We start from the raw sequence: 57,671 nt of genomic DNA on the forward strand, positions 1-57,671 counted from the left end.
CTCAACGGATAAAAGCTACCCCGGGGATAACAGGCTTATCTCCCCCAAGAGTCCACATCGACGGGGAGGTTTGGCACCTCGATGTCGGCTCATCGCATCCTGGGGCTGTAGTCGGTCCCAAGGGTTGGGCTGTTCGCCCATTAAAGCGGTACGCGAGCTGGGTTCAGAACGTCGTGAGACAGTTCGGTCCCTATCCGTCGTGGGCGTAGGAAATTTGAGAGGAGCTGTCCTTAGTACGAGAGGACCGGGATGGACGCACCGCTGGTGTACCAGTTGTTCTGCCAAGGGCATAGCTGGGTAGCTATGTGCGGAAGGGATAAGTGCTGAAAGCATCTAAGCATGAAGCCCCCCTCAAGATGAGATTTCCCATAGCGTAAGCTAGTAAGATCCCTGAAAGATGATCAGGTTGATAGGTTCGAGGTGGAAGCATGGTGACATGTGGAGCTGACGAATACTAATAGATCGAGGACTTAACCATATAATATGTAGCAATGTTATCTAGTTTTGAAGGAATATGCATTAAAATTTCTTCTTGACATTTCGAAAGAAATGTTTATAATGATAAAAGTCTGGTAATGATGGCAGAGAGGTCACACCCGTTCCCATACCGAACACGGAAGTTAAGCTCTCTAGCGCCGATGGTAGTTGGGACCTTGTCCCTGTGAGAGTAGGACGTTGCCAGGCTAATATTATTCCGCAGTAGCTCAGTGGTAGAGCTATCGGCTGTTAACCGATCGGTCGTAGGTTCGAGTCCTACCTGCGGAGCCATTATGCTTCCATAGCTCAGCTGGTAGAGCACTTCCATGGTAAGGAAGAGGTCACCGGTTCAAGCCCGGTTGGAAGCTTGGGAATAGGTTTAAAACTTTTTTGGCCCGTTGGTCAAGTGGTTAAGACACCGCCCTTTCACGGCGGTAACACGGGTTCGAATCCCGTACGGGTCACCACTTTTGGAGGATTAGCTCAGCTGGGAGAGCACCTGCCTTACAAGCAGGGGGTCGGCGGTTCGATCCCGTCATCCTCCACCATATATATTTAAAATGTCGGAGGGGTAGCGAAGTGGCTAAACGCGGCGGACTGTAAATCCGCTCCTTCGGGTTCGGCAGTTCGAATCTGCCCCCCTCCACCATTTTCTTTAAAATAACCTGAGAGGGTTTATTTTTTTGAAAAGATAACCATACTAGTAAATATTAATGGGCTATAGCCAAGCGGTAAGGCAACGGACTTTGACTCCGTCATGCGCTGGTTCGAATCCAGCTAGCCCAGCCATTTACGAGCCATTAGCTCAGTTGGTAGAGCATCTGACTTTTAATCAGAGGGTCGAAGGTTCGAGTCCTTCATGGCTCATCATTTTTGCGGAAGTAGTTCAGTGGTAGAATACAACCTTGCCAAGGTTGGGGTCGCGGGTTCGAATCCCGTCTTCCGCTTAATTAATAAGGGGCCTTAGCTCAGCTGGGAGAGCGCCTGCCTTGCACGCAGGAGGTCAGCGGTTCGATCCCGCTAGGCTCCATCTAAATAAAAAAGCTTACATCATATGATGTAAGCTTTTTTTGTGTTTAAAAAGACAACTTTTATACTTGTCGTTTAAAATGAAGAAAACGTAAAAATAAGGGATGGGGAGATAATTGTGAAAGTTGTTATTGCATCTGATTCATATAAAGAAAGCCTAAAAGCTATAGAAGTATGTGGAGCTATTGAAAGAGGTTTTAGAGCAATTTTTCCTAATGCAGAGTATGTGAAAATACCAATTGGAGATGGAGGAGAAGGGACGGTTGAATCACTTGTTGATGCTACAGGGGGGAGAATTATATCAATTAGTGTGACAGGACCGCTTAGAGAAGGTATACAAGCTTTTTATGGCATTTCTAAAGATAAAAAGACAGCGTTTATTGAAATGGCAGCAGCATCAGGATTACAGCACGTTCCAGTTGAAAAGCGCAACCCACTTATTACAACGACAAAAGGAACAGGAGAACTTATATTACATGCGCTAGATCAAGGAGTGGAGTACATAATTTTAGGACTTGGAGGAAGTGCTACAAATGATGGTGGGGCAGGTATGTTAGCAGCTTTAGGAGTAAGATTTATAAATGACAAGGGTGAAGTAATAGATCCATCTGGAGGCACATTACATTCGATTGTTGCTATTGATTTTTCACGAATGGACCCCCGCTTAAAGGGGGTAAAGATAGAAGCGGCATGTGATGTGGATAATCCATTAGTCGGAATGCAGGGAGCATCTTTCATATTTGGGAGACAAAAGGGTGCAAATGTAGAGATGATGAAAGAGCTAGATGAGAATTTACAACATTATGCGAATATGCTTAAACGATATGTATCTTTTGATGTATCTGAAATACCTGGTGCAGGGGCAGCGGGAGGAATGGGAGCGGCTGTTATTTCAGTGTTAAAGGGAGACTTGCGGAGGGGCATTGAAATTGTATTAGATTATACAAATTTCGATAAACATATAGAAGATGCAAATCTCATTATAACTGGTGAAGGTAGAATAGATAAACAAACTGCATATGGAAAGGCTCCTGTGGGTGTTGCGGGGCGTGCAAAACGTTTTTCTGTGCCTGTAATTGCTATTGGAGGGTCTGTATCATCTGATTATTCAGCTGTGTACGAGAAAGGAATAGATGCGGTATTTAGTATTACAACGAGACCGATGACACTAGAAAAAGCATATAAAGTAGCAGAAGAAAATATTGAAATGACAACAAAAAATATTGCAATAGTATGGAAAATAGCATCAGAAAAACACTTCTAAATGTAGGAGTGTTTTATTATTATTATTTAATAATAGTGATTGCGATTGTTTCATTAAGTTAACTTTATACATAGAATAGTCTTGAAATTTGGTTTTCAGTATGAATATAAGTGAATAAATTGTATATCCATACAGAAAAATGTCGAGTTGAGTCAGACTATATAAAAGATTTAAAATATTTAGTGAAGGCATAAAAGGGGGATACTATCTATGAAAAAAGAAATCTCAGTTATTGGAGTTCCAATGGATTTAGGACAGATGCGTCGTGGAGTTGATATGGGACCGAGCGCGATCCGTTATGCAGGGGTAATTGAAAGAATTGAAGAAATTGGATATGACGTTAAAGATATGGGAGATATATGTATAGAGAGAGAAAAAGAGATAGATGAAAATACAAAATTAAGAAACCTTACACAAGTTGCAACTGTATGTAATGAATTAGCAAGTAAGGTGGATCATATTATAGAAGAAGGTCGTTTTCCACTTGTATTAGGTGGTGACCATAGTATTGCTATCGGTACATTAGCTGGTGTAGCAAAACATTATAAAAACTTAGGCGTTATTTGGTATGATGCACACGGTGATTTAAATACAGAGGAAACTTCACCATCTGGAAATATTCATGGTATGTCACTTGCAGCAAGTTTAGGTTATGGACATTCTTCACTTGTAGATTTATACGGAGCATATCCAAAGGTGAAAAAAGAGAATGTCGTAATTATCGGTGCGCGTGCATTGGATGAAGGAGAAAAAGATTTCATTCGCAATGAAGGTATTAAAGTGTTCTCAATGCATGAAATTGATCGTATGGGGATGACGGCTGTTATGGAAGAAACAATCGCATATTTATCTCATACTGATGGTGTACACTTATCATTAGATTTAGACGGTCTTGATCCTCATGATGCACCAGGTGTTGGAACGCCTGTAATTGGCGGTCTATCTTATCGTGAAAGTCATTTGGCGATGGAAATGTTAGCAGAAGCTGATATTATCACATCTGCTGAATTTGTTGAGGTAAATACGATTTTAGATGAGAGAAATAGAACGGCAACAACAGCAGTTGCTTTAATGGGTTCTTTATTCGGTGAAAAACTAAAATAAATGTAAGAAAAGCAACTGAGAAGTTGCTTTTTTTATTTGAAAATAGGCGTATAATAATGATTTATATTATACTGTACAATAAAAATGTTTGACATCTTACCAATTTGAGCTAAAGGGGGTTGTTTGTAATTGTCGTTTGTTTCATGTATGGTATAATTAACTAGTTGTTGGAAATACATACAGATAGAGCATAAAACAATATTTCAATATATGGATAGAATTGCTCGTAAGTAGGAGGAAGGGATAGCATGCCTTTTGAAGATACGACCATTTTGAAATATCTTAGTACGGCATTAGATATTGCCATTGTATGGTTTATTATATATAAGCTAATTCTTATAATCCGAGGGACAAAAGCTGTTCAACTTTTAAAAGGGATTACAGTTATTATCGTCGTTAAGATGATCAGTATTTTCCTTGAATTGCGTACGCTATCTTGGCTAACTGAACAAGTATTAACGTGGGGATTTTTAGCCGTTATTATTATCTTTCAGCCAGAATTGCGAAGAGCACTTGAGCAGCTAGGGCGCGGAAGTTTATTTTCGCGTGTTGGAACGCATGAGGATGATGAACCTGAAATGGTTGCAACAGCGATAGCAAAAGCAACCGAATATATGGGGAAACGTAGAATTGGTGCATTAATTACTTTGTCAAAAGAGACCGGTATGGGTGATTATGTGGAAACGGGTATTCCGCTGAATGCAAACGTATCATCGGAATTACTTATTAATATTTTTATTCCAAATACACCTCTTCATGACGGAGCGGTAATTATGCAAGGAAGTACAATTAAAGCAGCAGCATGCTATCTTCCATTATCAGAAAGTCCGTTTATTTCTAAAGAATTAGGAACTAGACATCGTGCTGCAATGGGAGTTAGTGAAGTTACTGATAGTATTACAGTAGTTGTGTCTGAAGAAACTGGTCAAATTTCTTTAACGAAAAATGGTAAGTTGCATCGTGATTTGAAGACAGAACAGCTGAAGGATATGTTATTAGCTGAATTTAGTGGAAACGAAAAAACGACTTCTTCGTCTTTATGGAATTGGAGGAGAAAGCGTCATGGATAAGTTAATGGAGAATCATTGGTTTTTAAAAGGGATCTCATTACTATTGGCGTGTATGCTTTTTATGTCAGCGACGTTAACTGAAAAAAATACGACATCAGGTATATTACCTTTTGCAAATGATACGAAAGAAACATTAACTAATTATGCTATTAATCTTAAGTATGATGAGGAGAAATATATTGTAAGTGGTATTCCGGCAGAGGGCGTTAAAGTAAAATTAGAAGGCCCAAAAGCATCAGTTGCTACAGCAAAAGCAAAAAAACAATTTGACATACCAGTTGATTTGCGAGATAGTCCAAAAGGAACTTATGAGATTTCTTTAAAAACGAACGGGCTTCCAGATGATGTGAAAGGAACAGTTCAGCCATCAACAATTAAAGTTACTCTTCATGAAAAGGCGAGAAAATATGTTCATGTAGATCTGAAATTATCAAATGAGGATCAGATGCCAGCGGGGGCTACTCTAGAAAAATCAAGCCTTAAACCGGATACTGTTGAGGTAGTTGGGACGAAAGAAGAAATTGAAAGCATTTCATCTGCCAAAGCGTATGTTGATTTAAAAGGTGTTAATAAAACTGTTACAAAAACGCCCGAAGTTACATTATACAATAAAGAAGGAAAACGTTTAAATGTAAGAACAAGTCCATCTAAGATTAGTGTAACGTTGAATGTGGCAACGCAAAATACAGCCAATAATACTGAAAAAACTGTTCCTGTAACGTATACGAAGAAGGGGAGTTTAGCAGAAGGATTGGCGGTTACAAATATCAGTGTTGAACCGAGAGAAGTAACGATAGCTGGTCCAAAAGATATTTTGGATAATATACAATCGCTAGAGGGGGTCGAAGTAGATCTTAGTCAATTGACAGAGTCTACAACATTCGATGCCTCTGTTTTATTACCCAAGGGTGTAACAAGTGCCAAACCGAATCAAGTGAAGGTTTCGGTGGGAGTGCAAAAAACAAAACAAACGAAAACAAAAACGATTGATGGTATCCCAATCCAGAAAAATGGACTTTCTAAAGATGTTACTGCTCAGCTACTTTCGCCGCAAGATGGAAAGATAAGTGTTGATATTTCAGGAGAAGCAAGTATAGTAGATAAAATAACAGCTGCTCAAATAACAGCGGTAATTAATCTGCAAAATGTATCTCCAGGAACGAAAGATATTTCAATTCAAGTGAGTGGTCCTGGTAATATTTCAATAGAGCCAAAACAAAAAAGTGCTAAAGTTACTATTGTGAAGAAAGAAAAACCAGATAAAGAAGTACAGGGTAACGGTCAACAACCGGATTCAAACACCGATCAAGAAAATCAAAATGAGAAACCAAAAAATCCTGAACCTGATTCAGAAAAAGAACAGGAAAAGAATCAAAACCAAAATCAAAATCAAGATAAAGATAAAGAAACGAGTCAAGAACCAACAGTAGATAATCACAATCAAAAAGAGCAAGAAAAAGGAGCGAATCATAATGGGTAAATATTTTGGTACAGATGGAGTACGCGGAGTTGCAAATAAGGAGTTAACACCTGAATTAGCTTTCAAAATTGGACGTTTTGGTGGTTATGTATTAACAAAAGATACAGATCGTCCAAAAGTAATTATTGGTCGTGATACACGTGTATCTGGCCATATGTTAGAAGGAGCTTTAGTAGCAGGGCTATTATCAACTGGAGCAGAAGTAATGCGCCTTGGCGTTATTTCTACACCGGGCGTTGCTTATTTAACAAAAGCACTAGACGCACAAGCGGGTGTTATGATTTCTGCATCTCATAATCCAGTACAAGATAACGGTATTAAATTCTTTGGTTCAGACGGCTTTAAATTAACAGATGAGCAAGAAGCTGAGATTGAAGCTTTATTAGACAAAGAAGTTGATGAACTACCACGTCCGACAGGTACTAATCTTGGACAAGTGAGTGATTACTTTGAAGGTGGACAAAAATATTTACAGTACATTAAACAAACTGTTGAAGAAGATTTCTCTGGCCTACATATCGCTTTAGATTGTGCACATGGTGCAACTTCTTCTCTTGCTCCATACTTATTTGCAGACCTAGAAGCTGATATTTCAACGATGGGAACTTCTCCAAATGGTATGAATATTAATGAGGGTGTAGGATCTACACATCCAGAAGGCTTAGCTGAATTGGTAAAAGAAAAAGGTGCGGATATTGGACTTGCTTTTGATGGCGATGGCGACCGTTTAATTGCTGTAGACGAAAAAGGAAACATCGTTGACGGTGATCAAATTATGTTCATTTGTGCGAAGTACATGAAAGAAACTGGTCAATTAAAACATAATACAGTTGTTTCAACTGTTATGAGTAACTTAGGTTTCTACAAAGCACTTGAAGCAAATAATATTACAAGTGATAAAACAGCAGTTGGTGACCGCTACGTAATGGAAGAAATGAAGCGCGGAGGTTACAACCTAGGTGGAGAACAATCAGGCCATATTATCTTACTTGATTACATTACAACTGGTGATGGAATGTTAAGTGCACTTCAACTTGTAAACATCATGAAAATGACGAAAAAGCCATTATCTGAGCTTGCAGGGGAAATGACGAAATTCCCACAATTGCTAGTAAACGTTCGTGTAACAGATAAAAAATTAGCATTAGAAAATGAAAAAATTAAAGAAATTATTCGTGTTGTAGAGGAAGAAATGAACGGTGATGGCCGTATTCTTGTTCGCCCATCTGGAACAGAGCCACTTATTCGTGTAATGGCAGAAGCACCAACACAAGAAGTTTGTGATGCATATGTACATCGCATTGTAGAAGTTGTGAAAGCCGAAGTTGGCGCTGAATAATTAGCTGAATTCATATGAAAAAGGAGCACAAAAAGTGCTCCTTTTTCATATGTTTTATAGACGATGAAAAAAATTTCATTGACGGTTTATCCATGTTTGTTATAAGATGGTCTTGTTCTTTTTCTCAAAGGAAATATTGTAAATTATAAAAGCGCCAGAACTACAAATAGTGTAGTTGACGAGGTGGGGTTTATCGAGATTTCGGCGGATGACTCCCGGTTGTTCATCACAACCGCAAGCTTTTACTTAAATCATTAAGGTGACTTAGTGGACAAAGGTGAAAGTGTGATGAGAGAAGAGGAACGGATGAAAACTAGCTGTATAAGTATATACGGACTTAAACCCAATCGAGAGGAAGGTGAAAGCCGTTACAAGCTTACAGGGCTAGCAATATGTAATCCGTTTTTTAGTATAAATAAAAATGGTATCGGACTATGTCGTTACATGTTCGCAGAGCAGTGTAAGCATTTGTAACGGCGACTAAACATGTGTGGAATCGTAGGATTTATTGGAGAGCAAGATGCAAAGGAAATTTTATTAAAAGGTTTAGAAAAGCTAGAATATCGTGGATATGATTCAGCAGGTATTGCAGTACAAGCAGAGAACGGTGTTGTTGTATACAAAGAAAAAGGCCGTATCGCAAAACTTCGTGAAATCGTAGATGAGAACGTAGCAGCAAGCGTAGGTATCGGACACACACGCTGGGCTACACACGGTGTTCCAAGTAAAGTAAACGCGCATCCGCATCAAAGTACATCAAAACGCTTTACATTAGTTCATAACGGTGTAATTGAAAACTATGAATTAGTGAAAAAGGAATATTTACAAGATGTAACGTTCGTAAGTGAAACAGATACAGAGGTTATCGTACAGCTTATGGAACAACAAGTGAGCACAGGATTAAGTGTAGAAGAAGCGTTCCGTAATACGCTATCTCTTTTACATGGCTCTTATGCAATCGGATTACTTGATGCTGAAAATCCAAACATGATTTATGTTGCTAAAAACAAAAGCCCGCTATTAGTAGGTGTTGGTGACAACTTTAATGTTGTGGCAAGCGACGCTATGGCGATGTTACAAGTTACAGATCAATTCATTGAGCTAATGGATAAAGAAATCGTAATCGTAACGAAAGAAAGTATTACAATTAAAAACTTACAAGGTGAAACGATTGAACGTGCACCGTTTACAGCGGAATTAGACGCAAGTGATATTGAAAAGGGAACATATCCTCATTTCATGCTTAAAGAAATCGATGAGCAACCACTTGTAATCCGTAATATAATTCAAAAGTATCAAGATGAAAATGGCGAAATTGAATTAAATCAAGACATCCGCAATGCGATTTTAGATAGCGATCGCATTTACATCATTGCATGTGGAACGAGTTATCATGCAGGTCTTGTTGGAAAACAATTTATCGAGAAGTTTGCAAAAATGCCAGTTGAAGTACACGTGGCAAGTGAATTCTCTTACAACATGCCATTATTAACAGAAAGACCATTCTTCATTTACATTTCACAAAGTGGTGAAACAGCTGATAGCCGTGCAGTACTTGTACAAACAAATGAAATGGGGCATAAAGCATTAACAATTACAAACGTGCCTGGTTCTACGCTTTCTCGTGAAGCTGATTATACACTTCCGTTATACGCTGGACCAGAAATTGCAGTTGCATCAACGAAAGCTTACACAGCACAGCTTGCAGTACTTTCAATTTTAGCGGCTGATATTGCTAAAGCAAAAGGTGAAGTTCTTGATTTCGATTTAACACACGAACTAGGACTTGTAGCAAATGCAATGATAGAACTTTGTGATCAAAAAGAAGAAATGGACGCATTAGCAAAACAATTTTTAGCAACAACGCGTAACTGTTTCTTCATCGGCCGTAGCGTAGACTTCTACGTAGGATTAGAAGGTGCGTTAAAACTAAAAGAAATCTCTTACATCCAAGCAGAAGGATTCGCTGGAGGAGAGTTAAAACACGGTACAATCGCTTTAATTGAAAATGGTACACCAGTTATCGCACTTGCTACACAAGAGCACGTAAACCTTGGAATTCGTGGTAACGTGAAAGAAGTAGTAGCACGCGGGGCTAACCCATGTATCATCTCAATGAAAGGCTTAGAAATGGAAGGTGACAGCTTCGTATTACCAGCTGTACACGAAGCGCTAGCACCGCTAGTAGCAGTTATTCCATTACAACTTATCTCATACTACGCAGCACTTCACCGCGAGTGTGACGTTGATAAGCCACGTAACTTAGCTAAGTCTGTTACTGTTGAGTAGGAGATTGGTAGGTTAATAAATATAGTTATAGCTTTAAAATAAATTTACAAATTTGCACCCCTTTAGATATTTTATCTAAAGGGGTATTTTTGTGTCGAAAAAGAACATCTAAAATTGATAAGCGGAAAGAGCCCTATAGATTAAAGTTTTACTTTATCGGATTCACTTTTATTTATCTGAATTTTCCGTTACTATTTTAAGTATCCGTGAACAATTTCCTTTATTACGACAAGAAGAGACGGTAGATTCATGGACATTACAAGGGGCTTATTATATGAAAGTGAAAGCAAAAACATATTTAAGTATAGAAGAGATTATTTCATTACCAACCGTATCAAGTACAAACATAAGTGATGATGGTAAAAACGTAGCATTTGTTAAGAAGACGGCTGATTGGAAAGACAATATATATAGGAATCATGTATGGATATATGAAAAAGATAAGAAGCAGAGTTACCCATTATCAAATGGTGATATAGATAGTACACACCCATTATGGTCTCCAGATGCTAGGTGTATCGCATATCTTAGTCCAGTTGGTGATGGGGAAAATCAGATATTTGTTAAGTCACTAGATGATTATAGAGAGGTTCAAATTACTGATGAGAAAGAAGGAGTCAGTACATTCAAATGGGGTCCTACTGGCAAGGGTCTTTATTATGTTACGCAGTCAAAAGAATGTGAAGAGATAAAGAAACGTAAGGACCTATATGGAGATTTTCAACATATAGGTAAGGAACACCAGAATAATTGTTTATATTACATTGAAATAGAAAAGGTGATACAAAGTGATACAGATGAATACGAGAACAGAGTTGTTTATCAATTAACGGATGGTAAGGACTTTCATATCCATGAATTTGATATTTCAAATGATGGTAAAAAGGTTGTATTTATAACGACACCAAGCTCAAATATGGCAGATTATATAAATGGAGATCTATACATACTCCATATTAAAGCTGGAGAGCTACAAAAGCTGAATGTGGATAAGTTGTTGGGAGGGAGTGTTTGCTTTTCTCCTGACGGCAGTAAAATATGTTACACAGCAAGCATAAGAGAGAAGGATTACTATAGAAACCATATACAAGATAGTACGTTAGAGATATATGATATGAATACTGGAGAGGTAATTCAGCCTCTAACAAACTTTGATAGTACAGTTATGCCATTACAGTGGACAGCTAAAGGAATTTTAATTAGATGGCAGGATAAAACGAATTATCGTATTGGATTACTAGCTGAAGATGGCACTGTGGAAGCATTAAGCGACAAGATAGATGGCTTTATAATGGATGCCTCTATAACAAAGGATGGAAATCATATAACCTATAATAAGGCTATAACAAATGAAACCTTTGAAATCTATTTAGACGATAAAAAAATAACGGATGAAAATAGCTTTTTCAAAGGGAAACTTAAAAGTAACAGGGAAATCATCTCATGGAAAAGTAGTGATGGTCTTGAAATAGAAGGTGTTTTATCAACGCCAGTAGAGTTTGACACTAATAAAAAATATCCTTTATTAGTAGTAATTCACGGTGGTCCGGCTTGGGCATCTTTTCCGATATTTTCAGACTGCTTCAATGAGAAATATCCGATTGAACAGTTTGTTGAAAAAGGCTTTATCGTTTTAGAGCCAAATTACAGAGGAAGTTCAGGTTATGGTAATGAATTTTTAAAAGCTAACTATAGAAAACAGGGGATTGCTGACTACGACGATGTTATATCAGGAGTTGATAAACTAGTTGATCAAGGGATAGTAGATAAAGATAGAGTAGGAGTTATGGGATGGAGCAACGGTGGATATGTATCAGCTTTTTGTTCTACATTTAGTAGCAGGTTTAAAGCTATTTCAGTTGGCGGTGGAATAACTAACTGGAGTACCCATTATGTAAATACAGATATACCTTACTTTATTAGAATGTATTTAGGAAATACTCCATGGAATGATCCAGATATATATACGAAGACATCACCTATGACGTATATTAAATCAGCTTGTACGCCTACCTTAATTCAACATGGGGAAAAGGATGCAAGAATTCCGATTACAAATGCATATGATCTATATCAAGGATTAATGGATATGGAAGTTGATACAGAATTAATTATATTTAAAGGAATGGCATATAGTTCTGACCAACCAGGAGTTCATGTGGCTATTATGAAGCGGAACTTGATGTGGTTTTCACACTATATGCTTGAAGAGAGTATGGAGGGTTTTAGGACTTTGTAATAGATGTTTGTACAAGACATATGATTGAAACGGTCTTCATATTGAGATGATTTATTATAAAATATATACTTAAACTACTATCAGTACATACATCAGGGAGGACTAATATGACAGGAAATAAAAATGACTTACTAGTAGAAAAACGTGAAGAGTTATTGAAAGTATTGCAAGCTCGTTTTGAGAAAAACATGAACCGCCATGAAGGTCTTGAATGGGCTAAAGTTGAAGCGAAGCTGACTACTAATAATGAAAAATTGTGGTCACTTAACGAAATGGAAGTAACTGGTGGTGAGCCGGATGTTATTGGTTATGATGAAGAAAAGGACGAATATACTTTCTATGATTGTTCAAAGGAGAGTCCTAAAGGCCGCAGAAGTCTTTGTTATGATCTTGAAGCGTTAGAATCAAGAAAAAAGCATAAACCAGAAAATAACGCTATTGATGTGGCGGCCGCTATGGGTATTGAGTTATTAACGGAAGAACAATATCGAGAGTTACAACAACTTGGAGATTTTGATATGAAATCATCGAGTTGGGTACAAACACCTTCAGATATTAGAGAGCTTGGTGGTGCTCTATTTTGCGATTATCGCTTTGGACATGTTTTCGTGTACCACAATGGAGCAGACTCTTACTATGCTGCCAGAGGTTTTCGTGGTTCATTAAAAGTTTAAATTAGGATAAATAAGAAAAAGAGCCTATATTCAGGCTCTTTTTCTTATTTATATTTTAAAAGTAAATTGTTACTACGCAGTTTTACTTAATTTATATGTTCTGTGGTTGTTTTTACGGAAAAGTTTAGGGGAAACATAGCCATCTAATCCAATACGTCCAGCGTTCTGCCCTGCAACTAAAATGAACATAGTCAAAATAAGCAGGTTTGGGTTTACACTAACAGTTCTGCTTAATAAAAATGAAAGATTCATTATGATTCCGAAAAATGCAGCTGTTTTTGTTAATCCGCCTAAAATCAAACCTAGACCTACTAAAATTTCTCCCCATTGAACTAAAAAGCTAAATAGGTCTGCGTTTGGAAGGACAAAATGTTGAAGGAAATCTGCCCACCAACTTTGTACTGCAGGGTGGTCCCCTGATGCTTGAGCAATAGCACCCTTTAGAAAGCCACTTGCGTCAAAAGATTGTCCGAAGACTTTGCCTATCCCAGCAGCGAACCATGTATATCCTATGTAAAGTCGTAAAAGTAATAATATGAAAGTAGCACGTTTATCAGTTCTTAAAAAATTGATAACCATTGAAATCCCTCCAATATTGTATTTACACGTTTATTATATATCCAATGTGAAAAGATTCACAATGGAGAGAATGTGAACAAGGATAGGTTGTGAATAATTGTTTTATTTTTTGTAACATTTTATCTGCTTTGATAAACTAAGAATAGAGATATATGTAAAGGAGACAAAGACTCAATATGTGGATGAACTTGTAATGATTAGAAACTACTAGATAGATAAATTTTGCTCTCATAAGCGAGGGTTTATTTAGTTATCTGTAAATCATTCAAGGAATGCATATTTGGCTTGTACATCCCTTTTATAAGGATAGGTGCCTATTTTATGTATCTGTCTTTTTTGTGGGAAAGTTTATATCTCTTATATAAAATATGCGTCCTTTAAACTTGGAGGAGTATATGATGAACCAATTAAAAAATAAAGTAGCAGTTATTACAGGGGTAAGTCGTCTAGATGGTATAGGGGCAGCGATTTGTAAAGAATTAGCAGAATCAGGATACGATATATTTTTTACGTATTGGACAGCTTACGATAAAGAGATGCCTTGGGGCGTTGATAAAAATGAACAAATACAATTAAAAGAAGAGTTACTAAAAAACGGTGTTAAAGTATCAAGTATGGAGTTAGATTTAACTCAGAATGATGCACCAAAAGAGCTTATAAATAAAGTTACTGAACAATTAGGGTACCCTCATATATTAATTAATAATGCAGCATATTCTACGAATAATGATTTCTCTACGTTGACTGCTGAAGAATTAGATAAGCATTATATGGTAAATGTTCGTGCGACTACATTGCTCAGTAGTCAATTTTCCCGGGGATTTGATAAGAAATCTGGTGGTAGAATTGTTAATATTACTTCGGGGCAATTTCAAGGTCCTATGGCAGGAGAACTAGCTTATGCGACAACGAAGGGAGCTATTGATGCTCTTACTAGTACGTTGTCAGCAGAGGTAGCTCATTTAGGAATAACAGTGAATGCAATTAATCCAGGACCAACCGATACAGGATGGATGACTGAAGAGATAAAACAAGGGTTAAAGCCGATGTTTCCTTTTGGCAGAATTGGTGAGCCAAGGGATGCAGCTAGACTCATTAAATTTTTAGTAAGTGAAGAGGCCGAGTGGATTACTGGGCAAGTTATTCATTCAGAAGGTGGATTTAAAAGATAAAAAAGAAGGCATCTCACCAGGGTGAGATGCCTTCTTTTTTAATCTTTCTTCAATCTTCGTGCAACACCATTCCCTAAAGACTGTAGCCCTTGAACGAGGATAATTAAAATAAAGACGGTTGCATACATTACTTCCGGTTCGTAGCGTAAATGGCCGAATCGATATGCTAAATCACCAAGACCGCCAGCACCTACAAGTCCAGCCATTGCTGTTGCGCCGATTAAGCCGATCGTTGCGATTGTTAATCCGAGTACAAGGGAGGGACGTGCTTCTTTCACCATAACGTGCCAAATGATTTTTATAGTAGAAACGCCCATCGCTTGGTAGGCTTCAATGACACCGCGATCGACTTCTAGTAAAGCTGTCTCCATTAAACGTGCGATATAAGGGGCTGTGAAGACGACAAGCGGTACGATAACACCTTGCACGCCAATGGACGTTCCCATTAGAAACTTTGTAAAAGGTAAAATAAAGAATAATAGAATGATAAATGGAAGAGAGCGAATGATATTAATAATTGTATTAAGAATAGGATAGATGATTTTATTTTCACGCTGTCCACCAGGTCTCGTTAAAACAAGTGTGACGCCAAGTGGTAATGCAATAAGGATCGAGATGAGTAATGAGATAGATGTCATTTGAAAGGTTTGGATTGTGGCTTCCCATATGACTTTACCCCATTCATCCAAAAAGGACTTGTTTCCCATAATCTGTTCTACCTCCTTCTACGATGATTCCTTGCTCTTGTAAAAATGATAAAGCACGGTGGATTTCATTTTGTTCCCCTTGCATATGAACGACTAGTTTCCCATATGCTTCATGTTTTAACTGCGTAATATTACCGGATAAAATATTCGGATACACTTGGAAACGTTTTGTGGCAACGGCTAAGGCAGGTTCCCCTGAAGTAGTGCCAATAAATGAAAGTGTTACAATTTCTCCAGTACTTTGTAGTTCTTTCTGTACCTCTTTTGGAATTTTCGCTGCAAATGCGCTATTTACAAATTTCTTCGTGGTTACATGTTGTGGGTTTGTGAAAATATCTTTTACAGTCCCACTTTCGACTACAGATCCATGTTCCATAACAGCAACGCGGTCACATATACGCTGGATGACATTCATTTCATGTGTAATGAGTAAAATCGTAATTCCGATTTCTTCGTTAATCTTTAATAACAAATCAAGGATAGAATCGGTTGTTTCGGGATCTAATGCGCTCGTTGCTTCATCACTTAATAACACTTCAGGTTCATGTGATAGCGCACGAGCAATTGCAACACGCTGTTTTTGACCACCAGAAAGTTCGCTTGGATACGCATCTTTTCTATTAAAAAGATCGACAATGCGTAAATACTTTTCTACTCTTTTTTCAATTTCTGCTTTTGGAATGCCAGCAAGCCGTAACGGTAATGCGATATTTTCATAAACGGTAACAGTTTTAAGTAAATTGAATCCTTGGAAGATCATTCCGATTTTTTGTCTCGATTTTGCTAGTTCTTTTGTCGATAACGTTGTTAAGTCTTGTTCGTTTACAATGATATTTCCTGTCGTTGGTTTTTCTAATAAATTTACACATCGAATCAATGTACTTTTACCAGCGCCACTATACCCAATGATTCCAAATACCTCGCCTTTTTCTACTTTAAGGGAAGTAGACTTAAGAGCCTCAACATTCCCTTTTTTTGTTGTAAATACTTTGGATATGTTTTTTAATTCAATCATTATCGTAAGCTCCTACCAAGATGGTAAAACTGAACCATCAAATTTTTTCTCGATAAACTCTTTTACTTCTTTAGATTGATAAGCTTTCTTTAATTTGTTTACAACGGCATCATCTTTATTTTCAGTACGAACAACGACCCAGTTCACATATGGTGAATCTTTTCCTTCGCGGAAGATAGAATCTTTCGCTGGACTTAATTTTGCACCTAATGCAAAGTTTGTGTTAATTGCAGCTGCTTTCACTTCACTTAGTTGTGTTGGTAATTGAGATGCCTCTAATTCGACAATCTTTAATTTTTTTGGATTTTCAATTACATCTTTTGCAGTCGCTTTTTCTGTAGCCTTTGGATCAACTTTTAAAACCCCTGCTTTTTCAAATAATTTTAAAGCTCGAAGTTCATTCGTTGGGTCATTTGGTACAGCAATTGCGTCGCCCTCTTTTAAGTCTTTTACATCTTTTATATCTTTAGAATATACGCCCATAGGGAATGTTACTGTTGAAAATACTTCAGCTAATTTCATATTGCGTTCAGCTTTAAATACATCTAAATACGATTTCGTTTGGTAGCTATTTACATCAAGGCTTTTTTCATCTAAAGATACGTTTGGCGCTACATAATCATTAAATACTTTTATATCAATTTCGAGACCATCTTTTGCTGCAACTTCTTTTACCTTTTCAAAAATTTGTTCATGTGGTCCACCTGTTACACCGACAGTAATCTTTTTCTCGTCTAATGCTTTTACCTCTTTATCTGAACTCACGCTACATGCGCCTAATAATAATACTGCTCCGCTTACAATGCTTAATAATACCTTTTTCATCTATAAATCCCCCCTTCATATACGTTCCAAAATAAAAAGCACCTCCCAAAAATAAGAGAGGTGCCGAATAGACGAAATAGATTCCTCTCTTATCTTCCAAAACGAAAACTCGTTTTGCAGGAATTAGCACCTTAGCTTATACGTCATAAGCTCGGTTGCCGGGCATCATCGGGCCAGTCCCTCCGCCACTCTTGATAAGAGTATGTGTATGTAGTTTTGAATATGGTACTAATAGTAAATCGTACAAAAAGAATTGTCAATGATATTTTCTGAATATATTTTATTTTAAGATAATCGAAACGTTCCCCTTTTTATGTCCTTTTTCTACATATATATGAGCTTCAGCAATTTCTTCTAATCGGTAAGTTCTATCAATAACAGGTTTTAGCTTTTCTGTTTCAGCTAGTTGTTTTAGTAGGTTCATATCTTCTTTACTGACCTTTGCCATCATTCCGTTCACAGATACATATTTTCCATTAGGCATTAATGCATCTGTACAAAGAGACTTTTTATATTTTCCAACTGCATCAAATATAATATCGTAGTGCTCGCCCTGCTTAGTAAAATCTTCTTTCATATAATCAATTATGTTGTCTGCCCCTAAAGTTGTTACTAGATCGAAATTCGAACTACTACAAATGGCTGTGACAGTCGCCCCGAAGTATTTAGCAAGTTGTATGGCAGCTGTCCCTACTGACCCAGAGGCGCCGTATATAAGTACTCGTTGCCCTTTTTTTATCTGTCCTTTTCTAAGGAAGTGCAATGCTGAAGTTCCGCCAAAAGGAATAACGGCAGCTTCTTCATATGTCACATTGGTAGGTTTTAATGCTATTAATCCACTTTCATGCACGCATGTGTATTCCGCATAACCACCAAGGTTTAGTTCTGTTAATGCAAAAACTTGATCTCCTTTTTTAAATTGTGTTACATCTGTTCCAATGTCTTCGATTTCACCGGATAACTCTACGCCAAGTATAGGTTTTCTTGGTTTTCTGAAACCTAATATGATCCGCATAGGAATCCAAAATAAGAGGGGGCTATTAAAGCCACGTATTCTACAATCTCCAGTCGATACACTTGTTGCGTGAATTTTAACTAATACTTCATTTTTTTTAGGTTTAGGCTTTTCTACATTTTGAAGCTGGAGAACATTAGGTGGTCCGTACTTTGTACAAATAATCGCTTTCATAATGACCTCCTGAAATGAGTTGTTATTATTTACATCATATTTAAACTTTTTCTCAAACATGTTGTTATATAGGAAATAAATTTAAAGATAAATATTACGAATTATATAGATTTCATAGGAAAAGAGATGATATTATTTTTGGGAAGGAGGGGACGTTATGAAAAAACTTATTTTAATTTCAAGTTTAGTACTTGCAGTCGGTCTAGGAGTAGGGTGTAGTAATGAGAAAACAAAAAAGACTGACGAACCGAAAAAAGAAGCTGTGCAGAAAGAAAAGGAATTAACAGCGAAGGATGTTTTTAATAAAGCGAATGAAGTTTTTAAAAACGAAGAAAATGTAACGATGACATATGATGTGGGAATAAAGGCTGAAGGAACAGAGATGAATGTAATAAAGGCTAAAATGCAACTAGAGCCGAAGAAAAAAAATTCTCGTTCTGAAATGAATGTTTCTGGTACAGAGGTTGTTGTTTATGATGTGGGTGGCAAAATTGCTGGTCAGTTGAAAAATCCTAATACGGGTGAAATTATGTCTGTACCAGAGGAACAATTGAATGCTAACGGAATGAACGCGACTCAAGGAATGGTAGATAATTTAGAGATTCCATCGGAAATTTTAAATAAAGTGAAGATGGAGAAAAGTGGAGATAATTATAAGCTGAAGTTTGCATTAAAAGGGCAAGAGACAGAGAGTATGCTAGCTAGTATGGATGAAAAGCAGAAACAAATGCTACAAGGCCAAAATGCAAAGATAGAAGAAATAGATGGGGAATATATTATTACAAAAGATTTTAAATATGAATCAGCAAAGATAGATATGGTTATGAGTAGCAATGGTGAGGATAAAGCGCACATTATTACGGATGCAAAGTTTACATCGTATGATAAATTTGATCCAATACAATTGCCAGCAGCAAAGTAATCACTGTCAAGAGAGGTACCTGAAAGAAAGGGTATCTCTTTTTGTTGCTAATAAGGAGAGTGTCCTTTGAAAAAAAGAAAGATAGCAGCGGTCATTGTCGCATATACGGTTTTGCTTGCAACGTCTGTACATACGTATAAAAAACAAATTGATCATCCTATTATGAGTGATGTAGGTAAATTGCTTCCGACAAAAATAAAACGTGTTGAAAGTGCTACGGAAGAGCACTCGTTAATAAAATTAGTGCGAGATGCAAAAGTTTCAGGAGAGAAAATTTCCATTGCAGGCATGCAACATAGCCAAGGAGGACAGACATATTATCCGAATGGCACGATGCTCGATATGAAAGGATATAATAAAATATTAGAATTTGATCCAGAGAAGAAGCGGATTACAGTTCAAAGTGGTGTCACCTGGAATGATATTCAGAAGAAAATAAATCCTTATGGCCTTGCGGTACAGGTCATGCAGTCTCAAAATATTTTTACTGTTGGCGGTTCATTAAGTGTAAATGTACACGGGCGTGATATTCGTCATGAGGCACTGATTGATACAGTAGATTCATTTAGATTGTTAATGGCAGATGGCACGGTACGTAATGTAAGTAGAGAAGAGAATGCAGAGTTATTTCCATATGTCATTGGGGGTTACGGTTTATTTGGAGTTATTTTAGATGTGACGCTGAAGTTAACAGATGATGAATTATATGAAATGCACACGAGAATGATAGATTATAAAGAATACGCATCTTATTTCAAAGAGAAAGTGAAAAGAGATGAGAATGTTCGTATGCACTTAGCGCGTATTTCTGTTGCTCCAAATTCATTTTTAAAAGAGATGTATGTGACAGATTATACTTTGGCACAAAATCAAAATATGAGAGAAGAGTACAGTGAATTAAAGGAAGAAAATATTATAGCTGCACCGAAATTTTTGCTTGGGTTATCACGTTATAGTGATTGGGGAAAGAATACATTTTGGGATATACAAAGAGGTTATTTTGAACGTACAGATGGAAAGTATGAGACGCGTAATAACGTTATGAGATCAGATAGTGCTTTTATGAAATATGAAAATCCAAATAGGACCGAAGTGTTACAAGAATACTTTGTGCCTATAGATGCTTTCACAGAGTATATAGATGATTTACGTAACGTATTAAATGAAGAAGAGTTTAATTTACTCAACATTACGATTCGTTACGTGGAAAAGAATGAAGATGCAGTTTTGTCCTATGCAAAAGATGATATGTTTGCGCTGGTTCTTTTGATTAACCAGGGACGCTCAGAGAGTGAGATAAAGAAAACAGAGGATGTCATTCGAAAGATGATTGATATTACTTTAAAGCATAATGGTAGTTACTATTTGCCGTATTATTCTTATCCAACGAAAGAGCAGTTAAAGAGGGCATATCCTCGCATTGAAGAATTTCTCAAGAAAAAGAAGGAAATAGATTCAGAAGAGAGATTTGTGAATTTATTTTATAGGGAGTATACGAAATGACATATAGAAGATTTGTGGCTTCGCAAAGTATCATCATGATGGCAGGAAGTATGGTATTTCCTTTTTATATATTATTGCTTCGAAACGTTGGAAATAGCTTCTCGCAATTTGGCTGGGCGTATGGCTTATTTGCTTTAACATCAGCACTTGTATATCCACTAGTGGGAAAGGTATCTGATCAAGTAGGGGATAAAAAATTATTAATCATATACGCTTGGTCCATGGCAATCTTAATGCTTTGCTTTCCAATTGCCACGGAAGTTTGGCATGTGTATATTCTTCAAATTGTAATGGGCGTTTTAGGTGCTGTGCAGCGTAATACTGAGAAGACTTCGTTAGCACGAAAGGTTGCGCAGGAAAAGGCTGGTTATGAGATTGGAAAATACCATGTGTGGACATCCATTGGCGGAGCAGTAGCGGTTATTGCCACGGGATATTTAGTAGATTTCTTTACCATTGGTACAATTTTTTATATTGCATCTATTCTATATGTAGTGAGCGGGATTGTATTAAGTAGTAAAAAAATATAACTATTCCTATTTTCACCTTAATACCCTTTATTTGTTATACTAAAAGGGAATACAAAAGAAAAGGGGACAGTGCCTTTGATGAAATTTGTAGTTTTAGCTATTCTTACTTTGTTTTTGATTCCATGGACAAGAAGTAGTAGTAAGCTTCGAGCAGTGGATAAGAAGGGAGATAAGAATGTTGTAAAGGGTAAGAAATCATCTATTTTAGTTATTCCTGTTTTATTTTGGATAGGTATTGCAATCTATGAATACTTTTGGCTAATTGATGATCGAGTAGATTCGATTCTTACTCATTATTCTGTTGCAGTAGCAATTTTAATTGGGCTTGTTTTATTTTCACAAGATCAAATAGGGAAATTAGAAGGTACATTAAAAGGACTTCTAATGTTTATTTTACTCGCAAGTTACGGCTACTTTGGTTATTTGCACGATATAGTAATCTCGCAAAAGAAATATGATTCTGTTGTTAAGGTAGAGAAAGATATTTCAGAGCCATTTACTGAAAATGACCAGCCGTTTACAGTGCCGCCAAAGACAGCGGAGAATAAGATGAAAAAAGTATTTGGTGATATTCCAAAAGTAGCTTATTTTGAGCTAGGAGAATTAACGCCACAAATGGTAAACGGCGAAGCTTTATATGTAGCGCCGATTGAAGTTTCAGGGTTTTTTAAAGCACGTAAAGCTGAGACAATTCCAGGGTATGTAACGATGTCAGGTACGAATCCTGATGCGGAAGCGAAACTGCACCTCGGTTATAAAATGAAATATGTGCCAAGCATGTTTTTTGGTAATAATTTAGAGCGTGTGGTAAGGCAAGCAGAACCAAATTTAATCTTTAAAGGAAAACCTAAATTTGAGGTTGATGATAAAGGAAAACCATATTATACAATGACGTACGGTGAATTTATTTCAGGAAGATCTGGATTTGAGGTAGAAGGTGTTGTCGTAGTAGATGCACAAACAGGTGAAGTGAAAAGATATGATAAAGGAAAGGCACCTAAATTTGTTGATGGTGTATTAAATCATGAGACTGCATCTACGTTAAATACGTACTTTGGTAAATATATTCACGGATTTTGGAATACGAAATTCTCACAAACAGATATGAAAATTCCGACTGAGTGGGGAACGAAAGAAGGCGTGACCCCGATTTTTGGTAAAGATGGAACACTGTATTATTTTACAGACTTTACTTCTCCAAAAGAAGGAGTAGATTCAGCTCTAGGCTATTCATTAGTAGATGCACGCACAGGCAAGCTATATTATTATAATGGAAAAGAAGTAAAGGGGATTATGGATGGTTCAGCAGCTACAGAAGTAGTGGATAATTCCTTTAAGAGAGAGAAATGGCATGGGACAATGCCTGTCATTTATAACGTATACGGAAAACCAGCTTGGATTATTCCGGTTGTTGATGACGGAGGCCTAGTACGTGCGCATACAGTTGTATATGCTGCTAATGCAAAAATATTTGCGACAGGTTCTTCGCAGAAAGAAGCGCTTGAGAATTATAAAAACGTAATGAGCGGTAATGGTGATACATTTAGACCAACCTCAACAGGAAAAGAAGCGCAAAAAGAAGGTATTGTACAACGTGTATATAAAGAAAAATCAGGTGAAAATACAATCGTGTACGTACTTTTAGAGAATGAACAAAAGGTATTTATGATACCAGTGAAGAAATTCCCATATGCTATGTTTACAGAAGTAGGAGACCCAATTCAAATTACATATTTAGATACGGGAGAGACGATGGCCTCGGTATCTAAATTTACGAATAGCAATGTGAAAAAGTAAAGCGGTAGAATTTCTATCGCTTTTTTTACATTATGAAAGAGGAAAATGCACTGTACTTGACGTATGTTTATGATGTAACTATAATTGTTACGATTCAGTTTGTATAGGAAAGGGTGAATTGAAAAAGTGAATGAAGTTAATCACGAAATATATAAACCTGTAAAGGCAAACAGGTTATGGATGATTCTTGTATTAGGAACACTTACGGCGATTGGGCCATTATCTATTGATATGTATTTGCCTTCATTACCGAAGTTAACGGATGACTTGCAAACAGGTGCATCGCTAGCGCAGCTTACATTAACAGCTTGTTTGCTTGGGCTGTCAGTAGGACAATTATTTGTTGGCTCAATTAGTGATATTTACGGAAGACGCAAACCACTTATTATTGCTCTTATTATTTATGTTGCTTCTTCTTTACTTTGTGCTGTTGCGCCATCTATTTGGAGTTTAGTGTTATTACGCTTCTTACAAGGAGCTTCAGGATCAGCTGGGATTGTTATATCACGTGCAATGGTAAGAGATATGTACTCAGGTTCTGAAATGACGAAGTTTTTCTCACTGCTTATGTTAGTAAACGGAGCAGCACCTATTTTGGCACCGATTATTGGGGGTCAATTGTTACAGTTTACAACGTGGCGCGGTGTTTTCATCGTTCTTGGAGCAATTAGCGTATTCATGTTAATCTCAGCTACTTTTGTATTGCGTGAAACATTACCTCCTGAAGAAAGAGAAACGGGTGGTTTGTCAGGGACTTTGGCGACGTACGGAAAATTGTTAAAGGACCGTCTGTTTATGGGATATGCATTGTCACAAGGATTAGTAACAGCGGCAATGTTTGCATACATTTCGGGCTCACCATTTGTGTTGCAGAACATATACGGAGCATCACCACAGCAATTTAGTTTATTCTTTGCGATTAACGGCATCGGTATTATTATTGCTAGTCAGGTAACGGGTCGTTTAGCGGGGAAAGTGAATGAGAAGACATTATTTGTTGCGGGTATTATTATCGCAGCTGTTGGTGGCCTATCTTTACTACTGACAATCGTACTAGGAATAGGTTTAATTGGTGTTTTATGTTCGTTATTCCTTGTCGTATCAAGTGTCGGGGTTGTATCAACAACTGGGTTCTCATTAGCGATGAGAAATCAGAAACAAGCTGCAGGAACAGCATCAGCTTTATTAGGTTTATTACAGTTTATTTCAGGAGCTCTTGTTGCTCCGCTAGTAGGTATCGGTGGAAGTAATACAGCATTACCGATGGGTATTGTTATTGCGCTTTGTGAAGTAGGAGCAGTGTTATGTTATCTATTTATGGCCAGAAGAAGTGAGAAACAGTTTGAACTGCAGCAAAAACAAAATCTAGAGGCTTAACAAAAAAGAACTGATTCAAAGGGAATGTTTGAATCAGTTCTTTTTTCATTTCTTTGAAATACCTCATACAGTTTTGTAAGGTGATGTAGTAAAGCATTGCAAAAGTTATTTGTATAAAGTGACGATACTGTGACAAACATGTTGGTATATATATTACGGTGTCGTCTTAAGTGTAAAAAGTAGGATGTTCTCGGTATAATAACAAGTGGAGATAAAAGAAACTATAATGAGTAATAGTTGTAGATAAAAGGAGAAGAAGAGATGAAGAAGGTTTTGGGTATTGCCGTAATGGGAGGAATGCTCCTTCTAGCAGGATGTAATGGAAATAAAGATACGAAAGAACCGAAAGAAAAGGTAGAGCAATCTACAGAACAAACAGAAGAGATGAAAGAATACCGTGCAGTACATGAAAAATACGATATGAAAATGAATAAAGAAATTAATAAAGCACTGCAGTTATTTGAAGTAGCAAAAGAAAAGGGCGGTAAGGAAATAACGACTGCTACATATAAAGAAGATGTGCAAAAGGTAACAACGAGCATGTTAGAAGATATTGATCATATACGTAAAGAAATTCGTGTTCCGAAGTCGAAAGAGCAAGAACATGAAGTATATGTTGGTTTCTTGAATGAATCGGAACAAGCGATGAAAAAATTACAGAAGTTAGCTAAAGAAGAAGATTCATCGTTGATTCGTGATATAGAAATTAATTTTGCAACAGCATCGACATACTATAAACGTTTTCAAGCAGAAACGAAAAAATAACCTTGCCTGTGCAAGGTTATTTTTTCTTATTACCATCTCCGTCTTCATCTTCATCCTCGGATACTAATACCTTCTGCTCTTCGTGAAATTCGGAAATAGTTTGCCCGGTAATATTATCGAAAGGAGTATAAAAAAAGTAATACGTTTCTTTTTAATAAAGAGTTTATAGAAGCCGATGATGACAAGTATAACGATTGTTAAGGGTAATCCTATAGTAGCAAGAAGTAAGGGGTCCATCTTATAACTCCTTTAACATCATTTCTTTTTATTATAAGCTGAAAAATGTAATTTCGATAAATGGATTAAAAACTGATTTTTCTAAATATACCCAATTTGATTGACTTTTCATTTTTTCAGAATTATAATTCGAAATATACAATTTGAACCAAATAATAATATAGCAATTTACTTATCCAGAGAGGTAGAGGGACTGGCCCTATGACACCTCAGCAGCGGGTTCTGTAGTAGGAACACCGTGCTAATTCCAGCAAGCAAGTCTTGAAAGATAAGTGATGGGCCTTTGTTTATTAAGCCTTGATCTTATTTTTTAAGATCAAGGCTTTTTGTATTCTAAAAAGAGAAAAGGGAGTAATGGAAAAAGTACGTTCATAAAACTAAGTAAATATATGTGTTTAGGGGGTTATTGAAGTGTATGTAATTAAAAAATTATCAGTTATGGTGTTCACGCTATGGGTTATTACGACGGTGACATTTCTAATTATGCATATTATTCCGGGGGATCCATTTTCATCAGATGCAAAAATCTTTCCTGAAGAAGTGATCCAAAACATGAGAGCGAAGTATCACCTTGATGAACCGTTGTGGAATCAATATGTGGCTTATTTAGACGGTGTAGTTCATTTTGATTTTGGTGAATCTGTTCAATCAACCGGGCAAGGTGTATCAGAAATTATAACAACTGGCTTTGGTCCATCAGCAATTATTGGTCTACAAGCACTTGTTATTTCGTTGTTAGTCGGAATTGCTGCAGGTACATTTGCTGCTCTATATCATGGGAAAGTAATTGACTATAGTGTGAGTTTGCTCGCAATTCTAGGTATTTCTATTCCAAGTTTTATTTTAGCACCACTATTTATACAAGTATTCGCTATTCAATTCGAGCTTTTACCAGTAGCCTCTTGGGGAACATTCGAACATACAGTATTGCCATCCTTTGCGTTAGCGTTAGGGCCAATCGCAGTGATTACAAGGTTTGTTCGTTCTAATATGATCGAAGTACTGCAGAGTGATTATATTAAGTTAGCAAGAGCAAAAGGCATACCAATTAAGAAGATTATTATAAGACACGCTCTTCGAAATGCGATTGTTCCAGTACTTACATTTGTTGGACCGTTAATGGCTGGACTCTTAACGGGGACTTTCGTTATTGAAAAAATCTTTTCAATTCCTGGCCTAGGAAAATATTTTGTAGATAGTATTTTTAACCGAGACTATCCGGTGATTATGGGAACAACAATTTTCTATAGTGCATTATTAATTACTTGTATTTTCATTACAGATATTATTCACCGTATTGTTGATCCACGTATTCGTTCTATTACGTAAGGAGGGGGATGTTTAGATGGGGGCTTATGAAATTAATGACCAGTTATTAACAAATGAAGAGAAAAAAGAATTAACGATAAATAAAAATCAGCAAACGATTAGCAGAAAGAAAGAAGTGTTTCGTAAGTTTATATCGAATCCAATCGCAGTTTTAGGAACAGTGACGTTATTGCTAATTATTGTTTTCTCGCTTATTGGCGAAAGTTTAACTTCATTTACTGCGAGTGAACAAGTAAAAGAGGCAACAAATTTACCGCCGAGTAGTGAACATTGGTTTGGAACAGATGATCTAGGGAGAGATATTTGGGCACGTACTTGGGCTGGTGGGAAGATTTCACTAACAGTTGGATTAGTAGCAGCTGCCCTCGATATAGGGCTCGGTGTACTGATTGGTGGATTTAGTGGATATGTGAGAGGGCGTAATCGCCTTGGAACGTTAATTGATGAGTGGATTATAAGAGGAATTGAAGTATTATACGGCATCCCATATTTATTAATTGTTATTTTACTATTAATTGTTATGAAACCAGGTCTTTTCACCATTATTATCGCCCTTGCATTAACGGGATGGATTGGAATGGCCCGTCTCATTCGAGCACAAGTATTGTCTTTAAAACAACGAGAGTTTGTTATTGCAGCAGAGCGATTAGGTACATCACATATGAAAATTATATATGGGCATTTAATTCCGAATTTAACAGGGATTATTATCGTCAATTTATCATTTACAATTCCAGCAGCTATTTTTTCAGAATCATTTTTAAGCTTTATAGGACTTGGGGTACAATCACCAGCGGCAAGTTGGGGGACGATGACGAATGATGCACTCGGGACATTATTGAGCGGAGAATGGTGGCAGCTATTTTTCCCAGCAATCATGATTGCACTCATTATGTTCGCATTTAATGCAATTGGTGATGGTTTGCAAGATGCAATTGATCCAAAAATCGTCAAACGGAATCGAAAGGAGAAAAAACATGGGACAAATCTTATCTTTAGAAAACGTAACGTTAGCCGTTGAAAAAGAGAATAGTAAGCAAGCAATTGTGAAACATGTTTCCTTTTCTATTAACGAAGGTGAAATAGTTGCACTTGTAGGAGAAAGTGGTTCAGGAAAAAGTGTTACAGCACAATCCATTATCGGCTTGAATCAAGAATTAATTCATATCGATGATGGAAATGTATCTTTCCAATCAAAGGAATTAACGAATTTACAAGAATCAGAATGGAATCAAATTCGCGGAAAAGATATTTCCTTTATATTTCAAGATCCGCTTTCATCTTTAAACCCAACGATGAAGGTAGGCAAACAAATTACAGAAGTAATTTTGCAACATGGGGAAAAGTCGAAAAGAGAGGCAAAGGGAATTGCGATTAACTTGTTAACAGATTTAGGGATACATGAAGCAGAGAAACGCTTTGAACAGTACCCACATCAATTAAGCGGGGGGATGAGGCAGCGTATTTGTTTAGCAATTGCGTTTGCTTGTCATCCAAAGCTTGTAATTGCAGACGAGCCGACAACAGCGTTAGATGTAACGATTCAGAAACAAATTATGGGGCTATTAAAAGAAAGAAAAGAAAAACAAAATACGAGTATTTTATTAATTACACATGATTTGGCACTTGTACGTGAGGTAGCTGATCGAGTAGTTGTTATGTACGGGGGACGTGTTGTTGAAAAAGGAACGATACAGGAGGTAATAGGTTCTCCTAAACATCCATATACGAAAAGCTTATTACAAGCAATTCCGAATATGGATGTTTCCGAAAAGGTATTACGTGCTATAGAAGGAACGACACCTTCCATTGAAACATTAAATAGCTTTGGTTGTCCTTTTGTAAATCGTTGTCCAGTAGCCATAAAAGAATGTATTCATCGTTTCCCAGAGAGAACAACATATTCTAAGGAGCATAGTTCACATTGCTGGCAGCATGTTCTGGAGCATAATAAAGCGAAATCAAAAGAGAAGGTGAATGCCTCATGACGACAGATTTAATTACTGTAAAGCAAGTAACGAAAACATATGGAAGTAAAAGTAAAGAAATCACAGCGTTAAAAGATATATCACTTTCTATCCCGAAAGGAACAACACTTGGCATTATTGGTGAAAGTGGTTCAGGAAAAACAACACTTGGAAAGCTCATAGCAGGGATTGAGAGTCCAACGTTTGGTGAAATTGATTATAACGGTCAAGTTGTTCACATGCTGAAGTCAGCTCATAAGCGAGATTTTTTACAGAAAGTACAGTTCATTTTTCAAGATTCTACAGCTGCATTAAATCCGCGCTGGAAAATACGCGATAGCGTAACGGAGGGTTATATTTCATTCGGTTTAGGTGATAAAGGATTGAAGGATAAAGTAGCGGGTGATGCCCTGGAGCGTGTTGGATTAGATAGAAGATATATTGATCGATATCCGCATGAATTTAGCGGAGGACAACGTCAACGTATCGCTATTGCAAGAGCGTTATTGTGTGAGCCAGAAGTATTGATTCTTGATGAACCAATTTCAGCATTAGACGTTTCATTGCAAATTCAAATTGTACATCTGCTGCAAAAAATCCAAAAAGAACAAGGTTATACATATTTATTCATCGCTCACGATTTACCGATGGTTCACTATTTATGTGAAAAAGTAGCTGTCTTATACAAAGGAGAACTTGTTGAATTTGGAAATACGGACGAAGTATTCCGTAATCCACAACATTCTTATACAAAAACATTATTAGCATCAACACCAAAAATTTCAGGTTAAAGGAGAATGTAGGATGAAGAAGTTTTTACTGTTTGTCATTATGACTGTTTTAGCAATTACTTCTGTTGCTTGCGGTAAGAAAGAAACGCCAAAGGCGAGTGCTGGTAAGGGAGAAGGCGATCGATTAGTAACGAATATTAGTAGTGATCCATATACACTTGATTCTGCTATTGCAACAGATAGCACGTCAGGTTATATAATTGGGCAGTTGTTTTCAAGTTTATATACGCAAGATAGTGATGGGAAATATCAAAATGAATTAGCGGAGAAAGAAGAAGTAAATGCTGATGGAACTGAATATACAATTCATTTGAAGAAAGATATTAAATGGTCAGATGGTTCGCCTATTACAGCAAATGATTTTGAATTTGCATGGAAGCGATTATTAAATCCAAAAACGGGTTCTATGAATGCGACAGAAATGTATTTTATTAAAGGGGCAGAGGCGTATAATACTGGGAAAGGTGAAGAGGGGCAAGTTGGTATTCAAGTTGTTGATCCTCAAACATTAAAGGTAACCCTTGAACACCCAGTTGCTTCTATTAAACAAAAACTAGCAAGCTCACTATTTATTCCATTAGCTAAAAAGTCGATTGATGATAATAATAAATTAAAAACAGATCCAAAAGAGTTAATTACGAATGGGCCATTCACGTTAAAAGAGTGGAAGCATAACCAGGCTATTACAGTACAAAAAAATAAAGAATTCTATGATAAAAAGGTAACTCTAAAAGAAATTGAGTTTCGTATTATTCCAGACTCTAAAACAGCGTATCAATTATTTAAATCCAAAGAATTAGATTTACTAAGTGGTTTACCACAAGAGATGATCGAAAAAGAAAAAGGAAATAAAGAATATAAGCGTGTTGCAGGTTTCTCTTCGTATATTTATTCGTTTAACGTAGAAAAAGAGCCGTTTACAAATGCGAAGGTACGTAAAGCATTTTCATTAGCGGTTGATCGTAAATTTATCGTTGAAAAATTGTATAAAAATAATGCGCAAGAAGCATATGCATTCGTTCCAGAAGGAGCAAAAACACAAAGTGGCCGTGATTTCCGTAAAGAAAAAGGTGATTACGTTAAATTTGATCCAGCAGAAGCGAAAAAGTTATTAGAAGAAGGCATGAAAGAACAAGGCTGGTCTACATTACCTGAAGTAACATTAAAATCCACTACAGATACACAACATAAAAAAGTAGCAGAAGCAATGCAAGAAATGTTTAAGAAAAATCTTGGCGTAGATATTAAATTAGAAAATAAAGAGTGGAAGAGTTACATCGACACATACAAGCAAAGTGATTTCCAATTAGCTTATATGGGATGGGGCGGCTCTTTATTAGATCCAATTACTAAACTAGATTTATATGCAGGTGATGGTCCGAATAACTATGCAAAGTGGCATAATAAAGAATTTGACGCTTTAATAAAAGAAGCAAAAGTTGAACAAAACGAGGATAAGCGCTTTGAATTATTACATAAAGCGGAAGATATTATGTTTACAGATTCACCATTAATCCCAATTATTTTCCCAAGTGCCTCATATTTACAAAAATCATCAGTATCTGGTGTCCAATTCATTATTGGTTCTAGTCCAGAATTAAGATACGCAAAAATTAAAAAATAAAGAAGTAGGCAACCGCCTACTTCTTTATTTTATTTCTCTTTTGTATTCTTTTTTCGTTCCATCAGAGAAGACAACTTCTAAATCAAATTTTTGATAGTCTTTATCAAGTTTGAACACATTCACTACTTGATCGATTACTTCTTGGTCAGCAGTATTTTTATCAAATTTTAATTCTTGTAAGAGTGGGCTTAATTTTGTGATAGCCTCGTCTCCTGTTAATTTTACATCTGCTTTATGATCTTCAATTTTTGCTTCCATTTTCTTATCAGCTGCTACATTTTTATAGTCTGCTTCGTAGTCTTTCTTTGTATCTTGGTAGTCTGCCTTTAAATCGAATTCATTGAAGTTTAGTTTTAAATCTGCAGGAGCCTCATTTTTTGCTTCTTCAGTCGTCTTTTTATTAGAAGTTGTGTCTTCTTTTGCAGGAGCTTTACATCCTGTTAATGCAGGTACTAGCATAAGAGCTAATAAAACTGATAGTAGAATTCTCATTATAAATTCCTCCTTATGTAAATTCGTTCTATACAAGTTTTTCCCAAAAACATGTAATTATGTATGTGTTGAAAATAAATTATTATTCTGTAGTTGCAAGGGCTAATTCGCAATTTAAATCAAAAAAGATTTGTATGTATATGGTAAATTGAAGTTGTGAGGAGGGGCTAAAATGCATGAAGAATATAAAGAGATAATAAAAAAATCAATTGAATATATAGAGAATCACTTACATGAGGAGCTTACAACAGAAAGAGTGGCATCTCACAGTGCAGTATCGATGTACTATTTTCATCGCATCTTTCAAAGATATGTTGGGATGAGTGTAACAGATTATATTCGAAAGAGAAGGTTAACTCATGCTGCGCAAGTTTTAGTGTCAACGGAGAGAGCTGTTATTGATATTGCAGTGCAATACGGTTTTTCCTCACAAGAGGCATTTACGAGAGCTTTTAAAAGAATGTTTCAATTGCCACCAAAGAAATATCGAAAGTACTTTCAGTCATTTTATATAGAAAGAGAGGGTGTTTCAATGCAAAAAGGTATACCGAAAGGATGGATCTTAAGTGGAAGTCATCCTGCTGAATATGAGATGGGTTTAGATTATGAAGTTGTCCATCAGGGGAAAGTATCTGCATACATAAAAGCAAAAGAGAATGTTACGCACGGAGGATTTTCAACATTAATGCAAATGTTCCGAGCGGATAAATATGTAGGAAAGAGATTACGTTTTACAGCATTTATTAAGAGTGAAAATGTAAGAGATTGGGCAGGATTGTGGATGCGAGTAGATGGAAAAGATACAGAACCGCTCGCTATGGATAATATGCAAAATCGCCCCATTAAAAATACGAATAACTGGCAATCGTACTCGGTTGTATTAGATATAAAAGAAGAAGCACTTGGTATTGCATTTGGTGTTTTATTATCAGGAGAAGGTTGTGTGTGGCTAGATAGTATTCGATTTGATGAAGTAGATGAAAAAATTCCTTCAACAGATTTGGCAGAGAACTTTTATGAAACACTTTTAGAAGAGCCGGTGAATCTACAATTTGAAGAAGTAGAAAAATAAAAAACAAGGAGAAAAGATATGCTCAAATATGTAAAACTAATAAGTATTAGTTTAGTAATATCGTCTTGTATTATGGGAGTTAATTATTTAGTTAGCTATCTTTGGTCAGGGCATATACCTTCTTTGACGTGGAGAACATATTTGATGTTTGTGTTTATATGTATGATGAGTTTTGGTTCAATGCAAAAAGAAGGAAAAGAGGATTATTGACAATAGTCTTCTTCGCCTTTCTTTCATTAACACAAATGGTTGTAACTGTTTTTGGAGATGCAGGTATGATTTTCAATATCATCTCACTATCGTTACAACTTGTAAGTTTGGGTGTAATTGTACCACATGAAATGCTTTCTAAAACATACCAAACAATCAGTGAATTATTTCCTGCAATATATGCAGGAAATGGCTATTATACAATAATATTTGGAGGAGTTAGTTTAGAAAGAAATATTATTTCATTATTAGTTATTGTATTGGTTATACAATTAGTAGCAGGTATGATTTTAGCTATAAAAGGAATGGCAAAGGGAAGAGGAAGCTCTGTAGTTAAAGTTGTATAAAAGTAAAAAGGTATCCTTCGTGGGATACCTTTTACTTTTGTTACTTTGCAACTTCTGTCCACTTGTAGTTAAATTCACCACCGAAGTCAGTTGTTACAAGTCCTTTAATGAAAGAGCGTTGTAAGTAAGAACGACCTTGTTGGTATAAAGGAGCGACAGCGCCGTCTTGTAATAGAATTTTTTCAGCTTGCTTCATTGCTTCAAAGCGTGCTTTTTCATCGCCAGCTAAATCTGTTTTCACTTTATGAATTAGCTCATCGTACTCTTTGTTAGAGTATTTATCGAAGTTATAAGCACTATCTGTTGTAAATAGATCTAAGAATGTAATTGGATCAGCGAAGTCAGGGCCCCAGCCGTCAATACCAATTTCATAGTCACCACTTAATAGTAGTTTTAGCTGTTGTTTACGTGGTTGTGGTTTTAAGTTCACTGTTAATCCGTCTAAGTTCTTTTCTAATTCACCTTTTAAATATTCACCAGTCTTTTTAGCTAAAGCATTGTCACTTGTTAATAGTTCGATTGTTACTTTGTCAGTACCAAGTTCTTGTTTTGCTTTTTTCCAGTTTTCTTTCGCTGTTTTCACATCATCCTTGACTAGATTTCCATTTTCTTTACGGAAGTCGTTGCCTTCTGGGCTCTTTGCGAATTTCGCAGGAACCATTCCTTCAGCTGGAACCGCGCCGTTATTTAAGATTGTTTCTACGTAAGCTTTTTTATTCATTGCGCCGTTAATAGCAAGGCGTGCATGTTGATTTTTTAATGTTTCATTTTTCTGATTTAGTCGTAAGAATTGAATGCCGACTTCAGCGCGTTCTTTGAAGTTTGGATCGCTCTTATATTTATCAACAAACTCTGCAGTTAAAGCAACACGATCAATTTGTCCTGAATCATATAAGTTCACTTCTGTAGACTTATCTTTAACGACATTGAAGTTGATTTCTTCTAGTTTTACAGTTTTAGCATCCCAATAGTTAAGGTTTTTCTTCAATTGGAAGCTTTGTTCATGTTTCCAGTTCTCTAATGTGAAAGCACCGTTGTAAATTAAATGAGTTGTTTCTAAACCATATTTATCGCCTTGAGACTTTAAGTACTCTTCATTAATTGGTAAGAATGTTGAGAATGTCGTTAAGCTTAAGAAGTAGGGAACAGGACGGTCTAGTTGTACTTCTAACGTTTTGTCATCAACAGCTTTGACCCCTAGTTGATCAATTGGCAATTGTTTTTGGTTTATTTGTTTCGCATTCTTTATATCGAAGAATAAGAATGCGTATTCAGCTGCTGTATCAGGATTTACGGCACGTTGCCAAGCGAAGGCAAAGTCCTTTGCTGTAACAGGAGTACCGTTTGACCATTTTGAATCACGCAGATGGAATGTATATTTTGTTTTATCGGGACTAATGTCAACCGACTCAGCGACACCAGGAACCGGTTTATTATCTTCTCCCATTGCATATAACCCTTCAAAAACATTGCGCATTACGTTCATGGATTCCCCATCCGTTGCTTTTGCAACATCCATTGTTGGAATTTCTGAAGCGAATGATAAGTTAATTGCCTGTTTATCAGGTGCTTTATCGTTTGCTTTCGCTCCGCTTGCATTATCTTTATTTCCCCCGCAAGCAGTTAGTAATAGACTTGCCCCTAAAACAGATGCAACAACAGGTATAACTTTTTTCTTCATTGTTCGTTCCTCCCTAAATGTGTTGTTCGTAACGTCATAATGTCCATGTCTTGAAGTAGTTATAGAAGGAGATAAAACCTATTATAAATATTTGTTTATAGGTAATCAGGTGTTCTATATGTATATACATGTTGATCTATAATCTATCGTTATATGTTTCAACGTAGTAGACATTATATTTTGATGGTGAAATATTTCGTTTCTTTGATTATTTAGAATATTAACACTAGAAAGAACTATATGTCAATAATAAAAATAGATTGTTAATTTCTTAGAATAATATATTGAAAAAGCGGATTCTCATGTGTGAGAGAACCTATTTTTAATATATTTTGCTAAAAAAACAATTGGTGTGGGCTAATAATAAGTGGGGATGAAGAAACCCCCACTTATTAAAGTTTCACTTTATTTTTCAATTTTTGCCCACTTGAAGTTTAATTGCCCTGCAAAGTCTACTTGCACAATTCCTTTCACATAAGAACGTTCTAAATAAGATTCGCCTTTTTGGTAAAGAGGAGCGATAACAGAGTCTTTAAATAATATTTTCTCGGATGCTAGTAATGCTTCCCAGCGAGCTTTTTCATCACCAGCTAAAGTTGTTTTCACTTTTGCTATTGTTTCATCGAATTCCTTATTAGAGTAATGATCTAAGTTATAAGGGTTATTCGTTGTAAATAGCTCAAGGAATGTAATTGGATCCGCAAAGTCAGGGCTCCAGCCATCAATTCCGATTTCGTAGTCACCTTTTAATAAAAGTGAAACTTGTTGCTTACGCGGTTGCGGTTTTATATTTACTGTTAATCCATCTAGATTCTTTTCTAGTTGTCCTTTTAAGAATTCACCAGTTTTCTTATCAAGGTCAGCATCACTCGTTAATAATTCTAATGTTATCTTTTCAGAACCAAGCTCTTGTTTAGCTTTTTTCCATAACTCTTGTGCAGATTTTGTATCAACTTTTGTTAAATCGCCATTTGCAGTACGGAAGTCTTTTCCTTCAGGTCCTTTTGCAAAGTTTTTTGGAACGAGACCAAATGTTGGTTTAGATCCATCATTTAATAACGTATTTACAAAGGATTTTCTATCAATTGTTTGATCAATTGCTTGGCGTGCAGAAACGTTTTGAAGCACTTTGTTTTGTTGATTCATACGTAAAAATTGTACGCCTACGTTTGGACGTTCTTTAAAGTTAGCATCCTTTTTATATTTATCGACGAAGTCAGATGTTAGTTTTATACGATCTAATTGTTTTGACTCGAATAAATTTACTTCTGTTGATTTTTCTTTTACGACGTTAAAATTGATTTCTTCTAGTTTGACAGTATCTTTATCCCAATAGGTAGGGTTTTTCTTGAATTTAAAGCTTTGTTCGTGCTTCCAATCGCTTAGTGTAAAAGCTCCGTTGTACAAGATTGTATTATCTTCTAAAGCGTACTTATCACCTTGTGCTTTAAAGAATTCCTCGTTAATTGGTAGAAATGTTGGGAACGCTGTTAAGCTAATAAAATACGGAATAGGACGCTCCAATTCTACCTCAAACGTATGGTCATCAACTGCTTTTACACCAAGTTGGTCGGCTGGAAGTTCTTTGTTGTTAATTTTTGTTGCGTTTTTAATATCAAAGAATAGAAATGCATATTCAGAGGCTGTTGCTGGATCTACGGCTCTTTGCCAAGCGAACACAAAATCTTTAGCTGTAACAGGAGTGCCGTTTGACCATTTTGAATCTCGCAAATGGAATGTGTATTTCGTTTTATCGCCACTTACTTCATGAGATTTTGCAACACCAGGAACAGGTTTGTTACCTTCACCAAGATTATACAAACCTTCAAATACGTTTCTCATTACTTGACCAGAATCAGTATCTGTAGCACGAGCCGTATCCATTGTTCGTATTTCAGTAGGTGAAGATAAGTTTAAAACCTGTTTACTAGGTGCCTCGTCTTTTGCATTTGCTCCGCTTGCTTCGTTTTTATAACTACCGCAACCAGTTAATAAAATACTTACTCCTACAACTGATGCAATACCGGGTACAAACTTCTTTTTCATTTGATTTTCCTCCTAAATAATTAAGTTTGGATGATGATGAGGGAAATGAAAAATAAAAAATCCCTCTTTTCATATTGAGAAAGAGGGATTTTTACGTACAAGTTATGCACCCGTATATAAACGAAGTCCCTCATTCTATCTTTCAAGCATAAAGCTTGCAGGAAGTGGCACAGTATTCAAAATGAACCTGTTGCCGAGGTTTCAAAGGGCCAGTCCCTCCACCTCTCTTGATACAATGAGTAAACGAATAAATTTTATTAATTTTTGTGTTTCTTTGATAATTCAAAATCTTACACCTTGAATAATGAAGTGTCAACTAAATGAAATATAGTTTAAATTTTCAGTTTTATTAAACGAAAAAACCACTGCATAGGGCAGTGGTTTTTCTACTAGAAGTTAAAGTTATCTGGATCTGGACCAACGCGACGATCTTCATTTAAAGCTTGAATTGCTTTCATATCATCAGCACTTAATTCAAAGTCGAAGATGTTTGCATTTTCAATAATGCGATGTTCTTTAATTGATTTGGGAATTGTTACAACTTCGTTTTGTAAATCCCAGCGTAAAATAATTTGCGCAGTTGATTTATTATATTTTGTCGCAATTTCTTGTAACGTTGGATTATCTAGTAGTTGTCCTTGCATTAATGGTGACCAAGCTTCAAGCTGAATATTATGTTCTTTACAGAATGCATGTAACTCTTCTTGTGCTAAACGTGGGTGGTATTCCACTTGGTTGACCATTGGCTTAATTTCAGCAATTTCAAATACGTCTTGTAAGTGGTGAATGTGGAAATTACTCACACCGATAGCGCGAACACGGCCATCTTTATAAAGTTTTTCTAATGCTTTCCATGATTCGGTATATTTCCCTTTTACAGGCCAATGTACTAAATATAAATCTAAATATTCTAGACCTAATTTCTCTAATGTAGTTCCAAATGCTTGAAGTGTTGTTTCATATCCTTGATCGCTATTCCATACTTTTGAGGTAATAAATAATTCTTCGCGTGAAACACCGGATTCACGAATCGCTTGTCCAACGCCTTCTTCATTTTGATAGATTGCTGCAGTATCGATGCTGAGGTAGCCATTTTTAATTGCTGCTTTTACAGAATCAATTACTTCTGAACCATCTTCTACTTTAAAAACACCTAAACCAAACCAAGGCATTTTTACACCGTTATGTAATGTTGTATAGTCTTTTAAACTTGTTAAAATCATATTATTTCCCCCTAGCTTTTTTGTTTGTTGCTTCTACTGCTTTTTGAATTGCCTCTGAAAAATTATATTCGTATAAAGTTTTGAGACCCTCAGCTGTGGAACCACCTGGCGTTGTTACTTGTTCGCGGAGGTTAGCTGGATTTTGCGTTTGTTCGAGCATAGAAGCAGAGCCAGAAATCATTTGAATGACAAGATGTTTTGCGGTTTCTTCATCGACTCCATAACTTTTTGTTGTTTCAATTAAGCTTTCAGCAAAGTAATAAAGGAAGGCTGGTGCACTTCCAGTAACTGCAGTAAGCTGATGAACTTCTTCCTCAGTACAAAGTTGCGAAGTACCAATACCTTTTAAAAGCAGTTGCAGGGTTTCTTGATGCATCTCATTTACTGATTGTCCCATTGTATATAAGGAGATAGATTTTCCAATTTCAGCAGCTGTATTAGGCATAATCCAAGCAACAGGCGTGCCCTTTGGGAGTCTAGCTTCTAAATAAGATGGTCCAATGCCAGCTGCGACTGTTACGACTAGTTGATTTGATATTAACGGAGATAGCTCAGCTAATAACTCTTCATGAGCAGAAGGTGGCATTGCTAAAACAACCGTATCAACAGATGTAACATGCTGTTTCCAATCTGTTGCAGTAGACACATTATATCGATGTTGTAACTGTTTTAGCTTTTCTACGTTGCTTCGATTAGAGACGATAATTTCTTCGATGTACTCTTTGCTTGTTTTAAGTAATCCGGAAAATATAGCTTCTGCCATACGACCGGCACCAATAAATAAAATTCGATGTTTAGTTAGCATATTCTTTATTCCTTTCTAGTAGAGATATGTTATAAAAACGATATCATCTTTAAGAGAATGTTGTAAAAAGAAAAGACTTACCGTAGATGGAATGGATAATGAGAAGGCGGAAATTCATGCTAATATTAACTGTTATTAATCTCTTTATATGTGTAGCTGGTTTGCTAGAGTGGAAGAGCAATTATAAGGGGCAAGAACATACAAATAATTATATCTAGAAAATAATTAGAATTGAAAAACCCCTGAAGCATATATGCTTCAGGGGTTTACTAATAGAATATAAGATTATGCTTTTGTCATACCAAGTAATACAGCGCCGCCGATAATTAAAACACTACCTAGTGCAATAAAGATCAATTGACGTTTTGTTTTCTTTTCACCTAAGAATACAATCGCACCGAATGTTGAGATAACGATTCCAGTTTGAGATAATGGGAAGCTTGTTGCTACTCCAACACGTGGTAATGAAAGAAGTAAGAATAAGTTTCCAGTTCCCCATAGTAAACCAGACAAAGCATTACGGATTGCATATTTGTTAAACGGTTTATGTTTAGACGTCAGTACAACCGCACCAACAAACATACCAACTGCTTGTGGTAAAATAGCAGACCAACCATCAATATTATACCAACGAATAATAATTACATATACAAGATAGCCGAAAGTAGAAACAATTAAAGTAAGAAGTCCTTTTTTCAATTGTCCAGGTGGCTGAGCATTTTCTTTATCATCTAATGATGTGAATACAACACCAACTACAATTAATAGGATTGCAATCGTTCCCAGAATGATCGTTGTAGTAGTAGTCCACTCACGGAAAGCGATAACCCCAAAGATAGAAGTTGCAACAAGTTGCATACCAGTAGAAATCGTTACAGTAGTTGAAACACCTAGTTTTTCAACTGTTTTTAATTGGTTTACTTGTCCTAAAGCCCAGAATAAACCTGAAATAAAACCAACAATTAAGATTGTCATTGTTAAAGCTGGTTGAGTAAATACATACATAATTGTTGCGAAGAATAGAGCACCGATTGTCATACCTACCGTTTGGCTATATGCACCACCGCCCATTTTTACGCTTACTAATAAGATGTTTCCCCATGCAATTGCAGGAAGAAGCGCTAATAAAATGTCCATTACAAGACTCCCTTCGGTTTGCTATACCAATATAGTTACATATCGTTCTAACGATCGGTAATGCCCCACTAATAGAGTAGAAGATTACCGATCGCTAAAACAGGATGAAGAATTCACAATATAAATGCGTTTTCATTTCTTCATTTTTTGAAACACCTCCATATAATAACAGGAAATTGCCTATTTTAGAAAGTGAATTCAAATAAAATGTATATTTAAATAAGAGTTAAAATTCAGTTATTTCCCGTTGGTATATTTTATTTCCTAAGAAATAAAGAAGCAGCTTCGACAAAAGCTGCTTTAAGAGTTAGTGATTCTTTTATTAATAAGTTGAATACATAGTAGAAATACGAGTGACATACCGATAGTAATAACTACAAGTGTCCAGGCGAGTTGCATATTACTTGCATCAATAGCCATGTAAATTGCAGTTGGGATTGTCTGTGTTTTACCAGGAATGTTCCCGGCAAACATGAGTGTAGCACCAAACTCACCGAGCGCGCGGACAAAGCTCAAAATCATCCCGCTTAGTAAGGCAGGAAATGCGAGTGGAAGTGTAACGTGCAGAAAAACTTGATATTCACTTGCGCCAAGGTCACGAGCACTTTCTTCAATTTGTACATTTGCGATAGAAAATCCCGTTTTCGCTGATTGGTACATAAGCGGAAATGCAACAACTGTAGAAGCGATAATCGCAGCAGTAGATGTGAACATAATAGACTGCTGAAATAATGATTCAACCCACTTTCCGATCGGGCTGTTGTTTCCAAAGATGATAATGAGAAAGAAGCCGATAACAGTTGGTGGAAGTACCATTGGTAATAAAAATATGGTTTCTAATAGTACTTTATATCGCCATGAGGAGCGAGCTAGTGCTCGCCCGACAATTGTCCCTAAAATTGTAACGAGAATAGTGGCGCACGCAGCTACTCTTAAAGATAGAAAGACAGGCGATAAAATAGCATCAATGCTCATAGTAATTACGACAGAACTGTAAATCCATATTTCTTAAAGATAGATTGTGCATCTTTTGACTGCAAATACTCATAAAATGAAGTCGCCTCTTTCTTATGTTTAGATTCCTTTATAACACCTAAAGGATAGTGGATTGGCTCATGAGAAGTAGCTGCTGCTGTCTCACCAATCTTTACTTTATCCGAAATGAGAGCATCTGTTTTGTATACGATGCCAGCATCGACATTCCCTGTTTCTACATATGTTAACACTTGGCGAACATCTTTTGTAAATACGACTTTATTTTGAACATCATTCCAAAGGTTTTCGTGTGTTAGAGAAGCCTTTGCATATTTGCCAGCAGGTACAGATTCAGGTGTACCAAGTGCAATTTTTTTGATTTTCTCATCTTTTAAATCTTGAAATTTTGTAAGTGAACTATCTTTAGGGATGACTAGAACTAGTTCATTTCCAAGAAGATTTTTCCCTTCTTTTTCACTAATGAATCCTTTTTTTACAAGGGTTTGGAATTTATCTTCTGCTGCAGAGAAGAATAAATCAGCAGGTGCACCTTGTTCAATTTGTTGTTGAAGTGCTCCAGAAGCACCGAAGTTAAAAGAAAGTTTGATATTTGGCTCTTTTTCTTTATATTGTTTTTCGATTTCTTTTAATGCATCTTGTAAGCTTGCAGCAGCTGAGATAGTCAGTTCAACTGTTTTATCCTCTTTAGCAGCTGACTTTGTATGCTTTTCCCCACTTGTACAAGCAGCACTAAATATAAGAAGGAAAGAAAGTATAAGTGCCCCGATGGAACGTAATGTAAATTTATTCATAAAAAGATCCCCTTTCGTTTTGATACATCTAATTATAACTAATTATATCTAAATATAACTAGTTATAATTGAATGTAATTTGAACATATATCTATTTTTAAAAAATAGGAGAAATATTCTTTTCTTTGTTACAATGAAAGGAGAAAGTGAGGAATCGTCTATGGATCATCATTCCTACACAACGGAAGAAGTAGCAAAGCGATTAAAAGTATCAAAATTAACTGTATACGACTTAATTAAAAAAGGAGAACTTCCTTCTTATAGAGTTGGTAGACAGATGCGCATTGATGCAACAGATTTAGATCAATATATAAAACAAATGAAAACAGGAAAGGTACAAGTTACTCCTGTAAAAAACGATGGTAGTAGTATCTTGAACACGTGTATTATTAGTGGTCAAGAACTAACGTTAGATATGTTAGCTAAACGTATAGAAAATCGTTTGCCAAGTTCTAATGTTTTAAGGGCGTATCAAGGTAGCTTAACGAGTTTGGTGAAAATGTATCAAGGAGAAGGAAGTATCGTTAGTTTGCATTTGTTTGATGGTGAAACTGGTACATATAATGTTCCTTACGTAAAACGCATTTTAGTAGGACAGCCATGCATTATGATTAATTTATTGTCCAGAAATGTAGGATTTTATGTCCAAAAAGGAAATCCGAAGAGAATAAAGGCATGGGCTGACATATCCGGGTCCACTATAAAGTTTGTGAATCGAGAAAAGGGTTCTGGTATTAGAGTGTTAGTCGATGAACAATTACGAATCCAAAAATTAAATAAAGCTGATATTAGTGGATATGAATGGGAAGAATCGAATCATCTTGGTGTTGCCACGCAAGTTGCAAATGGAAAAGCTGATGTAGGAGTAGGTTCAGAAAAGTTTTCGCAAATTGTAAATGTGGACTTTATTCCAATCATGAAAGAACAGTATGATTTAGTAATTTTGAAGAATAAAGAAAATGAAGAGTTGATTGAAGTTGTGAAAGACATTCTGCAATCGGAAGAATTTCATAATGAATTAAATGCGATTGGCGGATATGATATTACGAAAACAGGTCAAATTGTATATGAAACAAACTAAAAAGCTGCTTGTCTATAAGACGAGCAGCTTTTTCTATATATAAAGGGGGTTGGGGAAACAAAGTGTTAAACAAGACCTTGAGCAAGTGTATAAATGAAAGCCGTAAGAAGAGTGGCTCCACTTGCAAGTCCGATAAAGTCTGATTTGTTGAAAGTAATGTTGTTCATTATAAACTCTCCTTATTTGTTTAATGTAGTTGCAACAGCTTTTGCATTGACAAGTGCGGATAGCACCATGCCCATTGTATTTAAAAATTTATTTGATTTCATATTGTTCATCATGCGTATCCGCTCCTTTTCGAATTGTTGTTGCCCTGCTTATGTCTTAATTATAGGAAATATGGCTACTTGCAACTATCGAATTAGCTTACGAAAGACTTACACTTTTGTAAGAAAAAAAGACATTCATGTAAGAATGTCTTTCACAGCATATTGATATGATGATGGTCTTCAATTGTTTTTAAAAAACTACGCATTGAATTCGTCATATAGCTATCTTTACGGCGTATGAAAACCGTTGAAATACTGCCGTATTTTTCAGGGATTGCATGACAATGTACCTTACCTGCTTTAGAAAGATGATGGACAGCAGACTGTGGTACGAGTGTAATTCCGAGGCCGAGTGCAACGCTGTTTAATATTGTCTCTAATATATTGAATTCCATAATTCTTTTTGGTAGCAAACCTTCATCTTTAAGCCAACGTTCTAGTTTGGAGCGGTATCCACATCCTTGGTTAAAAACGAGTAGAGGCGTTGTTGTAAATTCTTCTATATGAAAGGCTTTATTTTGTGTTATAAGCATTAATTTCTCTGTACTAACATCGTATTGTTCGATTAGTGGATGTTTAATAGGACCTGATATAAAGGCGCCATCCAATTGATGATCAAGTACTTCTCTAATTAATTCTTCTGTTAGACCCGCTTGTAATGATAAATCGACATTTGGATAGCTTTTATAGTAAGAAGATAAAATGGTAGGCAGTGTACTTACTGTTTCGACTGTACCGATTTTCAATATACCGGAGGGTGTTTCGCTATCTAAAAATACTTGTTTTAGTTCGTCGACATCTTGCAAAATTTTACTAACATAAACGAGCATTTTTCTTCCTTCAGCTGTTAAAGTCATTCCTCGTTTATGGCGGTAAAAGAGTGGGGTTTTTAATTCGTTTTCTAGTTGTTTAATACGTGCAGTTACATTTGATTGTACATAATTTAATTCCTTTGCTGCGCTACTTACACTACCCTGATCGGCAACGCTTTTAAAGATTTGTAAGTCTCGTAATTCCATTTTGTAATCCCCCTTGATGTTAACTATCATTATAAATGATAGTTAACATCATTTTGAATCATTTTACGTGATATATTTTTTCTTTTACAATTCTCTTTGTGCAAATAGAAAGAAACGGGGGATTGCGGTGAGAAGAGGTCAAATGATAATAGGGGCTTTAGCGTGTTTAATTGCGAGTATGTCATGGGGAGCGATGTTTCCAGTTGCTGATCATGCGCTAGAATACATAGATCCATTTTATTTTTCGCTTATTCGCTATGGAGCAGTGGCGATAATGCTGATTGTATTGTTGTTAGTGAAAGAAGGAAAACAGGCATTTCGTTTAGAGGGAAGAGGAAAGTTACTCGTCTTTTTTGGAACGATGGCATTTACAGTATATAATGTCCTCATATTTTTAGGGCAAATGTTGATGGGTAAGTCGGGTGTAATGGTAGCTTCCATTATGGAAGCACTTATGCCGATGATTTCTATTTGTATTTTATGGGGATATAAGCATATAAAACCGAAGAAGTATATGATAACGAGTATGGTTATTGCTTTTGTAGGAGCTGTGTTTGTTATTACAAAAGGTGACATGAGTTTCTTTGTAACATTGAAAGATAATATGTTCCCATTAGCATTTATATTTATTGGTGTTATAGGCTGGGTTATTTATACGATGGGTGGTCAAACGTGTAGTGATTGGTCAACATTACGTTATTCTACGTTGACGTGTGTATTCGGTACGACTGTTACAGGAATTATAACGGTAATTATTACGTGGCTTGGATATGTTTCAGTTCCTAGTATGGGAACGATTTCTATTGTAAAATATGATTTGTTATTTATGATGACATTGCCAGGTATTGTAGCGCTACTTGCTTGGAACTACGGTGTGAAAATTTTATCATCCATTAATGGGATTTTATTTATTAATTTTGTACCAATTACGACTTTAGCTATTATGATGATGCAAGGGTATCAAATCACAATGTTTGATATTATAGGGACTGTACTTGTTATTGCAGCACTTATTCGCAATAACGTTTGCCAGAGAAAAGAAGAAAATATAAATAATAGAGTTTTACAAGAAGAACAATTACGTCAAGCTGTTTAATAGGCAAATGGAGGATTTCACATGTTAGAAAGTTTATTGTTTTTCTTCGCCGTCGGAGTTGCCTGTGAGCTTGCAGCAATTAATCGAAATGGTCGTAAAAAGATAAAACAACAAGCTGAGCTGATACAGCTTTTAAAAGAATTGAAAGAAAGAAAAAATTAAAAAGACGACCGGGCATAGACGGTCGTCTTTTTCTATATAAAGGGGAAAGGGGACACAAAGTTATACAAGCGTAGCAGCGTAAATAAAAGCAGTAAGAAGAAGAGAGCCGCTAGCTAATCCTAAAAAGTCTAATTTGTTAAAAGTGATGTTATTCATAATGAGTTCTCCTTACTTGTTTAATGTAGAAGCAACAGCTTTTGCATCGAAAAGAGCCGATAATACCATGCCCATTGTATGTAAGAAATTGTTCGTTTTCATATTGTTCATCATATCAATCGACTCCTTTTCGAATAGTTGTTGCCCTGTTTCTGACTTAATTGTATGAAATATAGTGAGAAGTAACTATCGAATTAGCTTACAAGAAAATTACACTTTTGTAAGAATTGAAATTTAACAATTCATACTTATTTTTATTACCAACTCCTAAAACTTAGTGTTATAATTGTTGTAAGAATATGATTATACTTCGGATGTTTAGAAAGGAACGAAATAAATGTATAAACCAATTACATTTTTGTTGAAATATATATTTAAAACAGCTGGGAAAGTAGAAGTGCAAGGAAGAGAAAAGCTACCAGAAGGTGGTCCGTATGTTGTTGCGTGTACACATACAAGTTTTATGGATGTATTAATGTTAGCTACAGGGATGTACCCAACTCAAATTCATTACATGGCAAAAAAAGAATTATTTGAAGGGAAATTCAAAAATTGGTTCTTTAAAAATGTAAATGCATTCCCTGTAGATCGCGCGAATCCGGGACCGAGTACACTTAAAATTCCATCACGTTTATTAAAAGAAGGAAAGGTAGTAGGGATTTTTCCAAGTGGAACGAGATCAGCGGAAGATGTTTCATTAAAAGCGGGTGCTGTGACAATTGCGATGCGTTCTAATGTTCCGTTAGTACCAGCAGCTTATGTTGGTCCATCAAGTGTAAAAGAATTAATAAAGGGGAAAAAGGCACAATTGATTTTTGGAGATCCAATTCAAATTGAGGGTGGAGAACAAATAGATCGAAAAACCGCTATGAAAATGATGACAGATCAATTAAATGAGAAGTTTGAGGAGTTAAAAGAAGCTTTGCAATCAAATCAAAAATAAGAAAAGACGACCGGGCATAGACGGTCGTCTTTTCTATTACTATTTATAATAAAGGGGAAAGGGGACACAAAGTTATACAAGCGTAGCGGTGTAAATAAAAGCAGTAAGAAGAAGCGAGCCACTAGCTAGTCCTAAAAAATCTAATTTGTTAAAAGTGATGTTATTCATAATATATTCTCCTTACTTGTTTAATGTAGAAGCAACAGCTTTTGCGTCGATAAGAGCGGAAAATACCATGCCCATTGTATGTAAGAAATTGTTCGTTTTCATTTTGTTCATCATATTAATCCGCTCCTTTTCGAATAGTTGTTACCTTGTCGCTGACTTAATTGTATGAAATGTTGCGGAAATTCACTATCGAATTAGCTTACAGAAAAATTACACTTTTGTAAGAGAAACGAATGAAGGTGTAATGATAAGAAGATTTGACATATGTTCATGAGATTCATTAACTTAAAGGTAGAGGTGAGTGTATGGCTAATATTAAAGATATTGCAAAGATGGCGGGAGTTTCAGTTACGACTGTTTCGAGAGTGTTGAATGATCACCCATATGTAAGTGAAGAAAAAAGGAAAGCGGTTATAGAGATAGTTGAGAAATTGAATTACTCGCAAAATGCAAATGCTGTTCATTTATCAAAAGGAAAAACGAATATTGTTGGTGTGATTTTACCGTATATTAATCATCCGTGTTTTGATGCGATGGTGAGCGGAATGATGGAGACTGCGTTAGCGCATAATTACAGGGTGCTACTTTGCCAAACGAATTATAATAAAAAAGAAGAAATGAAAAGTTTACATATGTTAAAAACAAAACAATTGGATGGTCTTATTATTTGTTCACGTGCAAATGATTGGGAAACGATAGAACCGTATGCTTCTTACGGCGCAATAATTGCTTGTGAAGACAATGATATTTCAAACATCTCAAGTGTATATACGAATCATTCAGCGGCCTTTCAATTAGGAATGGATTATTTGATTGAGAAAGGTTATAAAAAAATTGGTTATTGTACGGGAAGAAAATTAGGGCCGAGTAGTCAAAAGCGTTTTGATGTTTATAAACAGCAATTACAATCTATAGACGAAGAGGTTAATGAAGAATGGATTTTTACAGAATGTTTTACACTAGAAGATGGTGTAAAAGTGGCTCATAAGTTAAAAGAGATGCAGGATCTTCCTGAAGCATTAATAGTAGCAGGTGATGAAGTTGCGATTGGGGTTATGACAGAGGTTGAAAAATTAGGGATTCAAGTTCCTGAGGATTTAGCGATTATTGGCTTTGATAATCAACCTATCTCGCAAGTGTTACAATTGACAACTATTGATCAAAATTTAAAGGAGATAGGGAAAACTGCTTTTGAAATGTTGCATAGAAAAGTGAATGACGAGAGTTCTGAACAAGAAAAGCTGGAAATTCCATACGAACTTGTGGAACGCTCTACGGTTTAATTTTAATCCGTTATGTGTATAATCGCATAACGGATTATTTTTTTGAAATATCTTTGACAGGAAACGCGTTTCATACTTTATAAAGGAGTTAAACCGGTTTGTAATAATCCATGGATTCTTTTCAAGTGTTAATGCAATGAATAGAATTTGGAGGAATATGCATGAATGAACTTTTATCGAGTATGAAAAAGTATGTAGATGATGATGAAAAGATTCTGGCTTTTGTGGTAGGGATATTTGAGAAGGATAATTTTATATTATCGTATCAACATGGGGTTTTTGTTGCCACTACTAGACGTCTCCTTTTTTACGGGAAATTCCCGTACTATTCTTCAACATTTAAAGAGTATTCATATTTGCATATAGATAACATAGATTTTCATCCGTATTTTGAATTTACTTGTAGTCATGAAAGCATTCGCGCTAAGTATATTCAGAAAGGGAATGTGGAGCAATTTGTCCGTGCAGTTAGGGCAAATATGAATAATTAATCAACCCTCTGTTTAAACATAATATTTCAATTTTTAAGAGGGAAAATGCGGAATAAAAACCACTTCTAAACCTCTAGGAGATAGTGATACAATGTCAAATGGGGGGAGGGTATGAACTATGGTTAATCAACGTATAAAGGAAATAACACTAATTACAATTGGTTCATTATTATTCGCAATTGGTATTAATTACTTTGCAATTCCAAACCGTTTATCGGAAGGTGGAATTATTGGTTTAACGGTTGTTACGTACTACTTATTTGATTGGTCACCAGGGATTGTGAATTTTGCTATAAATGCAATTTTACTAGCTATTGGTTATAAATTTTTTGATAAGAAAACAATGATTTATACAATTTTAGGGATTGTAGAAACATCTTTGTTTTTATACGTTACAGAACATATTGAGTATCATGTAAATAGTGATACATTATTAGCGGCTTTATTTGCTGGTTTATTTGTGGGTATTGGATTAGGCTGTATGTTCAAAGCCGGAGGTACATCGGGAGGATCAGCAATCTTAGCTCGGTTAGCAAATCAATATTTAGGTTGGAGTGTAGGTAAAGGCGTACTAATTATTGATATTGTTGTAATTGCTGGTTCTGTATTTATAATAGGGCAAGAAAAGGCAATGTATACACTTGTAGCTGTGTTCATTGGAGCGAAGGTGATTGATTTCATTGTAGAAGGAATGGACACAAAAACGGCTGTTACGATTATTTCGAATCAACCAGACTTAATTCGTGAAGCTATTACGAAAAATATGACACGCGGTGTTACTGTATTAGAAGGGCGCGGCGGATATACTGGTAAAAATAAAGAAGTTTTATATGTTGTTATTAATAAACAAGAGCTTGTTAAGTTGAAACAAGTTATTAGCCGGGTAGATGAAGATGCTTTCGTTGTTATACATGATGTACGTGATGTACTTGGCGGTGGCTTTAAAGCAAGCTAAAAGGTGAACGAGTAAATTCGTTCACCTTTTTTAATTCTTACAAAAATGTAAGTGTAATGTAATGAGATTCAATAGTAGATTTTATTCCCCCTTTTTAAAATGGATGTATATATATCCTGCAGAGGAGGAATGTTTATTATGAAGAAAAAAATGATCACTACTATAATAGCGATGATAGTGATAGTAGTAATGTTACTGCCTACGAAACTTGGACCGGTTATCGATAAATATAATCCATTTTATAAGACGAAAGAATACTATACGGTTGTGAATACAATTGGTCAGCATATTGGTGATGAGTGGTATGAATATGAATTTATTGCATTCGATGAACGTGGTAGAGAGCAGAAAATAAAGAAAACGGTTAAGCATATGTTAAAGAGAGATGAAGCATTAAAGGTTTTTGCAAAAGGACGTTACGGTGAATCAATTGAAGAGATTGAGGTTGCAAATATTCCTATAAATGCGAAGAGTAAACTTTTAACGATGAGATAGTGAAATATACCCCCAGCTATTTTTTGTCGAAAATAAAAATACTAGGTAAGGGTATTTTGGGGTTAATAAAAAGCCTTAGTCTATATGGACTAAGGCTTTTTTGTTATATAAAGGGGAAGGGGGTACATTGTAGTAGCACGGGTGAAAGGTATAAGAAGAGTAGCTACTAGCAATGCAATTTGGTTATTTGAGTGTTCTTCTTATTTGGCTTACTTTCTAACTTTATTGTACGAAATATAAGTAAGGGAAACTATCGAATTACATTACACATAACTTACAAACATGTAAGTCTTCTGTAATGTAATTCGATAGTTAAAAGATAGTAATTTTCATATAGTGTAACTAGAAAGTCTTAATGTATTACTTTCTGTTTGTAATGAAGAATGAAAAACCAACTAATTTTTAATAATCCTCATCTGAATAAAGATGAGGATCCTTTTTTAAACCTTACAACATTGTAAGGTTTACGTAAGTTAATTCGATAGTAAATTTGTCATATTTTTTGCATAATAGATACAGATAGAAAAATAATTAGGGATCTAGTAAGAAGGGAGAAAAATGGGATGCGTAAAGAAGAAGTAGTGAAGTTACCAATTAAAGATTTCTGTAGCTACTTTACTGTTGCCGTAGTGTGTATTGGATTATTTGATATCATAACAAACTTAATTGTTAAATAATATAGATGCTAAAACAAGAAAGGAAGTCCTTTCTTGTTTTTTTTATGGGGGCATAAAGATGAAATGGATTGATAGTCATATACATGTTGATCAATATAAGGATGAAGAGAAGAACAGATTACTGAAAGAGGTGGAAAATAGTAATGAAATAAAGGGGCTTATTGCTGTATCTATGAATTATCAATCTTGTAAGGAAACGTTATCTTTAGCGAAGAAGTATCCCTTTATATATCCAGCGATAGGGTTTCATCCAGAGCAACAGATTCATAAAGAAGAGTGTGAACAGATTTATAAACTTATTGAACAGAACGCAGAGGAAATTGTTGCGATTGGTGAAGTAGGTTTGCCCTATTATTTGAGGAAAGAAGATGAAAGCATTGCTGTAGATCCATACATAGCTGTATTGAAAAAATTTATAGAACTAGCTAGTAAGTATAATTTGCCAATTATATTACACGCAGTTTATGAAGATGCTGACACTGTATGTGATTTGCTAGAGAAATATAAAGTTTCACGTGCACATTTCCATTGGTTTAAAGGAAGTGATGAAACAATGAAACGGATGATGAAGAATGGTTATTATATTTCGATTACACCGGATGTTTTACATAAGGAGAAGATTAGAAAAATTGTTTCGTATTATCCGCTTGAATATATGATGGTAGAAACAGATGGACCGTGGGAATTTCAAGACGATGTTATGACGCACCCGAGAATGATTCGAGATGTATTAAAGGAAATTAGTGTTATAAAAAACATATCTGTTGATCAGGTTGCAGAAACAATATATGAAAATACCATTCGATTTTACCCCGCTATTTGCCGGGGATTAAGACCCGGACTGATTAAGGTTTCGCTTTATTTGAAAGGATAGGAGAGGTACTCTTATTCTTTTTATTATGGATATTTTTTCTAATTTTTTCTATAATTTATGATATGTTTAATTTGATGAAGGAAGTAGGGGAGAAAATGGGGAAAGCACATAAAAAAATAGCTATTACAATGATGATCGGTGCACTTTCAGTTGCAGCGTTTGGTTGTGAAGCAGAAAAGAAGGCTATAAATCCCAACGCAACGCAAGAAAGTAAAGAAGAACAAATTGATCCAGTAGTTGAAAAACAGATGAAAGAAACTGAGAAAAACGGGAATTCGGTTGGAAACAGTTCTAATAAAGGGAAGATGGCAGAGAGTAATGGATGGGTTTACTATGCGGTAAATGGTGATAAAAATACAGGAGGCATTTATCGTACGAAAGATCAATTTCAGACTTCGGAACGTGTAGTGGAAGGTGTAAATGCTTCTTACATAAATATAAAAAACAAAGCTTTATATTTTATTCATACGGATGAAGAGAAGAATGTGGGATTATCTTCTTTAATGAAGTATGATATATCAAATAAAAAGTTAGATACGTTAAAAGCGGATACAAATTATGTTTATATAAAAGATCAAACTTTATTTTATCCGAAAAAATATTCTGAGCATGGTGGTTTTGATATTGTAGGGATCGCAAAAATCAATTTGAAGACGGGACAGGAAGAAGAAGCGGCATTTAAAAATTCTGGTTGGTCTCGAACGATAGATGATAGTATTCTACATTGGAATAAAAATCGTGGAACACAAATGACAAAAGATAATAAAACTTGGTCAAAAGAAAATTATGCAACAATATCTAGTGCTACGTATAATAATGAAAAATTATATGCTGTTGTCGACTTTTCGTTACCTTTTGAAACAAATGAAGCTGAGCATGGCATATATGAAATAGACGTTCAACAAAATAATGAAAAGTTATTGGTAAAGGATGCCTTGCAGATGAATGTGAAAGGGGATACTTTTTATTATTTAAAAAAGGATGGAGTATATAAGAAGAAAATAAATGGTGGAAATGAAAAGGTAATTTATAATAAAGCGGTTGAACCAACTAAATCCTATTTATATTTTGTAGCAGGAGATATGTATCTCTATACGGATAATGGAACTATCATGAATTTGGATACAAAGAAATCAAATGAAGTAAAAGATAAGAAGCTAGCAGATAACGTTATGTTACAGAAAGTATGGAATGCACAGAAGGAACTGACTAATGTTCAAATGGCTGCACTAACAGGAAACCCAAAACGAGTAGGGGATTTTTCATACGGGGAATTAGTGAACCCTATTTATAATAAGAAAGATAATTTAGAGACTACGCTATCTACGTACTTCTCAAAATCATTTATAGCACAGTATATGAAGAGTAAATATATTAAAGAGTTAAATGGAAAAATGCACTATGCTATTGGAGATCCAGGGTCAAAAGCAGCAACTAAATTTACAAAAATTATTTCTGCCGAGTTAAAGGATGGGAAAATAAAAGCGCAGGTAGAAACGTATAATGACTATGATAATGTAACGGAAAAAGTAGAAGTTGAATTTATTTATGAAAATAATCAATGGGTTATTAATAACATGCCACGTTTTGGTTTAAGTTAAAAAAACCACCAAGCAGAATGCTTGGTGGTTTTGTATTAGGATTCTAATTTCTTCGCACGTTTTAATAATAAAAGAAAGACAATGATAACGAACCCCAGTATAAGGAAGAAGCCATATTGCTTTATATAATCAATTATGTCATTCGCACTGGTTGGTTTTTCAACGTGAATGCCGTCTTTATTCGTCGTAATATGAATATCTTTCATTTTTACTTCATTCTTTTCCTTTTGTAAATCAATCCACTCTATATTTGGAATACTTTCTAGATCCTTTAATACTTCTTTTAATGGTTTCACACCTAAGTAAGGATGATAGAATGCACCAATAACTCCATCGGATAATTTAGAAACAGATAGAGCACGTTCTTTCATTTTAGCAATAGTTTGTGGCGTATCTTCTTCAATAAATCCGACTGTTTCAGGCAATAGTTTCATTCCATGTAAAAATGACGGAGTACTTGTATAATATGGTGAGTGCATGGATTTCCAAGTTGTATCATTTAACTGTAGTTGTCCTACATAAGTTGAAAAGTACCTTGATAATATTTCATATCCTTTTTGAGACATCGTGTAATGAGGTGCTTCAAAGGCAACAGGATATAGTTTAGCATCTACAAGTTCTTGAATTCCTTTTTCAATATGATCTTTCGTATATTTTCCCTCGAATTCTTCCCCTTTTTTTACATATTGGTTATATGCCTCTATATTTGGAAAGTCATCTTTTGTCTTCGGTTTTTCATGCTTCGGTTGGCGAATTGGTTGATCTGTTTTGACATCCCAAAATTCAAAGCCCTCACCTGTTTCACTGTCATAAAATTGGTGAGTATAACCATGCATAATAATTGCTGCACCATCATCTTGCATAGAGCGTAAAAGATCAACTAGTTCTGGTTTATCTTTTAAATGTATTATCTTTCCTGTATCTGGATCTTTATATACCGGAATAACAGTAATCATGTAAGGCATCTTTTTCTCTTTTAGTAATTCAGCAATTTCTTTTAATTGATTTATATCTGCTGCTGGGTGAACATCCTCAAGACGTAAATAAGCTTCAACTTTATTTTTCGTTGGTTTTTGGCTGAAATAAGAAAATAACATTTCACCGACGTAATGAGACATCCAGTCAAAGAGGTTAGGTGTTGCAACATAATAAGATATTTCATGCTGAACGATTAGTGGGTTAGTGTTATTTGAGCTTAAAGCGTTAGCAAGCACAGTTCCATTCGTATCAAATGATTGAATTAATCGTTCCTCTTCTAAGGCATTTTTTAGCTTCTTTTCTGGATATTCAATTTTATTAACTCGTATATCGTCACTCTTTAATGTAATGAAAGAAAAACGCTTAGATAATTGTTCAACATTTTGTCCTAATACTAATACAGGGCCGGAGAAGTTTTCTAGAAATTGTTTCGTTTCATCAGAAAACGCTTCTTTTGTTTCACCGATATAAACAATATGTGTATAGGAGGATACGTTATTAATTGAAGTTGCTTCTTTTAAGTTTTTTACGGTTATATCATTTGTAAAATGTCCTAATTGAGTATTAAGGATTTGGACATTATTTGAAACTTTATCGTCTTGTGTACTATACAAAACAAGTACTTTTGGTTTTGATGATGTTTGTGCAGAGGTGTAGGTAGGGATGAGTAGTAAAATGCTGAACAAGAGTGTTAGGCATTTTTTCATTTTGTACGCTCCTATTCTATATATAGAGTTCAGTTTACAATTATATACAATAAATGCGTTATAGTCTATGAAAGTTACATTTTTGCACGTATTTACCAGCTGTTTTTTCACAAAATCGGTCTAAAGCATGATGATAATACGTATAGTTATTTGCTATGATAAAAGAGTAATAGAATGTAGGTAATTGTAAAGGGAAGGCTGAAAGGGGACAAATTTCAGCGGAGAAAGAGGTAGAGGTAGTGAAGAAATTCTTTGTAGGATTTTTAGTTGTTCTTGGAGTATATTTATATTTCCAAGGAAAGTCTGAAGGAATGGATAAGCTAGTGAATGGAACAAGCTATGTTGATTCAGAAGAAGCAAAACAGATGAAACAAATCATTATAGAGGAAGCGAAGAAAGTAAATCTTCCGGAATGGATACCTCTTGCAATTGCCGAGCATGAAAGTCGATTAAATCCAAGAAGTGTTGGAGATAATGGAACTTCATTTGGATTGTTTCAACTACACCGCGGCGGCGGGCTTGCACCAGAACATTTAACTGATGATGAGCTGAAAGATCCACGTACAAATGCGCAAATTGCAATGCCGCATTTAATGAAAGGATATAAGCGTGGGGTGCAAAAAGGTTTGACTGATTTTGCATTACTGAAATATATAGCGAATACATCTGGATGGCCAGGGAATTTAGGGCCAGAGTGGACGGATAATAACATGAAGTATAACATCGGACTAGAAGATGTGTACTATCGAAATAAAGGTGTAATAAAGTGAAACTTTAATCAGTGGGGGAGTCTGTTCATCCCCCGCTGATTATTAGTCTTCACCAATCGGGCTTTTACGAGCAGTTAATCTTCCACCTAAATTCTAGCGTTTTCCGGATTTTGAGGTGGAAGTTTTACTGCTCGTTAATGCGGGGGCAAAGAGTAGGTTTTCTATACCTACTCTGTTTTTTTATGAATAATTTCATCCTTTTCTTTCGTGAAATACTGCGTGAGTTGTATTTTCACCTCTTCTAGTTTTGTAGAAACTTGCGGTATTTTATATCCTACATACAATGGTGAAACGACAAATCTAGGTACAACTTTACAAATGATTTTTCCATTTAAGTAATAAAAGAATAAGTTATAACTACTGCATCCTTTATGGAAATCTATCAGTATGTAACGTACAGTTTGCTGAATGTAATTTGCCATTTCATCTATATATGAAATATTATCAATGATTATATTGAATTCAGTGAAGCCAATAATGGGACGCTCTGAAATATTAAGCTCAATGCGTTCATTTTTTTGAACAATTACCCCTTGAAAATTTTCTTCTTCAATATTTTCAAGATAATCTACATATTTCATTCCGATAATTTGCATGTGTGCATGATGCAAACTTCCACCTGAAAATGGACCGTGATTTTTGTATAAAATTACAGATGCAAATTCTTCGTTCTTCTGTAAGTGTAACCAATGTTGAATAGAAAATTGCATTAATTTTCGCATATGTTCTTCTGTATATGTTGCGATATGATCTTCGCAATTATCCGTTTCAATCAGCACCGTTTGAAATGTATCTTGTAATGTAGGAAATTTATTTTTTAACCAAATAATAGAACCATCAGTTGCTAAAATATCCGTTAAATGTTCTTTATCGCAAAATGGACATGCAGCGCTTCTATTCCGAATACTTTCTGGTTTTTGTTTACCGATATCGTTTAAAAAATATAGTTGTTGTGTATCCATTTGTATATATGCCCCTTTAAAATATGTGTAAAAATCCCGCTTAATACATTCGGGAAAAGGAGAAGGAAATCCTCTAAAGACAATATGGAAAAAATAAAAGACAAGATATCCTCATTACGATAGGGTACCTTGTCTTTTATTTTTTCTCTAATAGTGTGTATGGATAATATAGAACATTTTCATTATTTTTCTTTTTTCTATTTTTTATTGTGTATAAAGTAATTGCTGTGCTTGCAATTATAATAATGGCTTTCTTCATATTCATATACCCCTTTTTATTGTTGGTTTAATTCTTGGCTAACTGCTTTTGCATCGACTAAAGCGTGTAAAATCATTTTTACCATGTTCATCATATTTCTTCACTCCTTTTTATAGTTCATTTAGTTCTTTTACAACTGCTTGTCCGTTCACTAATACCTCAAAGATTGCTTTTACGATTTCTTTCATCATGTTTGTTTCCTCCTTGTGTTTGTCTCTCTTGTTTTACATCTTTATTGTATAGGGAGGCATCTTTTCGTACTATCGCTTTCCATTACGTGAACATAACAGTTTTGTAAGATTTGATGTCACTTATTGAAATGTTTAGTCTATCTTCATTATTTTCAGAAAAATGACTATTCAAACATGAAATTGGAAAGTATAATAAAGAAGTAAGTATTAAATTCCGTACGAAAGGGGTGAATGAGATGAAACGTTCTTTAGCTGCGCGTGCCAAATTTTTAGATTTTATCTATTTTTGTCGTGCGATTTTTCATGATGTAGTTGTTAACGGGATACGTATGCCCTTTTTTAACAATTGCATAGTGACTATTGAACGATAGAAATCTCTTCATCCATTTTTAATAAACGTGTGAAAAGGGAGCTATTTGGCTTCCTTTTTCTATGCCGAA

General features: G+C 35.6%; 56 protein-coding genes, 9 tRNA genes, 2 rRNA genes, 1 pseudogene and 3 riboswitches (1 of these 71 only partly in view). Of the genes and pseudogenes, 47 read left to right on the plus strand and 21 right to left on the minus strand.

The features are described from left to right. The 20 genes from DN407_RS00895 to DN407_RS00990 form a co-directional block, all read left to right on the plus strand. Nucleotides 1-478: ribosomal RNA gene (locus DN407_RS00895) — 23S ribosomal RNA — on the plus strand (it extends 2,444 nt beyond the left edge of the window). A 90-nt stretch (nt 479-568) separates the two neighbouring features. Next, nucleotides 569-684, plus strand: a 5S ribosomal RNA gene (rrf, locus tag DN407_RS00900). Nucleotides 685-693: 9 nt separating this feature from the next. Next, a tRNA-Asn gene (locus tag DN407_RS00905) sits at nt 694-768 on the plus strand. 4 nt (nt 769-772) lie between these two features. Next, nucleotides 773-845, plus strand: a tRNA-Thr gene (locus DN407_RS00910). A gap of 24 nt (nt 846-869) precedes the next feature. After that, nucleotides 870-944: transfer RNA gene (locus tag DN407_RS00915), tRNA-Glu, on the plus strand. A gap of 5 nt (nt 945-949) precedes the next feature. Beyond that, a tRNA-Val gene (locus DN407_RS00920) sits at nt 950-1,025 on the plus strand. 17 nt (nt 1,026-1,042) lie between these two features. After that, a tRNA-Tyr gene (locus tag DN407_RS00925) sits at nt 1,043-1,126 on the plus strand. A gap of 65 nt (nt 1,127-1,191) precedes the next feature. Continuing rightward, nucleotides 1,192-1,266: transfer RNA gene (locus DN407_RS00930), tRNA-Gln, on the plus strand. Between the two features lie 5 nt (nt 1,267-1,271). Beyond that, nucleotides 1,272-1,344 (plus strand) — tRNA-Lys (locus DN407_RS00935). A gap of 8 nt (nt 1,345-1,352) precedes the next feature. Next, a tRNA-Gly gene (locus tag DN407_RS00940) sits at nt 1,353-1,424 on the plus strand. Nucleotides 1,425-1,434: 10 nt separating this feature from the next. Further along, nucleotides 1,435-1,507: transfer RNA gene (locus tag DN407_RS00945), tRNA-Ala, on the plus strand. A 117-nt stretch (nt 1,508-1,624) separates the two neighbouring features. Further along, a complete protein-coding gene (locus DN407_RS00950; RefSeq protein WP_149215930.1) occupies nt 1,625-2,770 on the plus strand; it encodes a glycerate kinase in 1,146 nt (381 codons plus the stop codon). A 210-nt stretch (nt 2,771-2,980) separates the two neighbouring features. Continuing rightward, nucleotides 2,981-3,874, plus strand: a complete 894-nt coding sequence (gene rocF, locus DN407_RS00955) for an arginase (RefSeq protein WP_000711563.1) — start codon at nt 2,981-2,983, stop codon at nt 3,872-3,874. Nucleotides 3,875-4,122: 248 nt separating this feature from the next. After that, the gene (gene cdaA, locus DN407_RS00960) at nt 4,123-4,944 is read left to right on the plus strand and encodes a diadenylate cyclase CdaA (RefSeq protein WP_001115697.1); all 822 of its coding nucleotides are present in this window, start codon (nt 4,123-4,125) and stop codon (nt 4,942-4,944) included. Next, a complete protein-coding gene (locus DN407_RS00965) occupies nt 4,937-6,424 on the plus strand; it encodes a CdaR family protein (RefSeq protein WP_000359598.1) in 1,488 nt (495 codons plus the stop codon). Before cdaA ends, DN407_RS00965 begins: the two co-directional genes overlap by 8 nt. Next, entirely contained in the window at nt 6,417-7,763 is a 1,347-nt protein-coding gene (gene glmM, locus DN407_RS00970) for a phosphoglucosamine mutase (RefSeq protein WP_000521476.1), read from the plus strand. Before DN407_RS00965 ends, glmM begins: the two co-directional genes overlap by 8 nt. Nucleotides 7,764-8,051: 288 nt before the next feature. Then, on the plus strand, nt 8,052-8,237 hold the full coding sequence (locus tag DN407_RS00975; RefSeq protein ID WP_001206405.1) for a hypothetical protein: 186 nt from the start codon (nt 8,052-8,054) through the stop codon (nt 8,235-8,237). Nucleotides 8,238-8,249: 12 nt separating this feature from the next. Then, entirely contained in the window at nt 8,250-10,052 is a 1,803-nt protein-coding gene (glmS, locus tag DN407_RS00980; protein WP_000334163.1) for a glutamine--fructose-6-phosphate transaminase (isomerizing), read from the plus strand. A gap of 274 nt (nt 10,053-10,326) precedes the next feature. Beyond that, the gene (locus DN407_RS00985) at nt 10,327-12,291 is read left to right on the plus strand and encodes a S9 family peptidase (protein WP_149215931.1); all 1,965 of its coding nucleotides are present in this window, start codon (nt 10,327-10,329) and stop codon (nt 12,289-12,291) included. 107 nt (nt 12,292-12,398) lie between these two features. Then, the gene (locus DN407_RS00990; protein WP_000147390.1) at nt 12,399-12,965 is read left to right on the plus strand and encodes a DUF4256 domain-containing protein; all 567 of its coding nucleotides are present in this window, start codon (nt 12,399-12,401) and stop codon (nt 12,963-12,965) included. Nucleotides 12,966-13,037: 72 nt separating this feature from the next. Here the strand turns inward: DN407_RS00990 and DN407_RS00995 are convergent, their stop codons facing one another. Continuing rightward, nucleotides 13,038-13,544 (minus strand): DoxX family membrane protein, encoded by a 507-nt coding sequence (locus DN407_RS00995; protein WP_149215932.1) that lies wholly within the window; start codon nt 13,542-13,544, stop codon nt 13,038-13,040. A 395-nt stretch (nt 13,545-13,939) separates the two neighbouring features. Here DN407_RS00995 and DN407_RS01000 point away from each other — a divergent pair, with 395 nt between their 5' ends. Further along, a complete protein-coding gene (locus DN407_RS01000) occupies nt 13,940-14,716 on the plus strand; it encodes an SDR family oxidoreductase (protein WP_002098920.1) in 777 nt (258 codons plus the stop codon). Between the two features lie 38 nt (nt 14,717-14,754). On the opposite strand, the gene DN407_RS01005 is transcribed toward DN407_RS01000, so the two are convergent. The 4 genes from DN407_RS01005 to DN407_RS01025 all read right to left on the minus strand — a co-directional run bounded on the left by DN407_RS01005 (nt 14,755) and on the right by DN407_RS01025 (nt 18,452). Beyond that, on the minus strand, nt 14,755-15,423 hold the full coding sequence (locus DN407_RS01005; protein WP_000527151.1) for a methionine ABC transporter permease: 669 nt from the start codon (nt 15,421-15,423) through the stop codon (nt 14,755-14,757). Continuing rightward, nucleotides 15,398-16,438 (minus strand): methionine ABC transporter ATP-binding protein, encoded by a 1,041-nt coding sequence (locus tag DN407_RS01010; RefSeq protein WP_000571318.1) that lies wholly within the window; start codon nt 16,436-16,438, stop codon nt 15,398-15,400. Before DN407_RS01010 ends, DN407_RS01005 begins: the two co-directional genes overlap by 26 nt. Nucleotides 16,439-16,450: 12 nt before the next feature. Next, nucleotides 16,451-17,263: a MetQ/NlpA family ABC transporter substrate-binding protein gene (locus tag DN407_RS01015; protein ID WP_000756992.1), complete on the minus strand. Its 813-nt coding sequence runs from the start codon at nt 17,261-17,263 to the stop codon at nt 16,451-16,453. A gap of 86 nt (nt 17,264-17,349) precedes the next feature. Continuing rightward, a riboswitch (SAM riboswitch) is annotated at nt 17,350-17,464 on the minus strand. A gap of 79 nt (nt 17,465-17,543) precedes the next feature. Continuing rightward, nucleotides 17,544-18,452 carry an NAD(P)-dependent alcohol dehydrogenase gene (locus tag DN407_RS01025; RefSeq protein WP_000643862.1) on the minus strand — a complete coding sequence of 303 codons (909 nt, stop codon included), beginning with the start codon at nt 18,450-18,452 and terminating at the stop codon, nt 17,544-17,546. Between the two features lie 157 nt (nt 18,453-18,609). Between DN407_RS01025 and DN407_RS01030 the strand changes: the two genes are divergently transcribed. The 6 genes from DN407_RS01030 to DN407_RS01055 all read left to right on the plus strand — a co-directional run bounded on the left by DN407_RS01030 (nt 18,610) and on the right by DN407_RS01055 (nt 25,346). Beyond that, entirely contained in the window at nt 18,610-19,374 is a 765-nt protein-coding gene (locus DN407_RS01030; RefSeq protein WP_149215934.1) for a hypothetical protein, read from the plus strand. Nucleotides 19,375-19,440: 66 nt separating this feature from the next. Then, nucleotides 19,441-20,877 carry an FAD-binding oxidoreductase gene (locus DN407_RS01035; protein WP_149215935.1) on the plus strand — a complete coding sequence of 479 codons (1,437 nt, stop codon included), beginning with the start codon at nt 19,441-19,443 and terminating at the stop codon, nt 20,875-20,877. After that, nucleotides 20,874-21,407: an MFS transporter gene (locus DN407_RS01040; protein ID WP_000222367.1), complete on the plus strand. Its 534-nt coding sequence runs from the start codon at nt 20,874-20,876 to the stop codon at nt 21,405-21,407. The genes DN407_RS01035 and DN407_RS01040 overlap by 4 nt, the downstream gene beginning before the upstream one ends. Before the next feature lie 78 nt (nt 21,408-21,485). Next, on the plus strand, nt 21,486-23,204 hold the full coding sequence (locus DN407_RS01045) for a DUF3981 domain-containing protein (protein ID WP_149216740.1): 1,719 nt from the start codon (nt 21,486-21,488) through the stop codon (nt 23,202-23,204). Between the two features lie 117 nt (nt 23,205-23,321). Continuing rightward, on the plus strand, nt 23,322-24,581 hold the full coding sequence (locus tag DN407_RS01050) for a multidrug effflux MFS transporter (protein WP_255446519.1): 1,260 nt from the start codon (nt 23,322-23,324) through the stop codon (nt 24,579-24,581). 261 nt (nt 24,582-24,842) lie between these two features. Further along, the gene (locus DN407_RS01055) at nt 24,843-25,346 is read left to right on the plus strand and encodes a hypothetical protein (protein WP_000756517.1); all 504 of its coding nucleotides are present in this window, start codon (nt 24,843-24,845) and stop codon (nt 25,344-25,346) included. A 16-nt stretch (nt 25,347-25,362) separates the two neighbouring features. Here DN407_RS01055 and DN407_RS01060 read toward each other — a convergent pair. Beyond that, nucleotides 25,363-25,583: pseudogene (locus tag DN407_RS01060) on the minus strand (DUF3951 domain-containing protein). A 169-nt stretch (nt 25,584-25,752) separates the two neighbouring features. After that, nucleotides 25,753-25,858, plus strand: a riboswitch (SAM riboswitch). Nucleotides 25,859-25,994: 136 nt separating this feature from the next. On the opposite strand from DN407_RS01060, the gene DN407_RS01065 reads away from it, so the two are divergent. The 5 genes from DN407_RS01065 to DN407_RS01085 are packed head-to-tail and all read left to right on the plus strand — an operon-like array spanning nt 25,995 to nt 31,294. Further along, on the plus strand, nt 25,995-26,912 hold the full coding sequence (locus tag DN407_RS01065; protein ID WP_000289322.1) for an ABC transporter permease: 918 nt from the start codon (nt 25,995-25,997) through the stop codon (nt 26,910-26,912). Between the two features lie 16 nt (nt 26,913-26,928). Beyond that, entirely contained in the window at nt 26,929-27,933 is a 1,005-nt protein-coding gene (locus tag DN407_RS01070) for an ABC transporter permease (RefSeq protein ID WP_000501529.1), read from the plus strand. After that, nucleotides 27,890-28,900: an ABC transporter ATP-binding protein gene (locus tag DN407_RS01075; RefSeq protein WP_097842458.1), complete on the plus strand. Its 1,011-nt coding sequence runs from the start codon at nt 27,890-27,892 to the stop codon at nt 28,898-28,900. Before DN407_RS01070 ends, DN407_RS01075 begins: the two co-directional genes overlap by 44 nt. Beyond that, the gene (locus DN407_RS01080) at nt 28,897-29,670 is read left to right on the plus strand and encodes an ABC transporter ATP-binding protein (RefSeq protein WP_000205679.1); all 774 of its coding nucleotides are present in this window, start codon (nt 28,897-28,899) and stop codon (nt 29,668-29,670) included. The genes DN407_RS01075 and DN407_RS01080 overlap by 4 nt, the downstream gene beginning before the upstream one ends. 13 nt (nt 29,671-29,683) lie before the next feature. Beyond that, a complete protein-coding gene (locus DN407_RS01085; RefSeq protein WP_149215937.1) occupies nt 29,684-31,294 on the plus strand; it encodes a peptide ABC transporter substrate-binding protein in 1,611 nt (536 codons plus the stop codon). 24 nt (nt 31,295-31,318) lie between these two features. Here DN407_RS01085 and DN407_RS01090 read toward each other — a convergent pair whose 3' ends face one another. Then, on the minus strand, nt 31,319-31,786 hold the full coding sequence (locus DN407_RS01090) for a YusW family protein (protein ID WP_001221553.1): 468 nt from the start codon (nt 31,784-31,786) through the stop codon (nt 31,319-31,321). A gap of 172 nt (nt 31,787-31,958) precedes the next feature. Here DN407_RS01090 and DN407_RS01095 point away from each other — a divergent pair, with 172 nt between their 5' ends. From DN407_RS01095 to DN407_RS01105, 3 genes are read left to right on the plus strand one after another with little or no spacing between them, the layout of a single operon-like run. After that, entirely contained in the window at nt 31,959-32,858 is a 900-nt protein-coding gene (locus DN407_RS01095) for a helix-turn-helix transcriptional regulator (RefSeq protein WP_149215938.1), read from the plus strand. Between the two features lie 18 nt (nt 32,859-32,876). Continuing rightward, complete coding sequence (locus DN407_RS01100) at nt 32,877-33,068, plus strand: hypothetical protein (protein ID WP_000922552.1); 192 nt, start codon at nt 32,877-32,879, stop codon at nt 33,066-33,068. Further along, the gene (locus tag DN407_RS01105) at nt 33,065-33,415 is read left to right on the plus strand and encodes an ABC-2 transporter permease (protein ID WP_000156942.1); all 351 of its coding nucleotides are present in this window, start codon (nt 33,065-33,067) and stop codon (nt 33,413-33,415) included. Before DN407_RS01100 ends, DN407_RS01105 begins: the two co-directional genes overlap by 4 nt. Before the next feature lie 40 nt (nt 33,416-33,455). On the opposite strand, the gene DN407_RS01110 is transcribed toward DN407_RS01105, so the two are convergent. The 7 genes from DN407_RS01110 to modA form a co-directional block, all read right to left on the minus strand. Beyond that, entirely contained in the window at nt 33,456-35,096 is a 1,641-nt protein-coding gene (locus DN407_RS01110; RefSeq protein ID WP_000730943.1) for a peptide ABC transporter substrate-binding protein, read from the minus strand. A 405-nt stretch (nt 35,097-35,501) separates the two neighbouring features. Further along, nucleotides 35,502-37,142 carry a peptide ABC transporter substrate-binding protein gene (locus DN407_RS01115; protein WP_016111292.1) on the minus strand — a complete coding sequence of 547 codons (1,641 nt, stop codon included), beginning with the start codon at nt 37,140-37,142 and terminating at the stop codon, nt 35,502-35,504. 132 nt (nt 37,143-37,274) lie between these two features. Then, a riboswitch (SAM riboswitch) is annotated at nt 37,275-37,379 on the minus strand. Nucleotides 37,380-37,531: 152 nt separating this feature from the next. Beyond that, the gene (locus DN407_RS01120) at nt 37,532-38,365 is read right to left on the minus strand and encodes an aldo/keto reductase (protein ID WP_149215939.1); all 834 of its coding nucleotides are present in this window, start codon (nt 38,363-38,365) and stop codon (nt 37,532-37,534) included. A gap of 1 nt (nt 38,366) precedes the next feature. Continuing rightward, a complete protein-coding gene (gene proC, locus DN407_RS01125; protein WP_000956278.1) occupies nt 38,367-39,170 on the minus strand; it encodes a pyrroline-5-carboxylate reductase in 804 nt (267 codons plus the stop codon). A 285-nt stretch (nt 39,171-39,455) separates the two neighbouring features. Continuing rightward, nucleotides 39,456-40,307 (minus strand): GRP family sugar transporter, encoded by an 852-nt coding sequence (locus DN407_RS01130; RefSeq protein WP_000353544.1) that lies wholly within the window; start codon nt 40,305-40,307, stop codon nt 39,456-39,458. 300 nt (nt 40,308-40,607) lie between these two features. Continuing rightward, nucleotides 40,608-41,282, minus strand: coding sequence for a molybdate ABC transporter permease subunit (modB, locus tag DN407_RS01135; RefSeq protein ID WP_000020526.1), 675 nt, complete (start codon nt 41,280-41,282; stop codon nt 40,608-40,610). 5 nt (nt 41,283-41,287) lie between these two features. After that, entirely contained in the window at nt 41,288-42,094 is an 807-nt protein-coding gene (modA, locus tag DN407_RS01140; protein ID WP_001032229.1) for a molybdate ABC transporter substrate-binding protein, read from the minus strand. Between the two features lie 160 nt (nt 42,095-42,254). Between modA and DN407_RS01145 the strand changes: the two genes are divergently transcribed. After that, nucleotides 42,255-43,175 carry a substrate-binding domain-containing protein gene (locus DN407_RS01145; protein ID WP_149215940.1) on the plus strand — a complete coding sequence of 307 codons (921 nt, stop codon included), beginning with the start codon at nt 42,255-42,257 and terminating at the stop codon, nt 43,173-43,175. A 65-nt stretch (nt 43,176-43,240) separates the two neighbouring features. On the opposite strand, the gene DN407_RS01150 is transcribed toward DN407_RS01145, so the two are convergent. Next, nucleotides 43,241-43,342, minus strand: a complete 102-nt coding sequence (locus DN407_RS01150; protein WP_001060018.1) for a DUF3948 family protein — start codon at nt 43,340-43,342, stop codon at nt 43,241-43,243. Nucleotides 43,343-43,596: 254 nt separating this feature from the next. Continuing rightward, complete coding sequence (locus tag DN407_RS01155) at nt 43,597-44,463, minus strand: LysR family transcriptional regulator (RefSeq protein ID WP_000423031.1); 867 nt, start codon at nt 44,461-44,463, stop codon at nt 43,597-43,599. A 127-nt stretch (nt 44,464-44,590) separates the two neighbouring features. Here DN407_RS01155 and DN407_RS01160 point away from each other — a divergent pair, with 127 nt between their 5' ends. Together DN407_RS01160 and DN407_RS01165 are read left to right on the plus strand one after the other, a co-directional pair. Next, on the plus strand, nt 44,591-45,559 hold the full coding sequence (locus tag DN407_RS01160) for a DMT family transporter (RefSeq protein WP_149215941.1): 969 nt from the start codon (nt 44,591-44,593) through the stop codon (nt 45,557-45,559). A gap of 21 nt (nt 45,560-45,580) precedes the next feature. Further along, nucleotides 45,581-45,721, plus strand: a complete 141-nt coding sequence (locus tag DN407_RS01165; RefSeq protein WP_000894065.1) for a YrzO family protein — start codon at nt 45,581-45,583, stop codon at nt 45,719-45,721. Nucleotides 45,722-45,781: 60 nt separating this feature from the next. On the opposite strand, the gene DN407_RS01170 is transcribed toward DN407_RS01165, so the two are convergent. Continuing rightward, entirely contained in the window at nt 45,782-45,877 is a 96-nt protein-coding gene (locus tag DN407_RS01170) for a DUF3948 family protein (protein WP_001060007.1), read from the minus strand. Nucleotides 45,878-46,214: 337 nt separating this feature from the next. On the opposite strand from DN407_RS01170, the gene DN407_RS01175 reads away from it, so the two are divergent. After that, entirely contained in the window at nt 46,215-46,820 is a 606-nt protein-coding gene (locus DN407_RS01175) for a lysophospholipid acyltransferase family protein (protein ID WP_000277779.1), read from the plus strand. Between the two features lie 72 nt (nt 46,821-46,892). Here the strand turns inward: DN407_RS01175 and DN407_RS01180 are convergent, their stop codons facing one another. Further along, nucleotides 46,893-46,988, minus strand: coding sequence for a DUF3948 family protein (locus DN407_RS01180; protein WP_001060008.1), 96 nt, complete (start codon nt 46,986-46,988; stop codon nt 46,893-46,895). A 305-nt stretch (nt 46,989-47,293) separates the two neighbouring features. Between DN407_RS01180 and DN407_RS01185 the strand changes: the two genes are divergently transcribed. From DN407_RS01185 to DN407_RS01210, 6 genes are all read left to right on the plus strand, one after another. Then, nucleotides 47,294-48,271 (plus strand): LacI family DNA-binding transcriptional regulator, encoded by a 978-nt coding sequence (locus DN407_RS01185; protein WP_001273903.1) that lies wholly within the window; start codon nt 47,294-47,296, stop codon nt 48,269-48,271. A 161-nt stretch (nt 48,272-48,432) separates the two neighbouring features. Continuing rightward, the gene (locus DN407_RS01190; RefSeq protein ID WP_001004241.1) at nt 48,433-48,762 is read left to right on the plus strand and encodes a PH domain-containing protein; all 330 of its coding nucleotides are present in this window, start codon (nt 48,433-48,435) and stop codon (nt 48,760-48,762) included. Nucleotides 48,763-48,880: 118 nt separating this feature from the next. After that, on the plus strand, nt 48,881-49,717 hold the full coding sequence (locus DN407_RS01195; protein WP_000248040.1) for a YitT family protein: 837 nt from the start codon (nt 48,881-48,883) through the stop codon (nt 49,715-49,717). Between the two features lie 138 nt (nt 49,718-49,855). Next, nucleotides 49,856-50,212 carry a YxeA family protein gene (locus DN407_RS01200; RefSeq protein WP_000728422.1) on the plus strand — a complete coding sequence of 119 codons (357 nt, stop codon included), beginning with the start codon at nt 49,856-49,858 and terminating at the stop codon, nt 50,210-50,212. A 735-nt stretch (nt 50,213-50,947) separates the two neighbouring features. Next, complete coding sequence (locus DN407_RS01205) at nt 50,948-51,763, plus strand: TatD family hydrolase (RefSeq protein WP_149215942.1); 816 nt, start codon at nt 50,948-50,950, stop codon at nt 51,761-51,763. Between the two features lie 95 nt (nt 51,764-51,858). Next, the gene (locus DN407_RS01210; protein ID WP_149215943.1) at nt 51,859-53,364 is read left to right on the plus strand and encodes a DL-endopeptidase inhibitor IseA family protein; all 1,506 of its coding nucleotides are present in this window, start codon (nt 51,859-51,861) and stop codon (nt 53,362-53,364) included. A gap of 35 nt (nt 53,365-53,399) precedes the next feature. Here DN407_RS01210 and DN407_RS01215 read toward each other — a convergent pair whose 3' ends face one another. Then, nucleotides 53,400-55,049, minus strand: coding sequence for a DUF2334 domain-containing protein (locus tag DN407_RS01215; RefSeq protein WP_098594962.1), 1,650 nt, complete (start codon nt 55,047-55,049; stop codon nt 53,400-53,402). Nucleotides 55,050-55,288: 239 nt separating this feature from the next. On the opposite strand from DN407_RS01215, the gene DN407_RS01220 reads away from it, so the two are divergent. Beyond that, nucleotides 55,289-55,819, plus strand: coding sequence for a transglycosylase SLT domain-containing protein (locus tag DN407_RS01220; RefSeq protein ID WP_000713248.1), 531 nt, complete (start codon nt 55,289-55,291; stop codon nt 55,817-55,819). A 167-nt stretch (nt 55,820-55,986) separates the two neighbouring features. Here DN407_RS01220 and DN407_RS01225 read toward each other — a convergent pair whose 3' ends face one another. Continuing rightward, a complete protein-coding gene (locus DN407_RS01225; RefSeq protein ID WP_002004289.1) occupies nt 55,987-56,781 on the minus strand; it encodes a DUF4931 domain-containing protein in 795 nt (264 codons plus the stop codon). Nucleotides 56,782-56,917: 136 nt separating this feature from the next. Beyond that, nucleotides 56,918-57,046: a hypothetical protein gene (locus DN407_RS01230; RefSeq protein ID WP_001998915.1), complete on the minus strand. Its 129-nt coding sequence runs from the start codon at nt 57,044-57,046 to the stop codon at nt 56,918-56,920. 421 nt (nt 57,047-57,467) lie between these two features. Between DN407_RS01230 and DN407_RS32010 the strand changes: the two genes are divergently transcribed. Further along, nucleotides 57,468-57,602 (plus strand): RAxF-45 family protein, encoded by a 135-nt coding sequence (locus DN407_RS32010; protein ID WP_000830643.1) that lies wholly within the window; start codon nt 57,468-57,470, stop codon nt 57,600-57,602. Nucleotides 57,603-57,671: the final 69 nt, after the last annotated feature.

Origin of the sequence: Bacillus sp. JAS24-2, from assembly GCF_008274905.1 — a bacterium.
GTDB classification, from domain to species: domain Bacteria; phylum Bacillota; class Bacilli; order Bacillales; family Bacillaceae_G; genus Bacillus_A; species Bacillus_A cereus.

Excerpts from the sequence above, each read along its gene's own strand:
- rocF (WP_000711563.1), top strand. The coding sequence starts at position 2,981 with ATGAAAAAAGAAATCTCAGTTATTGGAGTTCCAATGGATTTAGGACAG.
- cdaA (WP_001115697.1), top strand. The coding sequence starts at position 4,123 with ATGCCTTTTGAAGATACGACCATTTTGAAATATCTTAGTACGGCATTA.
- DN407_RS00965 (WP_000359598.1), top strand. The coding sequence starts at position 4,937 with ATGGATAAGTTAATGGAGAATCATTGGTTTTTAAAAGGGATCTCATTA.
- glmM (WP_000521476.1), top strand. The coding sequence starts at position 6,417 with ATGGGTAAATATTTTGGTACAGATGGAGTACGCGGAGTTGCAAATAAG.
- DN407_RS00975 (WP_001206405.1), top strand. The coding sequence starts at position 8,052 with ATGAGAGAAGAGGAACGGATGAAAACTAGCTGTATAAGTATATACGGA.
- glmS (WP_000334163.1), top strand. The coding sequence starts at position 8,250 with ATGTGTGGAATCGTAGGATTTATTGGAGAGCAAGATGCAAAGGAAATT.
- DN407_RS00985 (WP_149215931.1), top strand. The coding sequence starts at position 10,327 with ATGAAAGTGAAAGCAAAAACATATTTAAGTATAGAAGAGATTATTTCA.
- DN407_RS00990 (WP_000147390.1), top strand. The coding sequence starts at position 12,399 with ATGACAGGAAATAAAAATGACTTACTAGTAGAAAAACGTGAAGAGTTA.
- DN407_RS00995 (WP_149215932.1), bottom strand. The coding sequence starts at position 13,544 with ATGGTTATCAATTTTTTAAGAACTGATAAACGTGCTACTTTCATATTA.
- DN407_RS01000 (WP_002098920.1), top strand. The coding sequence starts at position 13,940 with ATGATGAACCAATTAAAAAATAAAGTAGCAGTTATTACAGGGGTAAGT.
- DN407_RS01005 (WP_000527151.1), bottom strand. The coding sequence starts at position 15,423 with ATGGGAAACAAGTCCTTTTTGGATGAATGGGGTAAAGTCATATGGGAA.
- DN407_RS01010 (WP_000571318.1), bottom strand. The coding sequence starts at position 16,438 with ATGATTGAATTAAAAAACATATCCAAAGTATTTACAACAAAAAAAGGG.
- DN407_RS01015 (WP_000756992.1), bottom strand. The coding sequence starts at position 17,263 with ATGAAAAAGGTATTATTAAGCATTGTAAGCGGAGCAGTATTATTATTA.
- DN407_RS01025 (WP_000643862.1), bottom strand. The coding sequence starts at position 18,452 with ATGAAAGCGATTATTTGTACAAAGTACGGACCACCTAATGTTCTCCAG.
- DN407_RS01030 (WP_149215934.1), top strand. The coding sequence starts at position 18,610 with ATGAAAAAACTTATTTTAATTTCAAGTTTAGTACTTGCAGTCGGTCTA.
- DN407_RS01040 (WP_000222367.1), top strand. The coding sequence starts at position 20,874 with ATGACATATAGAAGATTTGTGGCTTCGCAAAGTATCATCATGATGGCA.
- DN407_RS01045 (WP_149216740.1), top strand. The coding sequence starts at position 21,486 with ATGAAATTTGTAGTTTTAGCTATTCTTACTTTGTTTTTGATTCCATGG.
- DN407_RS01055 (WP_000756517.1), top strand. The coding sequence starts at position 24,843 with ATGAAGAAGGTTTTGGGTATTGCCGTAATGGGAGGAATGCTCCTTCTA.
- DN407_RS01070 (WP_000501529.1), top strand. The coding sequence starts at position 26,929 with ATGGGGGCTTATGAAATTAATGACCAGTTATTAACAAATGAAGAGAAA.
- DN407_RS01075 (WP_097842458.1), top strand. The coding sequence starts at position 27,890 with ATGGGACAAATCTTATCTTTAGAAAACGTAACGTTAGCCGTTGAAAAA.
- DN407_RS01080 (WP_000205679.1), top strand. The coding sequence starts at position 28,897 with ATGACGACAGATTTAATTACTGTAAAGCAAGTAACGAAAACATATGGA.
- DN407_RS01085 (WP_149215937.1), top strand. The coding sequence starts at position 29,684 with ATGAAGAAGTTTTTACTGTTTGTCATTATGACTGTTTTAGCAATTACT.
- DN407_RS01090 (WP_001221553.1), bottom strand. The coding sequence starts at position 31,786 with ATGAGAATTCTACTATCAGTTTTATTAGCTCTTATGCTAGTACCTGCA.
- DN407_RS01095 (WP_149215938.1), top strand. The coding sequence starts at position 31,959 with ATGCATGAAGAATATAAAGAGATAATAAAAAAATCAATTGAATATATA.
- DN407_RS01100 (WP_000922552.1), top strand. The coding sequence starts at position 32,877 with ATGCTCAAATATGTAAAACTAATAAGTATTAGTTTAGTAATATCGTCT.
- DN407_RS01110 (WP_000730943.1), bottom strand. The coding sequence starts at position 35,096 with ATGAAGAAAAAAGTTATACCTGTTGTTGCATCTGTTTTAGGGGCAAGT.
- DN407_RS01115 (WP_016111292.1), bottom strand. The coding sequence starts at position 37,142 with ATGAAAAAGAAGTTTGTACCCGGTATTGCATCAGTTGTAGGAGTAAGT.
- DN407_RS01120 (WP_149215939.1), bottom strand. The coding sequence starts at position 38,365 with ATGATTTTAACAAGTTTAAAAGACTATACAACATTACATAACGGTGTA.
- proC (WP_000956278.1), bottom strand. The coding sequence starts at position 39,170 with ATGCTAACTAAACATCGAATTTTATTTATTGGTGCCGGTCGTATGGCA.
- DN407_RS01130 (WP_000353544.1), bottom strand. The coding sequence starts at position 40,307 with ATGGACATTTTATTAGCGCTTCTTCCTGCAATTGCATGGGGAAACATC.
- modB (WP_000020526.1), bottom strand. The coding sequence starts at position 41,282 with ATGAGCATTGATGCTATTTTATCGCCTGTCTTTCTATCTTTAAGAGTA.
- modA (WP_001032229.1), bottom strand. The coding sequence starts at position 42,094 with ATGAATAAATTTACATTACGTTCCATCGGGGCACTTATACTTTCTTTC.
- DN407_RS01145 (WP_149215940.1), top strand. The coding sequence starts at position 42,255 with ATGGATCATCATTCCTACACAACGGAAGAAGTAGCAAAGCGATTAAAA.
- DN407_RS01150 (WP_001060018.1), bottom strand. The coding sequence starts at position 43,342 with ATGAACAACATTACTTTCAACAAATCAGACTTTATCGGACTTGCAAGT.
- DN407_RS01155 (WP_000423031.1), bottom strand. The coding sequence starts at position 44,463 with ATGGAATTACGAGACTTACAAATCTTTAAAAGCGTTGCCGATCAGGGT.
- DN407_RS01165 (WP_000894065.1), top strand. The coding sequence starts at position 45,581 with ATGTTAGAAAGTTTATTGTTTTTCTTCGCCGTCGGAGTTGCCTGTGAG.
- DN407_RS01170 (WP_001060007.1), bottom strand. The coding sequence starts at position 45,877 with ATGAATAACATCACTTTTAACAAATTAGACTTTTTAGGATTAGCTAGC.
- DN407_RS01175 (WP_000277779.1), top strand. The coding sequence starts at position 46,215 with ATGTATAAACCAATTACATTTTTGTTGAAATATATATTTAAAACAGCT.
- DN407_RS01180 (WP_001060008.1), bottom strand. The coding sequence starts at position 46,988 with ATGAATAACATCACTTTTAACAAATTAGATTTTTTAGGACTAGCTAGT.
- DN407_RS01185 (WP_001273903.1), top strand. The coding sequence starts at position 47,294 with ATGGCTAATATTAAAGATATTGCAAAGATGGCGGGAGTTTCAGTTACG.
- DN407_RS01190 (WP_001004241.1), top strand. The coding sequence starts at position 48,433 with ATGAATGAACTTTTATCGAGTATGAAAAAGTATGTAGATGATGATGAA.
- DN407_RS01195 (WP_000248040.1), top strand. The coding sequence starts at position 48,881 with ATGGTTAATCAACGTATAAAGGAAATAACACTAATTACAATTGGTTCA.
- DN407_RS01200 (WP_000728422.1), top strand. The coding sequence starts at position 49,856 with ATGAAGAAAAAAATGATCACTACTATAATAGCGATGATAGTGATAGTA.
- DN407_RS01205 (WP_149215942.1), top strand. The coding sequence starts at position 50,948 with ATGAAATGGATTGATAGTCATATACATGTTGATCAATATAAGGATGAA.
- DN407_RS01210 (WP_149215943.1), top strand. The coding sequence starts at position 51,859 with ATGGGGAAAGCACATAAAAAAATAGCTATTACAATGATGATCGGTGCA.
- DN407_RS01215 (WP_098594962.1), bottom strand. The coding sequence starts at position 55,049 with ATGAAAAAATGCCTAACACTCTTGTTCAGCATTTTACTACTCATCCCT.
- DN407_RS01225 (WP_002004289.1), bottom strand. The coding sequence starts at position 56,781 with ATGGATACACAACAACTATATTTTTTAAACGATATCGGTAAACAAAAA.
- DN407_RS01230 (WP_001998915.1), bottom strand. The coding sequence starts at position 57,046 with ATGAATATGAAGAAAGCCATTATTATAATTGCAAGCACAGCAATTACT.
- DN407_RS32010 (WP_000830643.1), top strand. The coding sequence starts at position 57,468 with ATGAAACGTTCTTTAGCTGCGCGTGCCAAATTTTTAGATTTTATCTAT.